At 64.6% G+C, this 56,779-nt stretch carries 53 protein-coding genes (2 of these 53 cut by a window edge); 18 read left to right on the plus strand and 35 right to left on the minus strand.

Features of this window, described 5'->3' with window-relative positions; all coding sequences use genetic code 11:
- Together PTE31013_RS08940 and PTE31013_RS08945 are read right to left on the minus strand one after the other, a co-directional pair.
- Window positions 1–109: the beginning of a c-type cytochrome gene (locus PTE31013_RS08940; protein WP_150612457.1), read on the minus strand. 305 nt of this gene lie to the left of the window's left edge; 109 of the gene's 414 nt are visible here — the first part of the coding sequence; it begins with the start codon at window positions 107–109; its stop codon lies beyond the left edge, outside the window.
- 25 nt (window positions 110–134) lie between these two features.
- Window positions 135–500, minus strand: coding sequence for a c-type cytochrome (locus PTE31013_RS08945; RefSeq protein ID WP_150612458.1), 366 nt, complete (start codon window positions 498–500; stop codon window positions 135–137).
- Window positions 501–781: 281 nt separating this feature from the next.
- Between PTE31013_RS08945 and PTE31013_RS08950 the strand changes: the two genes are divergently transcribed.
- The 4 genes from PTE31013_RS08950 (at window position 782) to PTE31013_RS08965 (ending at window position 4,528) form a co-directional block, all read left to right on the plus strand.
- Window positions 782–1,624, plus strand: coding sequence for an AAA family ATPase (locus PTE31013_RS08950; protein ID WP_150612459.1), 843 nt, complete (start codon window positions 782–784; stop codon window positions 1,622–1,624).
- Window positions 1,625–1,637: 13 nt separating this feature from the next.
- The gene (locus tag PTE31013_RS08955) at window positions 1,638–2,813 is read left to right on the plus strand and encodes a vWA domain-containing protein (RefSeq protein ID WP_150612460.1); all 1,176 of its coding nucleotides are present in this window, start codon (window positions 1,638–1,640) and stop codon (window positions 2,811–2,813) included.
- An 85-nt stretch (window positions 2,814–2,898) separates the two neighbouring features.
- Window positions 2,899–4,095 (plus strand): benzoate/H(+) symporter BenE family transporter, encoded by a 1,197-nt coding sequence (locus PTE31013_RS08960; protein ID WP_150612461.1) that lies wholly within the window; start codon window positions 2,899–2,901, stop codon window positions 4,093–4,095.
- Between the two features lie 94 nt (window positions 4,096–4,189).
- A complete protein-coding gene (locus tag PTE31013_RS08965; protein ID WP_150612681.1) occupies window positions 4,190–4,528 on the plus strand; it encodes a DUF2322 family protein in 339 nt (112 codons plus the stop codon).
- Between the two features lie 103 nt (window positions 4,529–4,631).
- Here the strand turns inward: PTE31013_RS08965 and PTE31013_RS08970 are convergent, their stop codons facing one another.
- The gene (locus tag PTE31013_RS08970; protein ID WP_150612462.1) at window positions 4,632–5,474 is read right to left on the minus strand and encodes a spermine/spermidine synthase domain-containing protein; all 843 of its coding nucleotides are present in this window, start codon (window positions 5,472–5,474) and stop codon (window positions 4,632–4,634) included.
- A 410-nt stretch (window positions 5,475–5,884) separates the two neighbouring features.
- Here PTE31013_RS08970 and PTE31013_RS08975 point away from each other — a divergent pair, with 410 nt between their 5' ends.
- Window positions 5,885–6,565 carry a methyl-accepting chemotaxis protein gene (locus tag PTE31013_RS08975; protein ID WP_150612463.1) on the plus strand — a complete coding sequence of 227 codons (681 nt, stop codon included), beginning with the start codon at window positions 5,885–5,887 and terminating at the stop codon, window positions 6,563–6,565.
- Window positions 6,566–6,607: 42 nt separating this feature from the next.
- Here PTE31013_RS08975 and PTE31013_RS08980 read toward each other — a convergent pair whose 3' ends face one another.
- The 4 genes from PTE31013_RS08980 to PTE31013_RS08995 all read right to left on the minus strand — a co-directional run bounded on the left by PTE31013_RS08980 (window position 6,608) and on the right by PTE31013_RS08995 (window position 11,421).
- Window positions 6,608–7,168 (minus strand): DNA-deoxyinosine glycosylase, encoded by a 561-nt coding sequence (locus tag PTE31013_RS08980; protein WP_150612464.1) that lies wholly within the window; start codon window positions 7,166–7,168, stop codon window positions 6,608–6,610.
- Window positions 7,168–7,764, minus strand: coding sequence for a chorismate--pyruvate lyase family protein (locus PTE31013_RS08985; protein ID WP_150612465.1), 597 nt, complete (start codon window positions 7,762–7,764; stop codon window positions 7,168–7,170). The genes PTE31013_RS08980 and PTE31013_RS08985 overlap by 1 nt, the downstream gene beginning before the upstream one ends.
- A 69-nt stretch (window positions 7,765–7,833) precedes the next feature.
- Window positions 7,834–9,720, minus strand: coding sequence for a molecular chaperone HtpG (gene htpG, locus PTE31013_RS08990; protein WP_150612466.1), 1,887 nt, complete (start codon window positions 9,718–9,720; stop codon window positions 7,834–7,836).
- A gap of 255 nt (window positions 9,721–9,975) precedes the next feature.
- Entirely contained in the window at window positions 9,976–11,421 is a 1,446-nt protein-coding gene (locus PTE31013_RS08995; RefSeq protein ID WP_150612467.1) for an aminotransferase-like domain-containing protein, read from the minus strand.
- Between the two features lie 221 nt (window positions 11,422–11,642).
- Between PTE31013_RS08995 and PTE31013_RS09000 the strand changes: the two genes are divergently transcribed.
- From PTE31013_RS09000 to PTE31013_RS09020, 5 genes are all read left to right on the plus strand, one after another.
- Window positions 11,643–11,996, plus strand: coding sequence for a DUF2917 domain-containing protein (locus PTE31013_RS09000; RefSeq protein ID WP_150612468.1), 354 nt, complete (start codon window positions 11,643–11,645; stop codon window positions 11,994–11,996).
- A 54-nt stretch (window positions 11,997–12,050) separates the two neighbouring features.
- Window positions 12,051–12,737 (plus strand): VOC family protein, encoded by a 687-nt coding sequence (locus tag PTE31013_RS09005; protein ID WP_150612469.1) that lies wholly within the window; start codon window positions 12,051–12,053, stop codon window positions 12,735–12,737.
- A gap of 72 nt (window positions 12,738–12,809) precedes the next feature.
- On the plus strand, window positions 12,810–13,706 hold the full coding sequence (locus PTE31013_RS09010) for a DMT family transporter (protein WP_150612470.1): 897 nt from the start codon (window positions 12,810–12,812) through the stop codon (window positions 13,704–13,706).
- Window positions 13,707–13,848: 142 nt separating this feature from the next.
- Window positions 13,849–15,081 (plus strand): aminotransferase-like domain-containing protein, encoded by a 1,233-nt coding sequence (locus tag PTE31013_RS09015; RefSeq protein ID WP_150612471.1) that lies wholly within the window; start codon window positions 13,849–13,851, stop codon window positions 15,079–15,081.
- Window positions 15,060–15,515, plus strand: a complete 456-nt coding sequence (locus PTE31013_RS09020; RefSeq protein ID WP_150612472.1) for a RidA family protein — start codon at window positions 15,060–15,062, stop codon at window positions 15,513–15,515. Before PTE31013_RS09015 ends, PTE31013_RS09020 begins: the two co-directional genes overlap by 22 nt.
- Before the next feature lie 180 nt (window positions 15,516–15,695).
- Here the strand turns inward: PTE31013_RS09020 and PTE31013_RS09025 are convergent, their stop codons facing one another.
- The gene (locus PTE31013_RS09025; RefSeq protein ID WP_150612473.1) at window positions 15,696–16,964 is read right to left on the minus strand and encodes an MFS transporter; all 1,269 of its coding nucleotides are present in this window, start codon (window positions 16,962–16,964) and stop codon (window positions 15,696–15,698) included.
- Between the two features lie 133 nt (window positions 16,965–17,097).
- Between PTE31013_RS09025 and PTE31013_RS09030 the strand changes: the two genes are divergently transcribed.
- Window positions 17,098–18,021: a LysR substrate-binding domain-containing protein gene (locus PTE31013_RS09030; protein ID WP_150612474.1), complete on the plus strand. Its 924-nt coding sequence runs from the start codon at window positions 17,098–17,100 to the stop codon at window positions 18,019–18,021.
- A 20-nt stretch (window positions 18,022–18,041) separates the two neighbouring features.
- Here the strand turns inward: PTE31013_RS09030 and PTE31013_RS09035 are convergent, their stop codons facing one another.
- From PTE31013_RS09035 to PTE31013_RS09075, 9 genes are all read right to left on the minus strand, one after another.
- Window positions 18,042–18,494: a CopD family protein gene (locus PTE31013_RS09035; RefSeq protein WP_150612475.1), complete on the minus strand. Its 453-nt coding sequence runs from the start codon at window positions 18,492–18,494 to the stop codon at window positions 18,042–18,044.
- A 12-nt stretch (window positions 18,495–18,506) separates the two neighbouring features.
- Entirely contained in the window at window positions 18,507–20,843 is a 2,337-nt protein-coding gene (gene parC / locus PTE31013_RS09040; protein ID WP_150612476.1) for a DNA topoisomerase IV subunit A, read from the minus strand.
- A 259-nt stretch (window positions 20,844–21,102) separates the two neighbouring features.
- Complete coding sequence (locus tag PTE31013_RS09045) at window positions 21,103–22,065, minus strand: lytic transglycosylase domain-containing protein (RefSeq protein ID WP_150612477.1); 963 nt, start codon at window positions 22,063–22,065, stop codon at window positions 21,103–21,105.
- Window positions 22,049–22,465, minus strand: a complete 417-nt coding sequence (locus PTE31013_RS09050) for a DUF4399 domain-containing protein (RefSeq protein WP_174978495.1) — start codon at window positions 22,463–22,465, stop codon at window positions 22,049–22,051. The genes PTE31013_RS09045 and PTE31013_RS09050 overlap by 17 nt, the downstream gene beginning before the upstream one ends.
- 109 nt (window positions 22,466–22,574) lie before the next feature.
- Window positions 22,575–24,554: a DNA topoisomerase IV subunit B gene (locus PTE31013_RS09055; protein WP_150612478.1), complete on the minus strand. Its 1,980-nt coding sequence runs from the start codon at window positions 24,552–24,554 to the stop codon at window positions 22,575–22,577.
- A 305-nt stretch (window positions 24,555–24,859) separates the two neighbouring features.
- A complete protein-coding gene (locus tag PTE31013_RS09060; protein WP_150612479.1) occupies window positions 24,860–26,791 on the minus strand; it encodes an ATP-binding cassette domain-containing protein in 1,932 nt (643 codons plus the stop codon).
- A 97-nt stretch (window positions 26,792–26,888) separates the two neighbouring features.
- The gene (locus tag PTE31013_RS09065) at window positions 26,889–27,356 is read right to left on the minus strand and encodes a GNAT family N-acetyltransferase (protein ID WP_150612480.1); all 468 of its coding nucleotides are present in this window, start codon (window positions 27,354–27,356) and stop codon (window positions 26,889–26,891) included.
- A 102-nt stretch (window positions 27,357–27,458) separates the two neighbouring features.
- Complete coding sequence (locus tag PTE31013_RS09070; protein ID WP_150612481.1) at window positions 27,459–27,692, minus strand: hypothetical protein; 234 nt, start codon at window positions 27,690–27,692, stop codon at window positions 27,459–27,461.
- Between the two features lie 553 nt (window positions 27,693–28,245).
- Window positions 28,246–28,761, minus strand: a complete 516-nt coding sequence (locus PTE31013_RS09075) for a hypothetical protein (protein WP_150612482.1) — start codon at window positions 28,759–28,761, stop codon at window positions 28,246–28,248.
- Window positions 28,762–28,909: 148 nt separating this feature from the next.
- On the opposite strand from PTE31013_RS09075, the gene PTE31013_RS09080 reads away from it, so the two are divergent.
- The 3 genes from PTE31013_RS09080 (at window position 28,910) to PTE31013_RS09090 (ending at window position 32,139) form a co-directional block, all read left to right on the plus strand.
- The gene (locus PTE31013_RS09080) at window positions 28,910–29,107 is read left to right on the plus strand and encodes a hypothetical protein (protein ID WP_150612483.1); all 198 of its coding nucleotides are present in this window, start codon (window positions 28,910–28,912) and stop codon (window positions 29,105–29,107) included.
- Window positions 29,108–29,223: 116 nt separating this feature from the next.
- Window positions 29,224–30,942 carry a glutamine--tRNA ligase/YqeY domain fusion protein gene (locus PTE31013_RS09085; RefSeq protein WP_150612484.1) on the plus strand — a complete coding sequence of 573 codons (1,719 nt, stop codon included), beginning with the start codon at window positions 29,224–29,226 and terminating at the stop codon, window positions 30,940–30,942.
- Window positions 30,943–31,194: 252 nt separating this feature from the next.
- Window positions 31,195–32,139, plus strand: a complete 945-nt coding sequence (locus tag PTE31013_RS09090) for an urea transporter (RefSeq protein WP_150612485.1) — start codon at window positions 31,195–31,197, stop codon at window positions 32,137–32,139.
- A 302-nt stretch (window positions 32,140–32,441) separates the two neighbouring features.
- Here PTE31013_RS09090 and PTE31013_RS09095 read toward each other — a convergent pair whose 3' ends face one another.
- Window positions 32,442–33,911 carry a cryptochrome/photolyase family protein gene (locus PTE31013_RS09095; protein ID WP_343039549.1) on the minus strand — a complete coding sequence of 490 codons (1,470 nt, stop codon included), beginning with the start codon at window positions 33,909–33,911 and terminating at the stop codon, window positions 32,442–32,444.
- Between the two features lie 127 nt (window positions 33,912–34,038).
- Between PTE31013_RS09095 and PTE31013_RS09100 the strand changes: the two genes are divergently transcribed.
- A complete protein-coding gene (locus PTE31013_RS09100) occupies window positions 34,039–34,494 on the plus strand; it encodes a hypothetical protein (RefSeq protein ID WP_150612487.1) in 456 nt (151 codons plus the stop codon).
- A gap of 281 nt (window positions 34,495–34,775) precedes the next feature.
- Here PTE31013_RS09100 and dinB read toward each other — a convergent pair whose 3' ends face one another.
- The 10 genes from dinB to PTE31013_RS09140 all read right to left on the minus strand — a co-directional run bounded on the left by dinB (window position 34,776) and on the right by PTE31013_RS09140 (window position 45,895).
- Window positions 34,776–35,906 (minus strand): DNA polymerase IV, encoded by a 1,131-nt coding sequence (dinB, locus tag PTE31013_RS09105; protein WP_150612488.1) that lies wholly within the window; start codon window positions 35,904–35,906, stop codon window positions 34,776–34,778.
- 71 nt (window positions 35,907–35,977) lie between these two features.
- A complete protein-coding gene (locus PTE31013_RS09110; RefSeq protein WP_425495549.1) occupies window positions 35,978–36,772 on the minus strand; it encodes a hypothetical protein in 795 nt (264 codons plus the stop codon).
- A gap of 115 nt (window positions 36,773–36,887) precedes the next feature.
- Window positions 36,888–37,970, minus strand: coding sequence for a CaiB/BaiF CoA transferase family protein (locus PTE31013_RS09115; RefSeq protein WP_150612489.1), 1,083 nt, complete (start codon window positions 37,968–37,970; stop codon window positions 36,888–36,890).
- Window positions 37,971–38,072: 102 nt separating this feature from the next.
- Entirely contained in the window at window positions 38,073–39,356 is a 1,284-nt protein-coding gene (locus tag PTE31013_RS09120; RefSeq protein ID WP_150612490.1) for a CaiB/BaiF CoA transferase family protein, read from the minus strand.
- Window positions 39,357–39,359: 3 nt separating this feature from the next.
- Window positions 39,360–41,387, minus strand: a complete 2,028-nt coding sequence (locus tag PTE31013_RS09125) for an aconitase family protein (protein WP_150612491.1) — start codon at window positions 41,385–41,387, stop codon at window positions 39,360–39,362.
- Window positions 41,388–41,516: 129 nt separating this feature from the next.
- Entirely contained in the window at window positions 41,517–42,593 is a 1,077-nt protein-coding gene (locus tag PTE31013_RS09130; RefSeq protein ID WP_150612492.1) for an ABC transporter substrate-binding protein, read from the minus strand.
- Window positions 42,590–42,712, minus strand: coding sequence for a hypothetical protein (locus PTE31013_RS25240; RefSeq protein WP_281351800.1), 123 nt, complete (start codon window positions 42,710–42,712; stop codon window positions 42,590–42,592). Before PTE31013_RS25240 ends, PTE31013_RS09130 begins: the two co-directional genes overlap by 4 nt.
- A gap of 68 nt (window positions 42,713–42,780) precedes the next feature.
- On the minus strand, window positions 42,781–43,692 hold the full coding sequence (locus PTE31013_RS09135) for a LysR family transcriptional regulator (RefSeq protein WP_150612493.1): 912 nt from the start codon (window positions 43,690–43,692) through the stop codon (window positions 42,781–42,783).
- A 300-nt stretch (window positions 43,693–43,992) separates the two neighbouring features.
- Window positions 43,993–44,121 (minus strand): hypothetical protein, encoded by a 129-nt coding sequence (locus PTE31013_RS25245; RefSeq protein ID WP_281349082.1) that lies wholly within the window; start codon window positions 44,119–44,121, stop codon window positions 43,993–43,995.
- Window positions 44,122–44,278: 157 nt separating this feature from the next.
- Window positions 44,279–45,895: an ABC transporter permease gene (locus tag PTE31013_RS09140; protein WP_343039550.1), complete on the minus strand. Its 1,617-nt coding sequence runs from the start codon at window positions 45,893–45,895 to the stop codon at window positions 44,279–44,281.
- 375 nt (window positions 45,896–46,270) lie between these two features.
- On the opposite strand from PTE31013_RS09140, the gene PTE31013_RS09145 reads away from it, so the two are divergent.
- The 3 genes from PTE31013_RS09145 to PTE31013_RS09155 are packed head-to-tail and all read left to right on the plus strand — an operon-like array spanning window position 46,271 to window position 48,719.
- Window positions 46,271–47,380: an ABC transporter ATP-binding protein gene (locus PTE31013_RS09145; RefSeq protein ID WP_150612495.1), complete on the plus strand. Its 1,110-nt coding sequence runs from the start codon at window positions 46,271–46,273 to the stop codon at window positions 47,378–47,380.
- Between the two features lie 59 nt (window positions 47,381–47,439).
- Complete coding sequence (locus PTE31013_RS09150; protein ID WP_150612496.1) at window positions 47,440–48,234, plus strand: thymidylate synthase; 795 nt, start codon at window positions 47,440–47,442, stop codon at window positions 48,232–48,234.
- The gene (locus PTE31013_RS09155) at window positions 48,231–48,719 is read left to right on the plus strand and encodes a dihydrofolate reductase (RefSeq protein WP_150612497.1); all 489 of its coding nucleotides are present in this window, start codon (window positions 48,231–48,233) and stop codon (window positions 48,717–48,719) included. Before PTE31013_RS09150 ends, PTE31013_RS09155 begins: the two co-directional genes overlap by 4 nt.
- A 265-nt stretch (window positions 48,720–48,984) precedes the next feature.
- Here PTE31013_RS09155 and PTE31013_RS09160 read toward each other — a convergent pair whose 3' ends face one another.
- From PTE31013_RS09160 to pmbA, 7 genes are all read right to left on the minus strand, one after another.
- Window positions 48,985–50,424 carry a sensor domain-containing diguanylate cyclase gene (locus PTE31013_RS09160; RefSeq protein ID WP_150612498.1) on the minus strand — a complete coding sequence of 480 codons (1,440 nt, stop codon included), beginning with the start codon at window positions 50,422–50,424 and terminating at the stop codon, window positions 48,985–48,987.
- Window positions 50,425–50,742: 318 nt separating this feature from the next.
- Window positions 50,743–51,456, minus strand: a complete 714-nt coding sequence (locus PTE31013_RS09165; protein WP_150612499.1) for an ABC transporter ATP-binding protein — start codon at window positions 51,454–51,456, stop codon at window positions 50,743–50,745.
- A complete protein-coding gene (locus PTE31013_RS09170; protein ID WP_150612500.1) occupies window positions 51,453–52,256 on the minus strand; it encodes an ABC transporter ATP-binding protein in 804 nt (267 codons plus the stop codon). The genes PTE31013_RS09165 and PTE31013_RS09170 overlap by 4 nt, the downstream gene beginning before the upstream one ends.
- 18 nt (window positions 52,257–52,274) lie before the next feature.
- On the minus strand, window positions 52,275–53,150 hold the full coding sequence (locus PTE31013_RS09175) for a branched-chain amino acid ABC transporter permease (protein WP_150612501.1): 876 nt from the start codon (window positions 53,148–53,150) through the stop codon (window positions 52,275–52,277).
- A gap of 13 nt (window positions 53,151–53,163) precedes the next feature.
- Window positions 53,164–54,045, minus strand: coding sequence for a branched-chain amino acid ABC transporter permease (locus PTE31013_RS09180; RefSeq protein WP_150612502.1), 882 nt, complete (start codon window positions 54,043–54,045; stop codon window positions 53,164–53,166).
- Window positions 54,046–54,175: 130 nt separating this feature from the next.
- A complete protein-coding gene (locus tag PTE31013_RS09185) occupies window positions 54,176–55,327 on the minus strand; it encodes an ABC transporter substrate-binding protein (protein WP_150612503.1) in 1,152 nt (383 codons plus the stop codon).
- A gap of 219 nt (window positions 55,328–55,546) precedes the next feature.
- Window positions 55,547–56,779 carry the 3' portion of a metalloprotease PmbA gene (gene pmbA / locus PTE31013_RS09190; protein WP_150612504.1) on the minus strand. It continues 126 nt past the right edge of the window, so only the last 1,233 of its 1,359 coding nucleotides appear in the window; its start codon lies beyond the right edge, outside the window; it ends in the stop codon at window positions 55,547–55,549.

The raw sequence follows: 56,779 nt of genomic DNA on the forward strand, positions 1-56,779 counted from the left end.
GTCCATTGGCGACGTTGCCGGCGGCGAATGCCGAGCCGGCGCCACCCGCGAGCATGACGCCGAGCGCCAGGGATACCGCCGCGGCGGCCTTTACCTTCGAATGCTTCATCGTGTTCTCCTCAGCCACGCACGTTTTACTTCTCGGGATTGACCGGCGTCGACGCCGTCTGCGCCGCGTAGTAAGCGGCAATGTCGACGATGTCCTGATCGGTCAACGTGGCTGCGATGCCATGCATCGTCTGGAACTTGCGGTCGCCCTTGGCGTACTCCTTCAGGGCGTTTTCAAGGTACTTCGCATTCTGCCCGCCGATCCGGGGCACGTGATACACCTCGGGAAACGCGGTGCGATAGTCGGGAATGCCGTGGCAGCCAATACACATGGCAACCTTGTCCTTTGCCGCGTCGAGATTGGGCTTGAGATCGGCCGCATGCGCCGCGCCGAGCGACATGAACGACGTGCTGCCGAGCGCCAGCGCCATCATCGTGAGGAACTTTTTCATGGTCTTCTTGGGAACGTTTTTGGTTGGAATACCGGCCCGCAACACGCAGGTCGGCGTCCCGACTCCAAGGCCGCCGTCCTGTGAAAAAAGCAATCGATTGTAACCCACACTTTTCGCATCGCAAACTCGGGGCTGACCCGCACAGTTCTCCGAAGTTTCCCCGCAAGCCTTTGATGTCACAGTCAATTTTCACTGTCCGAGCGGGCCGTATGCGCAATGTCTTATACTGAACTTTTTCCCTGCCCGGCCGGTTGGCCGGCTGTTTGCGGACGGCTCAGACAATGCGCTTCGAAGGCTCTTCCCAGTACGTCGCCACCGACGACCTCAAGCTCGCCGTCAATGCGGCGGCCACGCTGCAACGACCGCTGCTCATCAAGGGCGAACCCGGCACCGGCAAGACGATGCTCGCGGAGGAAGTCGCCGCCGCACTCGACATGCCGCTGCTGCAATGGCACGTGAAGTCCACCACCAAGGCCCAGCAAGGCCTTTACGAATACGACGCCGTCTCGCGCCTGCGCGATTCGCAACTGGGCGACGAGCGGGTGCGCGATATCGCCAACTACATCGTCAAGGGCGTGCTCTGGCAGGCCTTCGAGGCCGAGCGCCCTGTCGTGCTGCTCATCGACGAGATCGACAAGGCCGACATCGAATTCCCCAACGACCTGCTGCGCGAACTCGACCGCATGGAGTTCTATGTGTACGAGACGCGCCAACTCGTGAAGGCGCGCCACCGTCCGCTGGTCATCATCACGTCGAACAACGAAAAGGAGTTGCCCGACGCTTTCCTGCGCCGCTGCTTCTTCCACTACATCAAGTTTCCCGAACCGTCGACGATGCAGTCGATCATCGACGTGCATTTCCCGAACATTCGCCGCGAGTTGGTGAACGCCGCGATGGCGACCTTCTTCGAAGTGCGCGAAATCCCCGGACTCAAGAAGAAACCGTCGACCTCGGAGCTGATCGACTGGCTCAAGCTGCTGATGGCCGAAGAAATCGGCCCGCAAGCGCTGCGCAGCGCCGACAACAAGCTCGCGATCCCACCGCTGGCCGGTGCGCTGCTCAAGAACGAACAGGACATGCACCTGTTCGAGCGCCTCGTCTTCATGAATCGCGCCAACCGATAAGCGCAACGCCGTCATGCTGATCGACTTCTTCTATACCTTGCGCGCGGCGAAACTGCCGGTCTCGGTCAAGGAATACCTGACGCTGCTCGAAGCGCTGCAGCGTCAGGTCATCGCGCCCTCGCTCGACGAGTTCTACTACCTGGCGCGTCTCTCGCTGATCAAGGACGAGAAGCACTACGACAAGTTCGATCAGGCTTTCGGCGCGTATTTCAAAGGCGTGCAGCAGATCGTCGACGCCTCGGGCGAGGTGCCGCTCGATTGGCTCAAGAAGCGCATGCAGCGTGAATTATCGCCCGAAGACAAGGCGCGCATTCAGGCGTTGGGGGGGCTCGACAAGCTCATGGAGCGCCTGAAGCAACTGTTCGACGAGCAGAAAGGCCGTCACGAAGGCGGCAACAAATGGATTGGCACCGGCGGCACCTCGCCGTTCGGCAATGGCGGCTTCAATCCCGAAGGCATCCGCATCGGCGGCGAGAGCAACGGCAATCGCACCGCAGTGAAGGTGTGGGACCAGCGCACCTATCGCGACTACGACGACACCGTGGAACTCGGCACGCGCAACGTCAAGGTGGCATTGCGACGCCTGCGCAAGTTCGCGCGCGAGGGCGCCGCCGAGGAGCTGGATCTCGACGACACCATTCGCGCGACGGCAGCCAATGCCGGGTGGCTCGACCTGAAGCTCGTGCCGGAGCGTCACAACAACGTGAAGGTGTTGATGCTGCTCGACGTGGGCGGCTCGATGGACGACCATGTCGCGCGCACCGAAGCGCTGTTCTCCGCGGCAAAGTCCGAATTCAAGCATCTCGAGTTCTACTACTTCCACAACTGCGTCTACGACTATCTGTGGCGGCAGAACCGGCGCCGCCACAACGAACGCTTCGAGACGTGGGACGTGCTGCGCAAATACCCGCCCGATTACAAGCTGATCTTCGTGGGCGACGCCACGATGAGTCCGTACGAGGTACTGCAACCGGGCGGCTCGGTCGAATACAACAACCAGGAAGCCGGCGCGGTATGGCTGCGCCGCTTCATCGAACGCTACCCGCATCACGCCTGGCTCAATCCGGAACCCGAGGCGATATGGCAATATCGCCAGTCGATCTCGGTCATTCGCCAGCTATTCGCGGGCCGCATGTATCCGATCACGCTCGCCGGGCTGGAGTCCGCCATGCGCGTGCTGAGCAAATAGGGCTCGCCGCGCGGCATCGCCCAACGCGGCAAGACAACGCAGCAACAACTACAACGTAACAAGAATCAAGAGACCGCTTCCGATCATGACGTCCAGCACGACTCCCCTGCCCCCCCTTCGGCCGTTGGCGGACACGTCGCCGTCGGCCATCGTCGCCGGCTTCGTGGCCATGATGACGGGGTACACCAGTTCGCTCATCCTGATGTTCCAGGCCGGACAGGCCGCCCATCTCACGCCGGCGCAGATTTCGTCCTGGATCTGGGCGCTCTCCATCGGCATGGGCGTGACGACCATCGGACTATCGCTGCGCTATCGCACGCCGGTGGTGGTGGCCTGGTCGACACCGGGCGCCGCGCTGCTGATTACGTCGCTGCCGGGCGTGCCCTATGGCGAGGCCATCGGCGCGTTCATCGTCTGCAATGCCCTGATCGCCCTGTGCGGTCTGACGGGGGGCTTCGAGACGATCATGCGCCGGGTGCCGCCTGCCCTGGCGTCGGCGCTGCTCGCGGGGATTCTGTTTCGCATCGGGCTGGAGATCTTCGTCGCGGCGCAGCACCAGACGGCGCTCGTGCTCGCGATGTTCTTCACGTATCTCGTCGTCAAGCGCTTCGCATCGCGCTACGCGATTCTGCTGGCATTGATCGTTGGCACCGCCGTGGCAGGGGGGATCGGCCTGCTCGATTTCAGTCACTTCGAGGTCTCGCTCGCGAAACCCGTGTGGACCACGCCGTCGTTCTCGCTGTCGGCGACGATCAGCATCGCGATCCCGTTGTTCGTGGTGGCGATGGCGTCGCAAAACGTGCCCGGGCTCGCCGTGTTGCGCGCCGACGGCTACAAGGTGCCGGCATCACCGCTGATTTCGACGACGGGCATCGCCTCGGTGCTGCTCGCGCCGTTCGGCTCGCATGGCATTCACCTGGCGGCCATCACGGCGGCCATCTGCACCGGACGCGAAGCCCACGAGGACCCGGCCAAGCGCTACACGGCGGCCGTATGGTCGGGGGTGTTCTATCTGATCGCGGGCACGTTCGGGGCGACCATCGCGGCCTTGTTCGCTGCATTTCCGAAGGCCCTCGTGGTCTCGATTGCCGCCCTCGCGCTATTCGGCTCGATCATGAACGGCCTGGCCAACGCCATGCACGACACGCGCCAGCGCGAAGCAGCACTCATCACCTTCATGGTGACGGCCTCGGGCCTGACGCTGCTGTCCATCGGCTCGGCGTTCTGGGGCCTGATCGCTGGCGTGCTGACGCTGACGATCCTGCAATGGCGCCGCGCGTGAGCGTCGCGTGAAGCCCCGCGGGCCGAGGTGATACCATTCGGCCCGCCACATTTTTCGAACGCAACGTAACCGCAGGAGCCGCACCACCATGGCATTGATCGAACCGACCCCGGTCTTCAAGGACAACCTTGCACGGATGGCCGACATCGGCAGCATCGAGGGCATCGCGCGCATTGCGCTGCGCGACGGCACGGGCGCGGTCGTGGCGACCATCGAGAACGCACCGGGCAAGCAAGGCTCGCTCGCCGTGTACCATTACCTCAAGCAGGCCTTCGGCACACTCGACGCCAAGGCCGCCGAGCACGGCCTGGCGGTCTTCGGCGAGCACACGGCCGATGCGCGCAACCGTCCGGGGGCCCATCCGAACGTCGACCGCCTGCTGGCGATCGTGGCCGGGGGTGAGGCACTGAGTCTCGAGGAAGTCGCGGCCTAAGGCGGCCACGTCCGCCGCGCCCAATGAAAAGCCAGCCTCGCGGCTGGCTTTTTTCACATCAACGACACTGGTCACCGCGCCGGGACGCGCCGGCAGGATGGCTTCAGATCGTCAGCACCGGTCCGCCGTCGCCGTTGGCCGAACGCAGTTGCTTGACCCAACGCTTGGCCGGCAGGCCCGTGGCGGCTTCCACCACCTTGGCGCGGGCTTCCACATCCTTCCACTCGACCGACAGCAGCGGGCCGTTGAACGCCAGCGCGATGACGTTGCCGTCGTGCACTTCCGGGAACTCGATCACGCGATTGTCAAAGGCCTGACGCAGACGGCGGATGTTCTTCGGATAGCTGTCGTGATCACCGAACAGGTTCGTCGTCAGCACACCCGGCTCGCGCAACGTGGCGCGGCACGCCTTGTAGAACGCGGGCGTGTCGTGCACAGGGCCACGCGCGGTTGCATCGTAGAGATCGACTTGCAGCACATCGACCATACCGTGATTCGCGGTGTCGGTGACAAAATCCCAGGCATCCGCTTCCAGCACCTTCAATCGACGCGAGTCGTCCGGCAGGCTGAACATCGTGCGCGCGGCCACGACCACCGCCGGGTTCAGCTCTACGGCCGTGACCTGTGTGCGCGAGAAGTGGCGATGCGAGAACTTGGTAAGCGACCCCGTGCCGAGGCCCAGTTGCACCACATGCTTGGGCGCGCGCATGAACAACAGCCACGCCATCATCTGCTGCGCGTACTCCAGCTCGATCCGGTCCGGCTTGGACAGACGCATCGCCCCTTGCACCCACGGCGTGCCGAAATGCAGGTAACGCACGCCGCCCATTTCGGAGAACGTCACTGGCGCGAAGCGCGGCTTGTAGGTGGGACGGGAGGAACGGGCGGTGCGCTCGTCGCTGACGAACGCTTCGGCTTCGATGGATTTGCGTTTGATGAGGGTCATGTGTCCTTCAATGAAACTCGGGAGATTCCGATGGGATCGCATTGTACCGGGTTCGCTTCCCGCGCCCGTCGAGATGCCCCCGACGCACGCGTCGTGATGACGCATCCGGCACAAGATCGGTGCCCGGGCCGATCCCACCGCACCATTTCGCTGCGCCGCGCGGCCCGAGGCAACCGCCATGCGCGATGGCATGGATATTGCAGAAGAAACGCACAGGCCAACGGCGGCCTGAGAGCTAACTGGCAAGTCGCGATGACACGCTCCGAATTGGAGCCTCCCGGGCAATGGCGCCCCGAAGCGAGATGATTCAGCACCGGGCAACCGGTTCGCAGGCATCTCGCTTCGGGGCGCTTTTTCGTTGCGGGTCAGCGCGGTGCGCATCCGCGTCGACACTCCCTGTAAGGCATGGCATGAACGCTTTCTCTACCCAGTCAACCGAGGCCGAAGTGTCCGCCGAAACCATCGGCACCTTGATCAACCTGTCCGGACGACAGCGCATGCTGTCGCAACGGATCATCCTCCAGTTGCTACTCGCCTCGCGCGGGGACACGGCCGCGCGCGATATCGCACGCCAATGCCTGTCGATGTTCGAATCGGCGCATTCGGATCTCGCGACGGGCAATGAGCGTTTCCCCGGCGCATTCTCCAGCGCCTTGCAGCAACTCTACTTTGGGAGTGCGCGCGCGGACGCACGTATCCGTGATTTCATCGCCCAGGTCAGACTGGCCATAGACGCCCCCCTGCCGGACACCGGTTTGCAGGCGTCATCCCTCGACGGGCTGGTTGCGCAGGCCACGCCAATACTTGACCTGTTGCAGACCGTCACGCAGGCCTACCAGGAGGAAATGCACCGCTGCGAAGTCGCGGTGCGCAAACGCCATGCCAATCTCGTTGAGCGCCTGAGCGGAATTTCGATGCAGGCCAACATCGTCGCCATCAATGCGCGCATCTCGGCGGCTCGCGCGGGAGAACATGGCAGGGAGTTCTCGGTGATCACGCAGGTGCTGGCGGACATCATCAAGGAGATGGATCAGTTGATCCGCAATGTCGTCGGCTCGACCGATGCGTCCAAAGGCGCAACCCGAGCCTGATGCGTGCCCGCCCTTGGAACGTGAACGCCGTTGCGTGCGCCGTCACGTAGCGGCATGACCGGGCGGTGCCGCACGCGACTCGGCAGGCAGCCACGTTTGCAATGTCTGCCACATGCGCAGCTTTTCCGCGTACGCCAGTGTGTACGCCGGGCTGCTGGAGGGAAGCATCACGATCCGGTACCGATCCGCATGGCGTGCAAGCGCTTTCATACCTAACCGGGCCGCCGTGCCACCGTTGAACGCAATCACCTCGAGACCGGGCAGCGTCTCGATGAGACCGACCAGATCGTTGCCCGTATGGTCGCGGATATTGCTGTCGAGGCTGCCCTTGCGCCGTGCCTCGGCCACCACGTCCCACACCCCGATGCGATGCGCGAGCAGCGCCTGCAGCTTCGCTTCATAGTCGAGCGACGGCAACGCCACGCTGATCGTCTCGCCGACCAGATGCCAGAAGCGATTCTGCGGATGCGCGTAATACTGCTGATGCTTCAGCGACACATCGCCGGGCAGGCTGCCGAGAATCAGGACGCGCGTTTGCGCATCGACCACCGGGGGAAAGTTGCGTTTGCGTTCCGGGACGCAGGCCGTCGTCATGGCGCACATCAGTCGTGAGCCCGCGCACCCTGCGCCACTTGCAGATGCCGCCAGAAACGCGGCAGGAAGGCTTCGGTGACAAGCAACGGCGCACCGCGGCGCACGAAGACCGAGCGACGCGCCCACAGCCGTGCGCGCGGATTGGCACCGACCAACGGGTCGCGGGCATCGTGACGCGCACGGCCGTGCAACAGATGGCACGGCCCAAGCGGGCACGACACCAGCTCGGAGCGCGTTACGGTGGGATCGTGATAAAGCAGATCGGCCAGCGGTCGCGTGCGCAAACGACGCATGGCCTGCCATATCGAGCGGCTATAGGCGAGCGGTGTCACGCTGTGCGCCACGACCACCGGCTCGCCATCGACCAGTAGCACGACGTCGCGCGCCCATAGCGGCGTGCGCAATGGCACACCGAGGGCATGGCATTGATCCGCGTCGGCGGGCATCACCCGCTCGGCCACGACACGCACGCTCACGCGGCCAAGGGTCGACAGATGACGCGTGAGCGCGCCGCCCCGGGTGAGCCAGTCTTTATGACGACGCGAGAGCGCCGGCGCCGGGACAGCCTGCCAGCGCCGCCCGCCTACATCGAATCGGAAAGTCATGGCTCGGCATTATAAAGGCGCCATGCGGCCGCGCGGCTCCGGCGCCGCGCGGTCTCTGCCCTACCGCCCTCAATGCGCCGCAAGCAGCAATGCGTTGGTACGCTTCACATACGCGGCCGGGTCTTCCAGGCTGCCGCCTTCGGCCAGCAGCGCCTGGTCGAACAGCAGTTGCGCCCAGTCCGCCAGATCGGCGCGCTCAGCCGTCAGACGCTGGATCAACGCATGCTCCGGGTTGATTTCGAGAATCGGACGGAACTCCGGCATCTTCTGCCCCGCCGCCTTCATCAATCGCTGGAGCGTGCCGCTCATGTCGTTCTCATCCGACACCAGGCACGACGGCGAATCGGTCAGACGGAACGTCACGCGCACGTCCTTGGCCTTGTCGCCGAGCACTTCCTTCATCTTCTCGATGAGCGGCTTGAGGTCGTCGCTGGTCTTCTCCTGGGCGGCCTTCTCGCCGGCATCTTCCAACGCGCCCAGATCCAGGTCGCCACGCGCAACGCTCACGAGCGCCTTGCCGTCGAAGTCGTGCACGTACGAGAGCATCCACTCGTCGACGCGATCAGTCAGCAGCAACACTTCCACGCCCTTCTTGCGGAAGACTTCCAGATGCGGGCTGTGGTTTGCCGCCACCCAGCTCTCGGCCGTGACGTAGTAGATCTTGTCCTGTCCTTCCTTCATGCGGCTGACGTAGTCGGCCAGCGACACGTTCTGCTCGGCCGAGTCGTTGTGCGTGCTCGCGAAGCGCAGCAGCTTGGCAATGCGCTCGCGGTTCGCCTGGTCCTCGCCCGTGCCTTCCTTGAGCACCTGCCCGAACGCGCCCCAGAACTGCGTGTACTTGTCCTTCTGGTTCTCGGCCAGATCCTCGAGCAGACCGAGGACGCGCTTCGCACAGCCTTCGCGGATCGCCTTCACATCGCGACTTTCCTGCAGAATCTCGCGCGACACATTGAGCGGCAGATCGGCGGAGTCGACCACCCCGCGCACGAAGCGCAGGTAGTTCGGCAACAGTTGTTCGGCGTCGTCCATGATGAACACGCGCTTGACGTACAACTTCAGGCCGCCCTGCGAGTTGCGGTCCCAGAGATCGTATGGCGCATGGCCCGGGACATACAACAGTTGCGTGTATTCGCTGCGCCCTTCGACGCGATTGTGCGTCCAGGCCAGCGGCGCCTGCATATCGTGCGCGATATGCTGATAGAACTGCGTGTACTGCTCGTCGGTGATCTCGCTCTTGCTGCGGGTCCACAGCGCGCTCGCCTGGTTGACGGTCTCGTCCGTCTCGGCGGGCACCATCGCCTTCTTCTCTTCATCCCACGTCTCGCCGCGCATGAAGATCGGCAGCGAAATGTGATCCGAATACTTGCGGATGATCGACTGGAGTTGCCAGGACGAGAGCAACGCGTCTTCGCCATCGCGCAGATGCAGCGTGATGGCGGTGCCGCGCGGCGCGCGTTCGATGGTCTCGACCGTGAAGTCGCCCTCGCCCGCCGACGACCAGCGCACGCCTTCGGAGGCCGGCAGCCCGGCGCGGCGCGATTCGACCGTCATGCGATCGGCGACGATGAAGCCCGAGTAAAACCCTACGCCGAACTGGCCGATGAGGGCGGCGTCCTTCTGCTGATCGCCCGACAGGCGCGAGAAGAACTCCTTGGTACCGGACTTGGCGATCGTGCCGAGATGCGCAATGGCTTCCTCGCGGCTCATGCCGATGCCGTTGTCCTCGATGGTGACGGTGCGGGCGTCCTTGTCGAACGACACGCGAATCTTGAGTTCCGGATCCTGCTCGTACAGCGCGGCGTTGTTGATCGCCTCGAAGCGCAGCTTGTCGGCGGCATCCGAAGCGTTGGAGATCAGTTCGCGCAGGAAGATTTCCTTGTTGCTGTACAGCGAATGAATCATCAGTTGCAGAAGCTGTTTGACTTCCGCCTGAAAGCTCATGGTGTCTTGCGCCATGGTCGGGAATCCTCGTGAATCGGTGAGATGGATGGAATATCGACGCTGACCGCCGGCCGACGCACTTGCGCGCGCGCTGCCGCGCCGACGGTACTCGATGGAAATAGGGACGGCGGGACGGCATTTCAAGGCCGCCGGTAGGGCTATTTTCGCGCTCGCTTGCCCGACGATGCGGACGATGGCGCCAAAACCTGGCGAAACGCCCTGCCGGCAGGGCGGCCGACCGACCCAACCGCGGGCGCTCGGCGGCCCCGTTCAGGCGGCCAGTTCGAGTTGCCGCGACAGGAATGTCAGCATGGCCGGATCGCTGGAGCAGGCGATATTCATGCGCATCCACGTACTCGGGGCCTGGCGCGGCGAGAACAACGCCCCCGGTGCGAACAGGAAACCCGCTTCGTGCCCTGCGGCCGCAACCGCGCTGGTATCGACGCCGGTGTCGACCCAGAAGAACATGCCCGACGTCGGTTCGCCGAACATGCGCAGTCCGATGCGCTCCAGCGCCCGGCGCGTGCCGTCGCGCACCTCGTCGAGACGCGTGCGCAAACGCTCCACGTGACGCCGATAATGCCCCTCGGTCAGCGCCTTGTAGACGATCCGCTCGTTGATCTCCGGCGTCGTCGCCCCCGATAGCATCTTGTGGTCGACGAAGGTCTTCGCCAGCGCCGGCGAACACGCCACGAACGCCACCCGCAGGTTCGCGGCGAGCGTCTTCGAAAAGCTGCCCATGTAGATCACGCGCTTGAGCTGATCGAGACTTGCCAGGCGCGCGACCGGCTGGTGCTGCGGACACAGGTCGCAGTAGATGTCGTCTTCGAGCACCATGAAGTCGTACTGCTCGGCCAGACGCAGGATCTGGAAAGCGCGCGCCGGCGTCAGCGACGTTCCGGTCGGATTCTGCAGGATCGAATTGAGGATCAGCAACTTGGGCCGATGCTGCTGCACCAGGCGCTCCAGCGCCGGCATGTCGAGGCCGTCGGGGGTATACGGCACGCCGACGGTGTGCGCGCCTTGCGACGCGATCCGCCCGAACGTGACAAACCACGCCGGGTCCCCCATCAGCACCGTATCGCCCGCGCGCACGTACAGACGCAGCAGGAAGTCCACCGCCTGCGTAATGCCCGACGTCAGCACGATCTGCTCGGGCCGCGCACCGATTTCGAGTTCCGCGAGCTGCGTCTGGAGTTGCACACGCAGCGGCAGGAAGCCGTGCGGGTTGCCGCTTTGGAGCAGATGCCCGCTCGACTGACGGCTCATGGAGCGCATGGCCGAGGTCATCATGTCGGCATCGAGCCAGCTCGGCGGCAGATAGCCCATGCCCGGACCGCGCTCCGGCGAGACCGAGTGAAGCATGCTGCGCACGAGCCAGGCCACGTCGATGGGCCCCTGCGCCACCATCGGCGCCGCCGCGTTCTGCGGCGGCATCACGGGCCGCTCGCGCACGTAAAAGCCAGAGCCGCGCCGCGCCTCAAGATAGCCCTGCGCGACCAGTCGCTCGTAGGCCTCGACGACAGAGAAGCGCGACACACGTTTGTCCTCGGCCAGCGAACGGATCGACGGCATGCGCATGCCTGGCAGGAAGACGCGCTCCTCGATGCGCAGGCTCGCCCAATGCACGAGCTGATCGACGAGCGTCATGCGCGACGTGTCGAGCGCGGCGTTATCCGCCAGCACCAGCGGAGAAATGGGGGTCGTTGTCGTCATCGTCTATCCACCTGGGCAAAGGTGACTGGCGCCTCTCGGCAAAAGTGTCTGCAGCGCGTCGGCGCGATATTGCCGATATTGGCGGGTACGGCCTATCGGTCGCCACTCTACGCCAGCCAGATTCCCTGTCAATCCTGAACTGTACCGAAGATTACTTTGTCATCTGTACCGGTACTGTACCGGGAATAACCGATAAAGTGTCTTCTCAACTGGAGACCGCCATGCGTGAAATCCGACTCTTCGAACTGGACCAGGGACAGACCGTTTTCTGGCAGGCCTCGGCTGCCGAGCTACCGAAATCGCTTCAGGTGCTGCAAGGCGTCCTGTGGCTGACCGTGGAAGGCGAGCCCGCCGACCACTGGCTGCGCGCCGGCGAGAGCTTCGAGATGCGGGCCGGTCAGCGCGTGTGGCTGGGCACATGGCAGGACGGTGCACGTCTGCGCGTGAGCCAGCCGGCGACGACGCGCCCGGTGTTCGCAGGAAAGCCCGCCACACGCGCCGGCTGGCGACTGGCGTGGCGCGATGTCGCCGTGCGACTGGCCAATCGGACGATGACGCGACTCTCGCGTGGATGACCCGAGGAAGGTGCGCGGCAGGGTAAGCTATCGATTTTGCCGCCTGAACCCGCCATGACCGTACCCCAAGCCATGAAACTGGATCATCTCGTCGTTGCCGCGCAGACGCTGGAGGCGGGCGAAGCCCACGTCATCGAGCAGCTCGGCCTCACCGAGGTCGTGCCGCAGCGCGGCGGCAAGCACGCGCGCATGGGCACGCACAACAGTTTGCTGGGGCTGTGGGGAGGCGCCTATCTCGAGATCATCGCCATCGATCCGGAGGCGCCGCCGCCGGACCGCCCGCGCTGGTTCGGGCTCGACGACCAAGCCGTGCAGGCACGCCTCGCCCGTGGACCGTACCTCGCGCACTGGGTAGCGCGCGTGGATCGTCCGTGTTCGCTGCCGCGCTGGCAGGCCCAGTATCCGCAGCGGCTGGCCCCGGTCATGGCGATGCAGCGCGGGGCACTGTCGTGGCAGATTGGCGTGCCGGACGACGGCAGCCTGCCCGCATGGCAGGGCGCCGGACAAGGTCTGCTGCCGACGTTGATTCAATGGGATTCGGCGCAGCATCCGAGCGACGCACTACCGAGCGCCGATTGTGCCGTGACCGCATTGCGCGGCTTCCACCCGCAAGCGGCGGCGATCCAGGCGCAATTGCAATGGCTCGGCGCCGACGCGCTCCTCAACGTCGAAGCGACGCTGGTCGAGCCGTCGCTCGCCGCGGAAATCGAAACCCCTGACGGTCCGCGCACGCTGCGCTAGGTCCGCCGTACCGAACGCCCGGCACACCGCATGGCGGGCGGATGACCAGAACGAGACACACGAGGCGACACCATGAATTCGCGCGAATCCCGGGGCATGCTGATCGGATTGATCGGCGTGCTGATCTTCAGCCTGACGTTACCGATGACACGCATCGTCGTCGCGGAAGTCAACCCGCTGCTCAACGGACTCGGCCGCGCGCTGGTCGCTTCCTTGTTCGCGGGCGCCCTGCTCTGGTGGCGTCGTGAGGCGTGGCCCACGCGTCGCCAGGTCAAGAGTCTTGCGATCACATCGCTCGGCGTGATCATCGCGTTTCCGGTGTTCTCGGCATGGGCGATGAAGACGATTCCGGCGTCGCACGGTGCAGTTGTCAACGGCTTGCAACCGTTCTGTGTCGCGATCTATGCCTATTGGCTCGGCGGTGAACGTCCGTCGCGCGGGTTCTGGGGCTGCGCCCTGGTCGGCAGCGTCCTGGTGATCGCCTTCGCGCTGCGGGCTGGGGGCGGCAGCCTGCACGCCGCCGACGGGCTGATGCTGCTCGCAGTGGTCATCGGCGCGCTCGGCTATGCCGAGGGCGGCAAGCTCGCGCGCGAGATGGGCGGCTGGCAGGTGATCTGCTGGGCGCTCGTGGTGTCGGCGCCGGTGCTAGTGCTGCCGGTGGGCTGGCTTGCGTGGCATCAGCCGTGGCCGGTCAGCGGCAAGGCATGGGGCGCATTCGCGTACGTCACCCTGTTCTCGCAGTTCATCGGATTTTTCGCGTGGTATGCCGGTCTCGCCATGGGCGGCATCGCGCGCGTGGGCCAGGTTCAATTGCTTCAGATTTTCTTCACGATTGCGCTGTCCGCCCTCTTTTTTGGCGAACACGTCGACACGGCGACGTGGCTCTTCGCCGCGGGCGTTGTCCTGACCATCGCACTCGGCAAACACATGAAGATCGGCGCCTCGCGACTCACGGGCAAACCGGTCTGAAGGCACGTCACGGCGCACGCGATCCCTGCGCCGCGACGCGTCTGCCCCCCGGGCGTTTGTGCCTGCCCCCACGCGCTCGGCACGCACAACGCCCGATACTCGCGGCCGCTCGATCCGGCCGCCTTCTCATAGCGAGACTCTCATGCATGATTGGCAATATTCCGAACGTGCCCGCCATTTGACCAGCTCGGCGATTCGCGAAATCCTCAAAGTCACGGAGCGCCCGGACGTCATCTCGTTCGCCGGCGGCCTGCCGTCGCCCGCGACCTTCCCCGTCGAGCGCATGCGCGCCGCCGCCGAACGCGTACTGACCGAATCGCCGCAGGCTGCATTGCAATACAGCGCCACCGAAGGCTTCGCCCCGCTGCGCGAATGGATTGCGAAACGCTATTCGCGCGACGGCCTGACGCTCGCGCCCGAGAATGTCCTCGTTACCACGGGATCGCAACAGGGCCTCGATCTGATCGGCAAGATCTTCATCGACGAAGGCAGCCGCGTGCTTGTCGAAGCGCCGAGCTACCTGGGCGCGCTGCAATCGTTCTCGTTGTTTGCCCCGACGTATGTGCCGGTGCCGACCGACGAGCACGGCCTGCTGCCCGAGGCGCTCACCCCCGAGCAGACGGCGGGGGCGCGCTTCCTGTACGCCATGCCGAACTTCCAGAACCCGACCGGGCGCCGTCTGCCGATGGCGCGCCGCGAAGCGCTGGCCGCCGTTGCCAGGCGCGACGGCCTGGCGATCATCGAAGACGATCCGTACGGCGAACTCGACTACGAAGGCCAGCGCCTGCCGAGCCTCATGTCGCTCGCACCGGAGCACGTGCTTTACATGGGGTCGTTCTCGAAGGTGCTCGCGCCGGGGCTGCGCCTCGGCTTCATCATCGGCCCGCAGGCGGTGATCGCCAAGCTGGTGCAGGCCAAACAGGCCGCCGATCTGCACACGCCGAGTCTCACGCAGCGCATCGCCTACGAGGTCGTGAAGGATGGCTTCCTCGACACGCACATTCCGTCGATCCGCACGCTCTATGCCGCGCAGGCCAATGCGATGCTCGCCTCGCTGGCGAAGCACATGCCGGCAGGCACCACCTGGACGCCGCCTGCCGGCGGCATGTTCATCTGGTTGACATTACCGCCCGGCATCGACACCATGCAGTTGCTGGAAAAAGCGATTGCGCAGAATGTGGCGTTCGTGCCCGGCGCGCCGTTCTATGTCGGCACGCCGCCTGCGAATACGCTGCGACTGTCGTTCGTCACCGTGCCGCCCGAGAAGATCGAGGTGGGCGTTGCGCGCCTCGGCGCCCTCGTGGCCGACGCACTCGCTCGGTCCGATTCAACACATCTGCAAGGAAGCTGTAAATGTCCGTCTACGACAAACTGAAGCAACTGGGTATCGAACTGCCGACCGCTGGCGCGCCGGCTGCCGCCTACGTGATGAGCGCGCAGACCGGCAACACCGTATTCCTCTCGGGTCACCTCCCCAAGAAGGACGGCAAGATCTGGACCGGCAAGCTCGGCCACGACGTGAGTGTCGACGAAGGCAAGGCTGCGGCACGTGCCGTGGCCATCGAACTGATCGCCACGCTGCACGCGCACACGGGCGACCTGAACAAGGTCAAGCGCGTCGTGAAGCTGATGAGCCTGGTCAACTCGACGCAGGAGTTCACCGACCAGCATCTGGTCACGAACGGTGCATCGGAACTGATCGCGGAAGTCTTCGGCGAGGCCGGCAAGCACGCGCGCTCGGCGTTCGGTGTCGCGCAGATCCCGTTGGGCGCGTGCGTTGAGATTGAACTGATCGCCGAACTGGCCTGATGCGCGCCCGATGACCGCCTGACGGCATCGTGGCGTGTGGCGTGCCCCGCCGGCCGTCTGCACCCCAGGACCACAGCCACCCGCCTGAAATGCCCCCAAAGATTGGATGACATCCAACTTTCAGGGTGTGCTCCAGCGGGTGGCTGTTGTCGTTTGGCGAGCGCGCGTTGCCAGCGACAATCAGCGCGGCATGCCGCTGGCGTAGGCGCGGCGCATGGCAATGGCGATGGCAAGCGACAGCACGACCGCCACGGCCAGCAGGGCAATCACGCCATGCCAGCCGTGCGACTTGAGCATGACGCCCGAGTAGCTGCCGAGCAGACTGGAGCCCACGTAGTAGAAAAACAAGTACAGGGCCGAGGCAATCGCACGCCCTTCGGTCGCGCGGCGTCCAACCCAGCTGCTCGCGACGGTGTGCGCGCCAAAGAAGCCGAATGTCAGGATCGCCAGACCGATCACCACACCCAGCACCTGCGACGCCAGCAGGCTCACTAGCCCCACCAGTGCCAACGCCACCAGCACCCAGAGCAACCGGGGACGTCCCACGCGGTCCGACAGCGGTCCCGCGATGAACGAGCCGACCACGCCGATCAGGTACATCGCAAAGATCGCCCCGATGGCGGCGTGCGGCAGATGAAACGGCGGCGCCGACAGGTGGAAGCCCAGGTAGTTGTAGACGCTCACGAAGCTGCCCATCATCAGGCCGGCGAACAGGTAAAGGCCGAGCAGCGCTGGATCGCCCAGATGGCGTCGCGCGTGGCCGATCGCTTCGCGTACCGTCATGTCGCGCGGCGAAAAACGGCGCGAATGCGGCAGGCTGCGGGCAAACTCCAGCCCCATCGCCAGGCAGACCAGTCCGATCACCGCCACCGAGACGCGCCACGAGAACATGTCGGCGATGAACGCGGACAGCACGCGTCCGGCCATGCCTCCGAGAATGTTTCCGCCAATGTAGAGCCCCATCGACATACCGAGCGAGCGCTGATCGATCTCTTCGCTCAGGTACGCCATCGCGATGGCCGGCAGCCCGGAGAGCGCCAAGCCCTTGAGCGCGCCAAGAATCACGATCGTCTCGAAGTTGGTGGAGAAGGCGCTCGCGAGAGTCAGCACCGAGGAACTGAGCAACGCAATCGTCATCATTCGCTTGCGGCTCACACGATCGGCCGCAACACAGGTCACGAGCAGACCGAGCGCCATCATCATCGTGGCGCCCGAGACCGACCAACTCGCCTGCGCCGGCGTGATGCCGAAGGTGGTGGTCAGCAGCGGCAACAGCGACTGCATGCAATACAACTGCGCAAACGTGGAAAAACCACCGAAAAAGAGCGCCCGGCTAATGACGGCATACTCGCGCGTACCGCGCGCAACGCCCGGCGGAAGTTTGGATGCAGATGCGCTACTACCTGCGGCGACACCGTTGGGAAGAGGAAGAGAATTCGTTGATGCCATGAACGCTGGATCGCCTCACGCGAGCCCGGAGGGAAAATGTATACAACGAATCATAGGTTTGCCGTTACCCCATGTCCAATATATATTTAAGCGATATTTCCATATAAAAAACAGATCAATCGAGGACTGACCGATGGAACTGCGCCATCTCCGCTACTTTGTTGCCGTCGCCGAGACGTTGCATTTCAGCCGCGCAGCGCAAAAGCTCAATATCGGGCAGCCGCCGCTGTCCATGCAGATCCGCGCGCTGGAGGACGAGTTGGGGGTTCCGCTCTTCGAGCGCTCGCACCGACGCGTTTTCCTGACCAGCGCTGGACGGGCGTTTCTCGTGCGGGCACGTCAGATCCTCGCCGACGCCGAAGCCGCCCGCCAGGAAGTGCAACAAATTGCCGGACTCGATGCCGGGGAGTTGCGCATCGCCTTCACGACATCGGCACCGATGACGAACCTGATGAAACGGGTTCTCACCGGCTACCGCCAGCGATATCCGCGCGTGACACTGACGTTGAGCGAATCGCCGTCGGAGCGGCAGCGCGACGCGCTCACCGAGCGCACGCTGGACATCGGCCTGGTGCGCCAGGCGGAAGATGCGCCGCCAATCGCCGGCTTGAGTTTCGAGACGTTGATCGACGAAGCCCTGGTGGTGGTACTGCACCAGGGTCATGCGCTGTCGCGGCGCACAAGCGTGTCCATGGCCGACCTGGCCCATGAAGCGTTCATCATGCATCCGCACGATGTCGGCACAGCCATCGACGGGACAATACGGCGGATGTGCGAGCGCGCAGGATTTACGCCGCGCGTCGTACAGGAAGCGCGCGAGTCAACGACGATCGTCGCGCTCGCAGCGAGCGGGCTGGGCGTGGCGATACTTCCGGCTGCCGTGCGATGCATTCAGATCGAAGGCGCATGTTTCATGGACCTCAGCGAGCCTGACGCCCACACGCCGCTGCTGCTGGCCAAGCGCCGCGACGACACGAGCCCGTTAGTGCAGGCGTTCGTCACGATCTGCCGCGAAGTGGCCGGCCGTCTTCATGAGACGCCCCCACCAGCGGCGTGACGCCGCGCGACGCCCTGCCGTCAGCCGCGCAATGACGACGCGAGACCGATGACGACGACGCCCAGCGCGAGATTCAGGATCACGAGCCGCCGGATCCCATTGACGGCAGCAGCGCCATCCGGCCACGATTGCGCCTGCACCGCGCGTTGCAGGCGCGGAAACAGCGCAAAGCGAATGTGACCGAAGACGAGCATCATCACCACGCCGATGCCAGCCATCGCATGCACTGGCCAACGGGCGTGCAGACCGCCCATCGCGAGCATCATGTGTCCGCCCGACAGCAGGATCATGACGATGGCCACGCCGACCCAGGTGAAAAAGCGCGAGAGCGCCGCTTCCCATAGCGGCAGCCGTTGCTGCGGCGAGAGTTCGGAGGACGCCGGGCGCAGGCAGGCCAGCGCGAAGAACATCCCGCCGATCCAGACAGCCACGCTCACCAGATGCAGGAACAAGCTCAAGGCATAAACGTTCATGCGTGACTCCCGTCAGGATGCCGAAGGTGCGGCCGGCAGCACCGGCTCGAGGGAACGCGGCTTGAACGTCGCGAACTTGACGGCCGGCGCACGTCCCTTGCGCGCACGCTTGCCGATGTTCGGGGCCAGCGATGCACCCGAGAGCGTCTCGGCCTGAAGCTTGCCGCCACGCACTTCGCCAAACACGGTCACGCCCGCCTCACCGATGGGCACGACCGACACGAGCGTCTGCTTGTCGTCGAGTCCGATCAGCGTGACACCGCGCCCGCCGCCCGTGAGCGACTTCATCTCGTCCATGCCGAACACAAGCAGACGACCGTCGCTCGACAGGCACGCCACCGCGCTGGCACCCCGCCAGATCGGCGTGGGCGCCAGCGGCGCCGCGCCCTCGTCGACGGTCATGAACGACTTGCCGGCCTTCACACGGCTGACCATATCGCCCAGCTTCGTCATGAAACCGAAGCCCGTCGACGTCGCCAGCAATAGCGGCTGATCGCCCGACGCCGCGTAGTAATGCAGCAGCCGCGAGCCCGACTCCAGTTCGATCAATGACGTGAGCGGCACGCCGTCACCCCGCCCGCCCGGCAGGAGCGCCACTGCCACAGAGTAGACGCGGCCGTTGCTGCCCCACGCAATCAGCGGATCGACAGTGCGGCATTCGAACGCGCCATACAGCGCGTCGCCCTGCTTGAACGAGAAGCCTTGCGCGTCCAGACCGTGACCCTTGAGCGCGCGCACCCACCCCTTGTCGGACACCACGACCGTCACCGGTTCGTCGACCACGCGCGCTTCGGCCACCGCGCGCTTCTCTTCCTGGATCAGCGTGCGGCGATCGTCACCGAATTGCTTCGCGTCCGCTTCGATTTCCTTGATGATCAAACGCTTCATCGCGCTGTCGTTGGCGAGCAGCTCTTCGAGCTTCGCCTTTTCGTCGCGCAACGACGCCAGCTCCTGCTCGATCTTGATCGCTTCCAGACGCGCCAACTGACGCAGCCGGATTTCCAGAATGTCTTCCGCCTGTCGCTCGCTCAACCCGAACGCACTCATCAGCGCGGCCTTCGGCTCATCAGACTCGCGAATGATGCGAATGACTTCATCGATATTCAGGAAGACGATCATCCGGCCTTCGAGAATATGAATCCGGTCGTCGACCTTGCCCAGACGGTGGCGCGAGCGGCGCGTGACTGTCGCAAAGCGGAATCCGATCCACTCGGTGACGATGTCGCGCAGCGACTTCTGCGTCGGTCGGCCGTCGGCGCCCACCATCACGAGATTGACCGACGCGCTCGACTCCAGGCTCGTGTGCGCGAGCAACATCGTGATGAATTCCTGCTGGTCGATGCGGCTCGACTTCGGCTCGAACACCAGACGCACTGGGGCGTCCTTGCCCGATTCGTCGCGAACCGTGTCGAGCATGCCGAGCATCGACTGCTTGAGGGTCTGCTGCTCGGGAGTCAGCGTCTTCTTGCCTAGCTTGACCTTCGGATTGGTGATTTCCTCGATTTCCTCGAGCACCTTCTGGCCCGACGTGCTCGGCGGCAGCTCATACACCACGGCCTGCCACTGGCCGCGCGCCATCTCTTCGATCTTCCAGCGCGCGCGCACCTTGAGACTGCCACGGCCGCTTTCGTATGCCGCACGAATTTCCGCCGCACTCGAAATCAACTGGCCGCCGCCCGGGAAGTCCGGGCCCTGCACATGCGTCAGCAATTCAGCGTCGTCGAGCTTCGGGTTGCGAATGAGGGCAACCGCGGCCGATGCGACTTCGCGCAGATTGTGCGACGGAATTTCCGTCGCAAGACCCACGGCGATCCCCGACGCGCCGTTGAGCAGCACGAACGGCAGACGCGCCGGCAACAACCGCGGCTCCTGCGTCGAGCCGTCGTAGTTCGGCACGAAGTCCACGGTGCCCGCATCGATCTCGTCGAGCAACAACCTGGCGATCGGCGTCAGGCGTGCTTCGGTGTAACGCATGGCCGCCGCGCCGTCGCCGTCGCGCGAGCCAAAATTGCCCTGACCGTCGATGAGCGGATAGCGCATCGAGAAGTCCTGCGCGAGACGCACCAGCGCGTCATAGGCGGACTGGTCGCCGTGCGGGTGAAACTTGCCGAGCACATCGCCGACCACACGCGCCGACTTCACCGGCTTGGCGTCGGCCGCGAGGCCCATTTCGTTCATCGCAAACAGAATCCGGCGCTGCACCGGCTTCTGGCCGTCGCACACATCCGGCAGTGCACGGCCTTTGACCACACTGATCGCGTAGTCCAGATAAGCGCGCTCGGCATACGCGCCGAGCGTCAGCGTGTCGTCATCCGACGGTTGTGTAAAGAGATCTTCTACTTGTTCCATAAAACCTGTGGGTTTGCTGCGAACGTTTGACGGGAGTTCGGGGTGACATTGACCGCGAGATCATACCAAGCTCGTCAGCACATTTCGGCAAAAACACGCCCGATTGGCAAAGCGGGACGTGTTTTCGGATCGGCGGAGAGCGGAATCGGCACGATTGTGCTCGCATTTCGGAGAATTCCGAGCCTAGAACCGTGGGAATCGACATGCGACCGCGTCGCCAGCGCCTTCTCAAGGTCCTCGGCAACGCTGCCGGGGCGCCTCAATCAATCGTTGGCGAGGAAGACAGTGCCCCTTGCGCCGATTCACGGACCGACGCGTTCGGCAACGTAGCAGGCACCACGGGCAAGCCGGTCGGCGCGCCCAGAATGACGTGGATACGACCATCGCGCGAGCCGCTCACGCGGGCGCTGCCGGCGCGCCCCACGTGGGCACCCTGCCGGCTCGCCCCACCCACGCGAATCGCCCCACCGCCCTGCAAGAGGGCTGGCGCGTCGGGATCGAAGCGTCGATAGAGTTCCAGCACGGTGGCCACATAATCACGCGTCTCGGCATATGGCGGAATCTGGTCGGCGTGACGCGCCACGGCCCCCTCGCCCGCGTTGTACGACGCGAGCACCAGTTCGAGACGATCGGGATATCGCGCTTGCAGATCGCGCAGATAGCGGGCTCCGGTCAACACGTTGGTCCGCGGATCGGCGAGCTTGTCGGCCACCGTGCGTCGCGCGTCTGCCCGCACGCCGTAGCGCTCACCGGTCGCCGGGAGGACCTGCATCAAGCCGACCGCGCCCTTGGGTGACACTGCCGCGCTATCGAATCCCGACTCTGCGGCAATGACCGCTTTGAGCAACGCCACATCGACGTGATAGCGCTGCGCAGCCTGTGCGATCACGGGGGCCAGCTTGCTCAAATTGGGATGACGCGCGAGGGCATCGTATAGACGCGAGCGATCCGTACCACTGACCGTATCGCCCTGCGGTGCGCGCAGATCAATGTTGCCGCCCGCCCCGCCAACCTGACGATAACGCGCGTCGAGCTTGCGTGCCGCAAGGTGTGCGACGCCGTTTTCATCGACGTAGCCATAAAGCTTGGCGTGCACCAATGGCGCCGCAGCAAGGAGCGCAACGGCCAGCGCGGCCCTGGCGAATCGCCGCGGAGCGTGCTGACGGTAGAAGGCCCGAATGCGGCCTACCGCGAGAACGTTAGGATTACCGACCTTTGACATGCACCTTGATGGTCTGGCTCATGGCCGGACCGTACGATTGGTGAGCACCGTTGGCGAACTGCAACGTCAACGTGTGATCGCCGGGCGTCAGATTGACGCGCGTCTCGGTCTGACCCTTGCCAAAATGCAGGTGTGTCTCGTCCGTGGGCACGACCTGACCTGCGGGAACAGGATCGCCGTCGATGATGAGGTGGTGATGACCGGTGTTGGACGTCATGTCGCCCGCCGGCTTGATCGCCATGCCGTCGACGCCGAACTTGACCACGACCGGGTTCGACACCGTTGCGCCATCTGCAGGCCCAACAAAGTAGACGCGCGCTTGAGGCGCCTGCGCCAACGCGGCCACGCTGGCGCCCGCAAGCAGCAACGGCACGAAAATGTAACGCACAGAACGCAACATAACGCGACTCCCGGTACGATGAAGGCTGGATTATCCCACGATGTGAGCGCTCACGCTGGGGTCCCCGCAAAAGAGACGTGCGCCACGGCACCGACGCCTGGCAATCCGCTCAGATGTCGGCTTCCACTTCGTTGCCCTTGGCTTCGAGCCAGTTGCGACGCTGCGCCGCTTCGCCCTTGCCCATGAGCATGTTCATGCGCGCCACCGTCGCATCGAAATCGAGTCCGCCGAGCGCCACGGGACTCAACCGGCGGGTGTCGGGATTCATCGTGGTTTCCCACAACTGCGTGGCACTCATTTCCCCCAGCCCCTTGAAGCGACTGATCGACCATGCGGTCTCGCGCACGCCGTCCTTGCGCAGCTTGTCGAGGATCGCTTCGAGTTCCCCTTCGTCCAGCGCGTACAGCTTTTGCGCGGGCTTCTTGCCACGGGCCGGTGCGTCCACGCGATACAGCGGCGGCCGGGCCACATACACGTGCCCCGTCGCGATCAACTGCGGGAAATGGCGGAAGAAGAGCGTGAGCAGCAGCACCTGGATATGCGAGCCATCGACATCGGCATCCGAGAGGATGCAGATCTTGCCGTAGCGCAGGTTCGACAGGTCGGGCGTGTCGTTCGCGCCATGCGGATCGACGCCGATGGCCACGGCGATGTCGTGCACTTCGTTGTTTGCGAAGAGTCGGTCGCGCTCGGTCTCCCAGGTGTTCAGCACCTTGCCGCGCAGCGGCAGAATTGCCTGAAACTCCTTGTCGCGCCCCATCTTCGCCGAGCCGCCCGCCGAGTCGCCCTCGACCAGGAACAGTTCGTTGCGCGTGATGTCTTCGGTCTCGCAGTCCGTCAGCTTGCCGGGCAGCACCGCCACACCGGAACTTTTCTTCTTCTCGATCTTCTGGCCCGCGCGCGTACGCGCCTGCGCCTGACGAATCACCAGTTCGGCCAGCTTCTTGCCATGCTCGACATGGTGGTTGAGCCACAGCTCGAGCGCCGGACGCGTGAACGAAGACACCAGACGCACCGCATCGCGGCTGTTCAGGCGCTCCTTGATCTGACCCTGGAACTGCGGATCGAGCACCTTGGCGGACAGCACGAACGACACGCGCGAGAAGACGTCTTCGGGCAGCAGCTTCACACCCTTGGGCTGCAGATTGTGCAGTTCGATGAAGCCACGCACGGCCTGGAACAGGCCTTCGCGCAACCCCGATTCGTGGGTGCCGCCCGCCGGCGTCGGGATCAGGTTGACATACGACTCACGTACCGGCGCGCCGTCTTCGGTCCATGCCACGACCCATGCCGCGCCCTCGCCTTCGGCGAAGCTGTCCTCGCTGCCATCGGCAAAGCGCTCGTCTTCGAACAGTGGGATCAGGGGCTCGGCGCCGCCCAGCGATTCGACGAGATAGCCGCGTAAGCCGTGCTCATAGCGCCACGTCTGCTCGTCGCCGCTTTTCTCCTGACGAAGCGTGACGCGCACGCCCGGCAGCAACACGGCCTTGGAGCGCAGCAAGCGTTGCAACTCGCCCAGCGGCAGCGCGGGACTGTCGAAATACTTCAGGTCCGGCCAGACGGTGACGCGCGTGCCGCTCTTTTTTTCGCCACGTTGTGCTGCGCGCGAGTGCAAGGCCACGTCGACGTTGCCGCCATCGGCGAATTCCAGCTCGGAGACCTGGCCGTCGCGCCAGACCGTGACGGCCAGCCGCGTTGCGAGGGCGTTCGTCACCGACACGCCAACCCCGTGCAAGCCTCCCGAAAAGGTGTAGGCACCACCGGCAGCCTTGTCGAACTTGCCCCCCGCGTGCAAGCGAGTGAAGACGATCTCGACGACCGGCACGCCCTCTTCCGGGTGAATGCCCACGGGAATGCCCCGACCGTCGTCCTCGACGCTCACCGAACCATCCTTGTTCAGCGTGACGAGGATCTGCTTGCCGTAGCCGCCAAGCGCTTCGTCCGAAGCGTTGTCGATGACTTCCTGAATGATGTGCAGCGGATTTTCGGTGCGGGTGTACATGCCCGGGCGCTGCTTGACCGGCTCAAGGCCCTTCAGGACCTTGATGGACGCTTCGCTGTACTGGGCAGGCGTATTTTTTTTCGACATAGCGTGACTGAATTGGGGTACGACGTCCGGCGATTATCCACAGTTTCTGTGGACAACCACGGGGAAAACCCTTGGACACATGACAAAAGTAACGCTCGATCAACGACTTGAGTTGCGGCGCTCACATAATGGGCACGCTCAGCGCCCCGGCACAGGCCGTCCAGAGGCGAGCCGCGCCCGGGGCATCGCGGCCTATTGTACTGTCACTCGCGATGCGATCGAGTGACAACGCCTGTGGGCCAATGCCGCGCGGCCGGATACCCGTGCGATCGACGCTCGCGCACCGAATGCCCACGCACCAACGCTTATGTGCCCTCGCCGCGCTGCTTGGCTTCGAGCACTTCCCAGCGTTCGAGCGCTTCGAGCAACGCCAGTTCAATGGCGTCGAAACGTTCGGACAATGCCGCACCGGCCGCCGGATCTTTCGCAAAGATCGAACCCTCTTCGAGCTTGGCACCGGCGTCCTTTTGCTCGGTTTCCAACGCGGCGATGTGCGCCGGCAGGCCATCCAGTTCGCGCTGCTCCTTGTAGCTCAGCTTGACGGTGCGATTCGCGCCGCGCTTTGGCGCGCTCGCGGCGTCCTTCACGGCGGCCTCGACGGGCACGCGTTGCGCGGCCAGCGCGGCAGACCGATCGCTCTGTACCTGCCAATCGGTAAACCCGCCGACATACTCGCGCCAGTTGCCGTCGCCTTCGGCCGCGATGACCGACGTCACGACGTTATCGAGGAACGTGCGATCGTGGCTCACGAGGAACACCGTGCCGCTGTAATCCTCGAGCAGTTCTTCGAGCAGTTCGAGGGTCGGGATGTCCAGATCGTTGGTCGGCTCGTCGAGCACCAGCACGTTGGCCGGACGCGCGAACAAGCGCGCGAGCAAGAGACGATTCCGCTCGCCGCCCGAGAGCGACTTCACTGGCGAGCGTGCACGCTCCGGCGAAAACAGGAAGTCGCCGAGATAGCTCATGACATGCTTGCGCGCGCCATTGATTTCGATCCAGTCGCTGCCCGGGCTGATCGTATCGAGCAGACTCCGCTCGGGATCGAGTTGCGTGCGCATCTGGTCGAAGTACGCCACCTGAAGATTGGTGCCGACGCGAATCTGTCCGCTGTCCGGCGCGATCTCGCCGAGGATGAGCTTGAGCATGGTCGTCTTGCCCACGCCGTTCGGGCCCACCAGACCGACCTTGTCGCCGCGCATGAGCGTCGCCGTGAAGTCGCGCACGATGACACGCTCGCCGTACGCCTTCGTGACGTGAGTCAGTTCCGCCACGATCTTGCCGGACTTCTCGGTCTGCGCCACGTCCATGCGCACGTTGCCCTGGATCTCACGACGTTCGGCCCGCGCGTTACGCATCGCCTTCAGACGTTCGATCCGCGACACGCTGCGCGTGCGGCGCGCTTCGACGCCCTTGCGAATCCACACTTCTTCCTGTGCGAGCAGCTTGTCGAACTTATCGTTCTCGACGCGCTCGACCTCGAGCTGCTCGGCCTTGCGTTCCTGATACCGCGTGAAGTTGCCCGGATACGAGAGCAGACGTCCGCGGTCCAGTTCAACGATGCGCGTGGCCACGCGATCCAGGAAGCTACGGTCGTGGGTGATGAACAGCAGCGCGCCGCGATAGCCGATGAGCAAGTCCTCCAGCCAGCGAATCGCTTCGAAATCGAGGTGATTGGTCGGCTCGTCGAGCAGCAGTACGTCGGGCTTGGCCACCCATGCCTGCCCGAGCGAGACGCGCTTTTGCATCCCCCCGGAGAGCGCCCCGACGCGAGCGTTCCCATCGAGGCCGAGCTGGGCGATGGTCGTCTCCACGCGTGTCTTGACTTGCCACGCATCGGCGGCGTCGAGCGACGACTGCAATGTGTTCAGACGCGCGAGCAGTGCATCGTGCTCGGCGCCGTCGGGCGCGTCGGCGAGGGACTGCGCCGTGCGATCGTAGTCGGAGAGCAGCACATGCAACTCGCCCAGGCCGAGGGCGATCGCGTCGAACACCGTCTGATCGGGGTCGAACTCGGGCTCTTGCGGCACGTAGACCGTATTGAGTCCGGCTTGCCGGGCCACGAGACCGTCGTCGGGGGTGGTCAGCCCCGCCACGATCTTGAGCAGCGACGACTTGCCGGCGCCGTTGCGGCCGATTAGCCCAACGCGCTCACCGGCTTCGAGCGAAAAATCGGCATTGTCGAGCAATGCCACGTGACCGAACGCCAATTGGGCGCCCGAAATGGAATACAAGGCCATGTGTCGGGGAAACGCGAGAACTGCGATGGAGGATATTGTAGTGCCGGGCGCGAACGCCCGGCCGATATTGCACGGCGATGACTTGTCGATGGCTCGGTTACTGCGCTGCCGGCGGGCGCAGCATTTCGATATGCATGATGCCGTCTTCGTCATACGGCTCACTCGCCTTGACGAACCCGCACGCACCATAAAACGCTTCAAGATGGGCTTGTGCACCAATGCGCAGCGAAGACGACGGCCACCTCTCGTCGGCAATCGCAATGGCCCGCGCCAGCAATTCGCGCCCGAGCCCGGTGCCGCGATGCGACGCCGCCGTGATCACGCGCCCGATCGATGCTTCGTCGTAGGCAAGGCCCGGCGGCAAGAGGCGCAAATACGCGGCGATCTGCGGCGGCTCCGACGCTTCGCGCACTTGCGCGACGAGATGCAGGCTGAGGGGATCGCGTCCGTCGATGTCCTGATACGGGCACTGCTGCTCGACCACGAACACGGCATTTCGCGCCGCCAGAATACGGTAAAGCAACGCGCTGCCCAGCGCATCGAACGACTGGCACATCCATTCCATTACCGACTCTCCCGCCTTGCGATGCGAAAGGCGGGACTATAGCACCGTCGCAACATAACGATGCCGGCGTCGCGCACGGGCTGCCAATGGGGAGAAACCGACTTACTGAAAATAGACGATGCCCTGTTCGATGTCGGCACGGGCATTGCGCTCGGCGTCGTCGAGGGCGTTGCCTTGCGTCGCAAAGCCGTAGGCGGTCTGAACCTGGTACGCCCCGACCTTTTCCAACCCTTGGCGGGTCGGGCGATGAATCTCGTAGAACGCATCCCAACGGGCGTTGTCACGCTCGACGGCGTGCACGCTGTACTGAAATTCCTGAAATTGTGTTGTTTTCATTTTCTATCCTTCTTACTGCAAAAAATATGACTAATAACTATTCCTCTCGAATCGGCTTACGGTGATGAGAGTGCAAATCTGCACAAATGTTTCCGTGAAGTGCACGCAGCCTATCCGCCCAATGTGACAAACACACGACAGTCGCGTGACTGACATACGGCAGACGGTGCGGGCGAACGCGTCACATGGCGCAAGGCCATGTGCGCACCGGCATTGCGCAATATCAGGCGCAATGCGGGCGTTCTGTACGACTTCCAGTTCGGGGAACGATGCGCTGCCGCCCTGTCGAGGGCGACGGCAAGAACGTCGGACGCGTGGATTCACGCCAAGCGTTCAGCGTGACATGCGGTAGCACGGTCGTGCGGCACATTTGTAGTGATAATCGTGCCACACGCCGGCCTTATCGGGACGGGCTTACCCCCTGCCCCGCCATTCATGCCACGCGTGACTGCCACCTATTCAGTTCGAAGTTGACGAAGAAAATGGTGCAGATCACGAATGATAACAGAAAATTGCCGCCCAGACACCAAAGCAACCCAAGGCGAAAGTCAAGTCAAGACGTGGCGGCACGGTCGTCAATTTGGGCAAGCACCCAATACATATAGCCCGCGAACGCGCCGAAGATCACGTGTCCCGCCACCATCGTCCCGCCGCGCGAGGCGACGAACCACGGGAACCACTGTGTCATCACGTAAAAGTTGACGGCATACACGGCCAAACCGAAGATCGCCCCCGTCACCGACACCGTCACCACGTCCGAGTCCAGCCGGAAGGGGGCGATGATCGCGCCGAGCACCACGCCCAGTACGACACCGATGACTGCGTGGACGACGAGCGCCATGACGACGATGGACAGGTCGAACGTCGCCGGCTGCGTCAGGATGCCCGGGCCCAGCGCGATGGCCGCAACCATGCGAGGCGGTACCCACGGGCTCTGGCCGGAGACCAGCAACACCATTAGCATTTCCACTGCCGAAAAGAAGGCGCAAGCGACAAAGCCGGCGACGGCTGCGGCCGGCCAGTCGGGCGAGCGGTGGGTGTAGCGATGCGAGTGGAGGTGCAGTTCCATGATGTCCTCCCTTGAGGGATACGCACAGAGCCGCCGGCGGGACCGGCAGTGCTTTCAGGATAGAACAATCCCGGTGCGGTGACGGTGGATCAGCGCTATATACTTGGCGGCACGCCCCGCCGCCGGCGGGACTATCGGGAGATATCGTATGTCCAGTCTCATCGGCTTGCTCGTCGCTATCGTGCTCGTTGGCGTTCCCGTCTGGCGCATTCTGACCCGGCTTGGCCTGTCACCCTGGTTCACGGTGCTGGCCTTCATCCCTGTCGTCAACATCATCGCCCTCTGGTTGTTGTCCTACGCCAATTGGCCAGGCCAGCGAGCGTCGACCCAAGTCTCCAACGGATAACCGGCAACGATTCAGCGGCGGGCTCACGCGCCTTCGCCGACGCGGCGCGTCGACGCCTGCCCGTGGTGCAGTGCGGTACGGTAGAATATTCGCCAAACCCCGAACACTGGACTGGCATGAGCACAGAGCTGAACGCGGCATCCAATTTCATCCGCAACATCATTGACGAAGACAATCGCTCGGGCAAATGGGGCCAGCGCGTGGAAACGCGCTTCCCGCCGGAGCCGAACGGTTATCTGCACATCGGGCACGCCAAGGCCATCTGCCTGAACTTCGGCGTGGCGCGCGACTACGATGGCGTGTGCCATCTGCGCTTTGACGACACCAACCCGGAGAAGGAAGAGACGGAATACGTCGACTCGATCATCGACATGGTCAAGTGGCTCGGCTTCAGCTACCAGACACCGCAAAAGGAACACCTCTATTTTGCGAGCGACTATTTCGAAACCCTGTATCAGGGCGCCGAGATCCTGATCCAGCGTGGCAAGGCGTACGTTGACAGCCAAAGCGCCGACGACATGCGCGCCAACCGCGGCACGCTCACCGAGCCGGGCAAGGATTCGGCGTTCCGCAACCGCTCGGTCGAGGAAAACCTCGATCTGTTCCGTCGCATGCGCGCGGGCGAGTTCGCCGACGGCACGCACGTGTTGCGCGCCAAGATCGACATGGCCTCGCCGAACATCAACCTGCGCGACCCGGCCATCTACCGGATCCGTCATGCGCATCATCACCGAACCGGCGACGCGTGGTGCCTCTACCCGATGTACACCTACGCGCACCCGCTGGAGGATGCCATCGAGAACATCACGCACAGCTTGTGCACGCTGGAGTTCGAAGACCAACGTCCGTTCTACGACTGGGTGCTCGGCGAGTTGGCCGACGCAGGCATGTTCAAGCGGCCGATGCCCCAGCAGATCGAGTTCGCACGTCTGCAACTAACGTACGCGATCACGAGCAAGCGCAAGCTGCGCCAACTGGTTGACGAAAAGCACGTCGACGGCTGGGACGACCCGCGCATGCCCACGCTCGTCGGCCTGCGCCGTCGCGGCTTCTCGCCGGAGAGCCTGCAGTTGTTCTGCGAACGCATCGGCGTCGCCAAGTCGGCATCGTGGATCGACATGAGCGTTCTCGAGCAGGCGCTGCGCGACGACCTCGACCCGAAGGCACCGCGTGCGACGGCGGTGCTCGATCCGCTCAAGCTAATCATCGACAACTATCCGGAAGGCAAGCAGGAAGACTGTCAGGCACCGGTGCATCCGCACGCGCCGGAGCGCGGCATGCGCACGTTCCCGATCTCGCGCGAGCTGTGGATCGAGCGCGAAGACTTCCAGGCCGAACCGGTCAAGGGTTTCTTCCGTCTGTTCCCGGGCAACAAGGTGCGACTGCGTTACGGTTACGTGGTGGAATGCACGGGCTTCGATACCGATGCCGATGGCAACGTCACTGCCGTGCATTGCCAGTATTTCGAAGACAGCCGATCCGGCACGCCGGGTGCGGACAATTACAAGGTCAAGGGCAACATCCACTGGGTGAGCGCGCCGCATGCGCTCGCCGCCGAGGTGCGCATTTACGACCGCCTGTTCGTCGATCCGAATCCGGACGCCGGCGAGAAGAACTTCCTCGACGCGATCAATCCGAACGCCAAGCGCGTCACGCAGGCGTATATCGAACCGGGCCTGATGAGCGCGGCGCCGGAAGATCGCGTGCAGTTCGAGCGCCATGGCTACTTTGTGGCCGACCGCCAGGACTCGGCACCGGGCAGACCCGTGTTCAACCGCATTGTCTCGCTCAAGGACAGTTGGGCGGTCAAGCCAGCCAAGGGCGGCGGCAAGTAAGCGCGCCGCGGCAGCCCCACGCCCGACACAGAACCCGCGCCCTCGTGCGCGGGTTTTGCGTTTGCGCCCGACGGGCGGACACCGGGTCAGGCGCCACATTGACGCCAAACCGACGCTATACCGGCTATAAGGCGTAGACGCGCCCGGCAACGCCGGTTCGGCGTAAGCTCGCGCCCATCGCTCGCCCGCCGCGCAATCGCTGCGCGTCGGAAGCCGCGGGCTCCTGATTCGCCCGAGCCGCTTCAACCCGCCATGCCAACCCCTCATCCCTCACCTACGCCCGCACCGCCGGCAACGCTGGCCTCACCGCGCACAGCGGCCAAGGGCGACTGGCTGATCGACGCACTCCCCGGCGTAGCATCCAACTTTGCACAGATTTACTTCGTCCCGTCGGCGAGTGCCGGATTGCTGCTGTTCGCCGTGCTCGCCCTCGCCGACTTACCGGCCGCGATCACCGGACTAGCGGCGAGCATCGCCGCGTCATGTCTCGCCGTTGCGCTGCGACTGCCGCACGCACTGCGTCGCAACGGGCTATTGGGATACAACGCGACCCTCACCGGCATCGCATTCGGCACGCTGTGGCAGCCTGGCGCCACCTATGTCGCTTGGCTGGCGGTGTGTATCTACCTGACCGTGATCGCGACGGCTGCCCTCGCGCGGCGCTCACTTCCGGCGCTCACCGGCCCGTTCGTCGGCGCAATGGCGCTCACTTGGGCGATGCAGCCATGGCTGCATTGGTTACCACGCGCCAGGGCGCTCGCCTGCGACTTGGGCACGCCGGGGTTCGTTTTCTGCTCGGTGGGGCAGGTGGTCTTCGTCGCCCCACTGGCGCTGGGCCTGCTGACGTGGTACGTGCTGGCCCTCTGGAGCCCGCGCGCTACGCTGTGGGCGCTGGCGGCGGGCGTCACCGTCTGGTCCGGGCTCGCGGCATCCACGGCGCTATGGCCGACGGCAGCCGAGCAGGCAAGTGGCGTGGGCATCAATGCGTTTCTTGCCGCCCTCGGTCTGGGGATGTTCGGACGCCGCCCCGCCGTGCGCTTCGCGGGTGCCCTCGTGGCCGGCGGCATCTGCGTCGCCCTCGGCGCCGCGCTCGGGCCACTCGGCTGGCCCTACTTTACGTTGCCGTTTAATCTGGCGGTCTGGATCCTGCTGAGTACGGCGCCCCAACCGCAGCGCGAGCAATCGATTTCCGCATAAAAAGATGCCCAGAACGCTTCCGTTCCGGGCACTCGCTCATTGCTAAACCCCGTATTGCGGACCTGCCGTCTGCGCGGCAAATAATGCTCCCGCTTTCTCGCATGGTTTTGGCTTACCCTGGCTCGTTCCCGAGCCATACCGCCGTTGTGGTATGGCGCCCCTTGACGCTCGCAAACGTCCGCAAACACCGCCGAACGCTGCGATCCGTCAGCGAAGCCCGGCCCTCTCGTGTGCCTTACTCCTATCAACGGTCAGCCTCGCAATAAAGTTGACGGGGGTATACGCCGATCGTTGCCGATTGTTCATCCATCGGCATTCACGTCTTCGTCTCGCATGTTGGAGGCGGCCGGTGACTTCACGACTGCATATCTCGCAAGCGTCTCCTTGCGCGCGACGTCGTGCGCAACGCGCGGCGCCGGATAGTCGCGTCCCAGTTCCACTTGGGCGTCGAGCCGTGTCTGCGGGTCGGCTCGCCAAGGCGCGTGCAGCGCCTTGTCGGGCAACTTCGCCAGCTCCGGTACGTACTTTCGAATGAAACGCCCTTGCGGATCGAACTTCTCGGACTGCGTCACCGGATTGAAGATGCGGAAATAGGGTTGTGCGTCGCATCCGGTGGATGCTGCCCACTGCCAGCCGCCATTGTTCGCCGCGAGGTCGAAGTCGTTGAGCGCACGCGCAAAGTAGGCTTCCCCGCGCCGCCAATCGATGCCGAGGTCCTTGACCAGGAAGCTTGCCGTCACCATGCGCAAGCGGTTGTGCATATAGCCGGTCTGGTTGATCTGGCGCATGGCCGCGTCGACGAGCGGATACCCCGTGCGCCCCTCGCACCACGCCTGGAAATCCGCGTCGGCCGCCTTGCCGGAGGCCCATTCGATGGCGTCGTAGGCGGGTTTGAAAGCCCTGGCGACGACGCCCGGATGATGATGCAGGATCATGAAATAGAACTCGCGCCAGATAAGCTCGCTCAGCCACGTTTGCGCGCCGCTTCCAGCCTCACCGCCTCGCAACATCGCCGCGTGAGCCTCGCGCGCGAGCGTACGTACCGAGATCGTGCCGAAACGCAGATGCACCGACAGGTAGCTCGGCCCGCGCACGGCGGGATAGTCGCGCCGCTCATGGTAATGCGCCATGCGCGGCAGAAAATCGTCCAGCAATTGGCGGGCGCCGGACTCTCCCGCGGGCAGGGTCATCCGGCGCGCGTCGGATATCTCGAAACCCATCGATGCCAGTGACGGGAACCGCTCCTTGCCGCCCGGTGGCACCGCCAGATGCCGCCGATCGGCCTGGCGCCCATGGGGTGCCAGGTCCACTGGCCGCACCTGCTTCAGCCACGCGCGCTGATAAGGCGTAAACACGCTATAAGGTTCGCCCTGCGCCGTGAGAATCTCGCTGGCCTCGAAGATCACCTGATCCTTGACGACTTCGAAGGCGATGCCGAGATCCTCGAGCGCGCGCGCCACCGAGCGATCACGCGTCACGGCGGCGGGTTCGTAGTCGCGCCCGGCAAAGACGGCCTGAACGTCCAGCGACTTCGCCAGCGAAGGAATCTCAGCGGCCGGATCCCCGTGGCGCACGAGCAGCGCACCCCCGGCCTCGTCCAGGGTAGTGGCCAGTTCGCCCACGCTGTCGTGGATGAACGCGACACGACGATCGTCACGCGGCAGGGCATCGAGAATCGTCGTGTCGAAGACAAACGCGACATACACCGCGTCGCACGTGGCGAGTGCCTGCGCTAACGTTGCGTTGTCCGTGCAGCGCAGGTCGCGCCGCATCCAAACCAATCCTTTCCGGAAGTCGCTCATGTCAGATTGGCGCCACACGTGCGCGCCATTGTGGGTTCCGCTCAATCCCGTACCATAGCGATATCGCGGACTTTATGCCATCGGCCTCGATTACCTCATGATTCGGAAGCTTCCGATTTTGGCCCGCACGCGCATCGTGGTGCCGACCCTGTTCTGCGTCGCAGCCGCCGTGCTCGCAACCGGCTGTGCCACCTCGTCAGCCCCACATGGAGCATTGATGTCGGCGCGCTCCGGCGCGCCCAATGCCGCCACGTTGCGCGAGCATCACCTGGCAGCCGCCGACGCCGCAGCCGACCAGTACCGCACGTGCCTTTATGGTCACGTCGCCCGTTACGTCGATCTCGTGCCGGACCCTGTCCGGCTGGCGGACGAAGCGGCCACCGAATGCGCCCCGATCACCGGGCGCTTCAAGCGTGAGCGGCAGGCCGCCATCGTGACGTACACCTCAGCAACCGACGCCTCGCAACAAGCCGATGCCGCCACGCTCGCGCTTCAAGCCGACGGCATGCGGGTGGCACGCGCACGCGCCACGGAGTTGCGGGCGCTACGGTAAGCGCCTCGCCGACCGTCGTCGAACTGGCGGGGTCTTCCGGGCGTGATTTCCCTAATCGGGCAAGCCCCGATTGGCGAACGACCGGCCGGTGACGAAAATGCATTCGCCCTCTTACGTCCTTTTGGGGGTACTGCGACAACGTCATTTGCCCGCCTCGGCGGGCATTTTCTTTGGTATGCGCAGGATGTTCAGGCAACGTCCACCAAGTTGCGAGTTCGATGTGCCACCTCGCTCGATCCGCTCGGTTCACGCGTCTCGCTCGCCTAGCTCGTCCAAGCGATCTATGTCTGTGGACCTGCAATGTCACTCGTCCCGGGCGGGGTGAGTCGGGCCGCATCGTCCGCGTCGTCGAACAACCGCAACTGGCGCGCCGCCTGGGCTTCGAGCAGGCGCACGCCCACGCCCATCAGACGCACCGGCCGGCGTTTCCGGCCGACGGCCTCGGCCAGCAATTCACGGCATTGCGCGGGATCGACACTCAGTGCGCCAGCTTCTGCCGTGGTCCTGGAAAAGTCGGCGAAGCGGACTTTGACGAACAGCTTGGCGATCGCCAGCGGTTCGCTGCGACGCGCCCGGTCGATCCGCTCGGATAACTGACGAAGCAGCGGCTCGAGCGCTGCCTCGCATTCGGCCAGCGTGCGCAGGTCGCGCGTGTAAGTGGTCTCGACGCTGATCGACTTGCGCTCTCGATCCGGGCTGACGTCGCGTGTGTCAATGCCGCGACACCGCTCGTACAGGCGCTGACCGAACACCCCGAAACGCTCGGCAAGATCGGCCATCGAGTGGCTGCGCAAATCGGCACAGGACTGCACCCCCAGCGCCCTGAGCTTGTCCGCCGTGACCTTCCCCACGCCGAACAGGCGCTCGACAGGGAGCGCAGCAACGAAGGCATCGACTTCGGACGGTCTCACGACGAACATGCCGTCGGGCTTGCGCCAGTCGCTGGCGATCTTGGCGATGAACTTGTTGGAGGCCACCCCGGCCGAGACGGTCAGCCCGACTTCCCCGGCAACCCGTGCGCGAATCTCGCGGGCGATCAACGTTGCCGAACCACCGCAACGCTCACTGTGCGTGACATCGAGATACGCCTCGTCGAGCGAAAGCGGTTCGACGAGATCCGTGTAATCGCGATAGATGGCCATGATGCGCTGCGACGCCTCCTGGTATCGGCGCATCGTTGGCGCGATGATGCGCAACTCGGGACAGAGCTTGAGCGCCTGTGCCGACGGCATGGCCGAGCGCACGCCAAAGGCACGTGCCTCGTAATTGCACGTTGCGACCACGCCTCGCTGATCGGGCTGGCCGCCGACGGCCAGCGGAATTCCCCGCAACGACGGGTCATCGCGCATCTCGACAGAGGCGTAGAAGCAGTCGGCGTCGCAGTGAATGATCTTGCGCGTAGAGGAGGACATGGCAGGCGGCGGAAACACTGTGCAAATATACAGCATTCGCACCACACTTGCGCCCCCCCCCTAGCATCGCGTCAGCGCACGGGCAGGAACTGGAGAAACTGCGCCCCGAGCAAATTCTGGACGTACCCGATGCCGGCGCGCCGGTATTTCTCGTCAAGCATCTCGGCAAGCAGATCGAGCCGGCCAATGATCTTGCCGAACTCCCGCTCGAAGCTCACGTTGCGCACGTCGGCAAGTGCGTTCGCCAACAGTAGCGGCTTGCCCGTGATGTCGTGACGGCTCGACAACAGCCAGGCCGCGATCTCGACGTTGCGCGCCGCATTGTAGATTCGCTGTGCGTCAAGGCCGTCGCTCAGGTAGAACACCGTCGTCCCGCCATGCGCCGCGACGATCGTATCCGACAGACTGAAAACGAACGCGGCTACCCGATCGCCGCTGAACGACGGATCGAGCGACAGGGACAACGCCTTCACATCGCGCAGGTCTTTCAAGTCGGGCAGGCGGCGGCGCCCTTCGATGGCGGCGCGCAATTGCACCATCGCCTGCGCCTGCGTCGCAGCCCCGCCCTTGCGCCATTCGCGCGGATTGCGCTTGTAGAGCTTGTCGGCGAGACGGTACAAGCTCTCGAGATTGGCCCGCATGCCCAGTGTCGCCATGCGATTGATGTCCGTCTGCGCGAGATCGGCGGTCGTCATTGCGGTTGAGCGCACCTTGCCGTGCGCCGTGGGCGCGTCCTGATAGGACACGCATCCGGTGCACATCGCCGCCCCCGTCAACGCCACCATGATGGCTGCCGCCGTCAATCGCGCTCGCGCGGCATGGGCTAAGCCGTTTCGTTCTCGGCGCAAGGCGAGCCGTCGGGTCATGGCGGTATCGGGGTCGGTGAACGGTGAACGGTGACTCTACGCGATCAAAGCCCTCACGTCGTGTCGATTCCTCCTGAAAATTTGTGACATTCGGTAACGCACGCCGCTCCCGCCGTCAGGGCTGCAGCGCCTCGCGTGCCCGCGCGAACAGCGCGTGCGTCATGGCCTCCTCCAGCCGCAGTACCGGTGTGACGCAACAGTCGGCATCGGCAAAGCGCGACGTCCATTCGGCCTGCGAAGCACTCGCAAACACCGCCGCCAGTTCAGCCTGAAGCGCACGCGCGTCGTCGCCGCCAACCGCCTGTCCGAGCGACCAGTGCCGCGCCCTCCACTCGCTGCGCCCGAGCACGTCACACAGCGTTTGCCAGAACTTGAGTTCGAGCGCGCCCACGGCCATGTATCGTCCATCCTGTGTGCGATAGACCTGATAGCAAGGCACGCCCCCGTTGAGCAAATCCTTACCCGCCCGCGACACATGCCCTTGCCGATGCAAGGCAACGGCCGGAACGAGGTTCGAGCGGAACACCTCGTGGGTCATTGAGATATCCAGCCACCGGCCGCGGCCGGTGCGTTGTGCCGCGACCAGGGCCGCCAGCACCGCCTGTACCGCCGCCTGCCCGCCGCCGTACAGGTCGCCAATCTGGAAATTCGGCACGATCGGCGCGTCGCCCGCATCGCCCAGTTGATCGAGCACGCCCGCGTAGCCGATGTAATTGATGTCGTGCCCGGCGGCCTGCGCCATTGGCCCGTGCTGTCCGTAACCGGTAATCGAGGCCATCACCAACGAGGGCCTGAGGCGCGCCAGCGTTTCGTAATCGAAGCCGAGCCGCGCCATCACCCCCGGGCGAAACCCCTCGAGCAACACGTCGGCGCGAGCGACCCGGTCGAGAAACGCCGCGCGGTCGCGATCGCGTTTGAGATCGAGCCGCTCAACCGATTTGCCGCGATTGAGCAACCGCCAGAACGCGCTCGGTGGCGGCTCGCCATCGTTGAGCATCATCTCGCGGGCATAGTCACCCGCGCCCGTGTCCTCGATCTTGATCACGTGCGCCCCCAACTCCGCGAGGCGCAGCCCGGCGAGCGGACCGGGCAGCAGACGCGTGAGATCCAGCACGGTGACGCCGGCCAGCGGCGCTTCGGCAGACGCGTACGATTCAGGTGCTTCGGGGTCTTTGGGGAAGTCAGGCAATTCGGTCATGGCAAGCGTGAAAGGGATGACGGTGGATGTCCACACCGTACCGCGCCGTGCCGCCCGTGCGCAAGCGGACGTCGCACCTTCGTCCCTCGGACATCTCCGAATTCAGCCCTGATGGGTGCCGTCTTCCCACAAAACGGGACCCGAAGCATCGCCTGTCCCCAGGGCCTCGCCCGGGGAGACTTCGTGCATCGGCGCCGCGACCACGCCCTCCGTCAGCAATCGCGAGATCTGGCTGTCGAGATACCCCAGATCCCGCAGGATTTCATACGTATGCTCGCCCGCCGCGGGCAAGGGCCGGCGCGCGGGCAAGCGCTGTCCTGCCATCGCGATCGGCAGCAACGGCACCCGTGTGTGCTCGCCTTGCTCCGTCACCAGATCGCCCAAGCCGCCACTCGCGCGCAGATGCGGGTCGTCGAACAGCGCCTGTGGCGTGACGATCGGTGCGAACGGCAGACCGTGCCGCTCGAACGCGGCCGCCAGATAGCTCGCGTCGAACCCGAGCATCATCTCGCGCAGCAAAGGGAGCAGCCAATCTCGCGCGAGCACCCGGTCGTTGTTCGTCGCGAGCCGCGCGTCGTCGGCCAGATCCTGACGGCCGAACACGTCGCAGAAGATCCGCCACTGGGTGTCGCTCACCACTGCGAGGAAAATCTGCACGCCGTCGCGCGCCGTGAACACGTCGTAGATTCCCCAGGCCGAGAGGCGAGCAGGCATGGGGTCGGGTGCCAGCCCCGTCACCGCGAACTGCTGCATGTGTTGCGCCGCGAGCAGCACACAGTTCTCGAACAGCGCGCCCTGCACTTCCTGCCCGCGGCCGGTGCTCTTGCGCTCGTAAAGCGCCGCCAGCGCCGCGAGCGCGCCAAACACGCCGCCCATGATGTCGTTGACCGAAGTCCCCGCGCGCAGCGGCTGCCCGCGTGGCCCCGTCATGTAGGCGAGCCCGGCCATCATCTGTACGACTTCGTCGAGTGCGGTGCGCGTGGCGTACGGTCCCGGCAGGAACCCTTTGAGCGAGACGTAGACGAGCGCGGGATTCAACCGAGACAAGGTCGCGTAATCCAGCCCGAACTGGCGCATGCGTCCCGGCTTGAAGTTCTCGGTCACCACGTCTGCCTTGCTCACCAGCCGCAGGATCAGCTCATGCCCCTCGGCCCGCGTGACATCCACGGCAAGACTGCGCTTGTTGCGATTGAACGTGCGGAAAAAGCCCGCGCCAGTGCCCAGCAGGCGCCGTGTGGGGTCGCCGCCGACCGGCTCCACCTTGATGACGTCGGCACCGAGATCGCCGAGCACCATGCCGCAGGTGGGGCCCATCACCATATGAGAAAACTCCACAACGCGAATGTCTTTCAACGGCATTGGCGTTGCCGGGGACACGTCCTGCATCGCTTATCCTCCCCGCCCTGCCCGCGAGACTTCGCCACACCGCCGATCCGGCAGGCTCTCGGCATGGGCAGCGAAGCCGTCGCGTCGCAGTTGATCGAAACCGACGATATATCCCGCCAAGGCGCTCGCGGCCACGGTGGCCGGACTGCCCAGCCACATCTGTCCCGGCCCCGAACGGCCGGGGAAATTGCGGTTCTGCGCGCTGATGACCACTTCGCCGGGCGAGCGCGACACGCCGGGCCCTGCGTTCACGCACGCGCCACACCCGGGCGAGAGCATCGTGACGCCCGCCGCCGCGAAGACATCCGCGTAGCCCTGTGCCTCGCACCACGCGCGAACGTCTTCGCTGCCGTATTGCAGATAGAAGCGCACGCCATCGGCCACTTTGTGCCCTTGCGACAGGCCCCACGCGAGCACGTCGTGGCACGCGCGCAGGTCCTCGCGCTTGCTGCCCGTGCACGATCCCCCGTAGGCGATGTCGATCGGCACCTCCGCCGGCAACTGGCTGAGCGCCATGCCGTTGCCCGGATCGCCGGGACTCGCCACCATCGCCCCGAGTCGCGCACAATCGATTTCGATGACGTGGGCGTACGATGCCTGCGCGTCGCTCGTCATCCACGGTGCCAACGCGACGTCGATGCCGCGCCGTTCGCGCAGGTATCTCACGGTCTCGGCATCGGGTACGATCAGCCCCGTCAGCCCACCGATCTCGGCGACCATGTTGGTCAGCGTCGCCCGCTCGTCGGTCGACAGGTGCTTCACCGCCTCGCCGGAGAATTCGATGATCTGACCGATGGCACGGCCGTCGCGGACATACGGCAGATGCAGCAGGTGCAGCGCGAGATCCTTCGCCCCCACGCCCGCCGGCAAGCGCGAGCGCAGATGCACGAGACAGGTGCCCGGCACCGCCAGTCGCGCGTCGCCCGTCAGCCAGGCGCTCGCCATTTCCGTCGCCCCCACGCCAAACGCAAACGCCCCCACCGCCCCGCAATGCGGTGTATGCGAATCCGTGCCGACGATGACCTGTCCCGGCAGCGCGTAGCGCTCAAGCATCAAGGCATGGCAGATGCCTTCCGAGCCGCCGCCTGTGGCGCGGCCATGCAGACGCAGATCGTGCTGCGCGCAGAACGCGTGCTGGGCAGCGCCCAGACGCCGCGCCGCATCCACCAGCGGCGGTAGCCCACCGCCCTCGGCAGACATCGTATCGAAGTGGGTGAGGTGATCCTCAAAGCACAGCATCGACGCCGGATCGTGCAGCTCGGGTACGGTGTCGCCGAAGGCGTGTCGCAGGACGCTCACGGCCATCGGCGTGACATATTCGTGGGAGAAGCGCCAGTCGGCGGGGACGAACACGGCATCGCCCGCGCGCACGCGAGGCACGCCGAGCGCCATGGCAATGATCTTTTCGCCGTAGGTCATCGCCCCCGGCGCGTGCGCCGGCCGCGGCGCCACCACGTCCCCAGCCAGGCGGCGACGCGTATAGCCGAACAGCCCCCCGCTGCGCACGATGTCCACGCCCAACGGATCACAGTCTTCGAGAAAGGCCTCGATGGGGACCGCCTCCCCCGCCTGCAGCCGCTCCGCGAGCGCCAGATCGGTCGACATCAGCAACCCAAGGTTCTGGCAGTTCTGTGCATAAATGCGCTCGAAACTCTCGGCGATCACGATCCGGATGCCCGCGCACCATTCCGCGAACGGGCTCGCCTCGCGCGACGACCCCTTGCCGCGGCGCAACCCGCTGACCGACAACGCGAAACCTCCTTCGCGCACGGCCTTCGACCTGACAGGAAAGACGCCGGCCGGATCCGCAGTGTCAGCACCGCATCGCAATCCGATATAGACGGCGTCGCCAAGTGTCTCGTCGAACGCCAGACACGCCCAGGCGGGCGTCATCTCGTCGGTGGAGATCTGGTCGCGCAACGGACCCGCTTCGGCGCGCGTCAGCGATTCGCCGGCCAGTTGCCGGGTCACGGCCTCGGCTCGGTCGCTCAACCAAAGCACCCGTCCGTGGAGTTGCACAGTGGCTTGCATCAGATCGCTCCTCGAATGCGCCCCCATGGCGTCCACCCGTGTCGCCCGCAAATGACGCGCCAAACCCGTGTGCGGCAGCAAGGCGCAGGTGAGACCATGACATCCCGACGTGCGTCCGTCAGGAAACCTTCAGGGATACTGCCGATTTGCACGTGTGGCGAACGCGTTGGTCCAAGTCTCATCGAGCCGGATCTGCGACGGCTTGACCTCCGGCGTGAACGACGCGAGCGCCTTGAGCGCCGTGGCCGGGCCGCCCGCGGGCATCATGCCGTCTGGCGAGAACGCCTCGCGACAGTTGGCAAATGCTTGCAGGTATAGCGCCTTGTTGCCCAGCAAATAGGACTCCGGCACGGTCTTGATCAGATCGGCAGCGGTGGCGCGCTGGAGCCATTTGTCCGCACGCACAATGGCGTTGGCCACTGCCTGCACCGTGCGAGGATTCCGCTCGATGAAACTCTGCGGCGCATACATCACGGCCGCAGGCATCGGCCCGCCGAACATCGCGCGGGTGCCCGCCTGCGTACGCGTATCGACAAGCACCTTGATGTCACCCGACTCCTGCAGCAGCGTCATCATGGGGTCGACGTTGGACACGGCATCGACCTGTCCGCCGCGCGCGGCGGCAACGACCGTCGCGTTGCTGCCGACGCCCACGATGGACACATCGCTCGGTTTGAGCCCGGCTTTCGTGAGCGCCACGTTCACCAGCATATGCGTGCTCGACCCCGGCGCGCTCACCCCGATGCGCATACCCTTCAGATCCTTGACCGATTTCACCTCGGCGGCCTTGGCCTTGACCACGCCAAGCACCAATTGCGGCGCGGCGCCAAGCACCACGAACGCTTGATAGGTCAACCCCTTGGACTGCATGAGCAACGTGTGCTCGAAGGCCCCGGCCCCCATGTCGGCGCTACCACCGACGACGGCTTGCAAGGCTTTGGAGCCTCCCGCAAAGTCGTCGATGGTGACGTCGAGCCCCTCGTCCTTGAAGTAACCGAGTTGTTCGGCGATGGTCAACGGGAGATAGTAGAGGCCGGGCTTGCCGCCCACGGCAATGGTGATCTTCGGTTTCTCGAGCGCCTGTGCGGGTGCGGCATACGCCCCTGCGCTCATGCCCAGTGCTGCGAGGCCTGACGCCACCAGCGAGAAGACGAGAGCCCAACGTCCTACGGCAACGCGCACGCGGCGCGCTTCGGTATGTGTCATCGCGTGTCTCCTCCCGCCCGATGCGGGAAATCGGCGCGCTCCGGCTCGTCGGCCGGAATCGCTATCGGCCCCCAGAGCATCCGCTGCCCCGCAAAGGTCGACAAGTTGTGTTTCGGCATGCCAGACATCGCCGTTCACGACGCTTGGCCGCGCACCGAACCTCCGGCGTTCATTCGCCATGCGAACATTACGTAACGCTATGGGAACACAGATGATCGACGAGCATGCGCGAGGCGACGGGCAACGCGTCGTAACGCCGCACGCACACGATCAGCCGGCGCTGTGCCCACGGATCGGTCAGCGGCACGATGCGTAGCGCCACGCCGTCTGTCGCTTGCGAATAGGTGCCGACGGCCTCGCGCGGCACGACGGCCAGCCCGAGGTTGGCCCGCACCATGCGGCACACGCCTTCGAAGGTCGAGACATGGATGCGGAACTTGACTGTCTTGCCCTGCTCGGCCGCCACGCGCCGCAGCACTGTGTACATGGCGCTGTCCGGATGCACGCCGATGTGATCGAAGTCGAGCGTATCGACGAACGCGAGCTGTTCCCGGCTGGCCAGCGGGTGTTCGCTGTGCAGCACGGTCACGACCTGGTCATTGCGATAGGGGAAGACTTCGACGTCGCGGGTATCGACAGCGTCCCAGCAGATGCCGATGTCGGTGGCGCCATCCGCCACACCACGCACGACCTGCGCGCTCGTGTGGTCTTCCAGGTCGACCTTCACGCCGTCGTGGCGACGCAGGAACGCGCCGAGTTCATCGGGCAAGGTCTCGACGATCGAGGAAACGTTGGCGAAGATGCGGATATGGCCGCGCACGCCGCTGGTGTACTCGGACAAATCGCCCTGCATCTTCTCGAGACTGCGCAGCACATTGCGTGCGTGATGCAGCAGCGCCTCGCCAGCCGGGGTCGGCCGCACGCCCCACTTATGGCGCTGGAGAAGCGCCGAACCGATCAGGGACTCGAGGTCGTTGATGCGTTTGCTGACAGCGGAGGGCGCAATGAATTCGCGCTCGGCGGCCCGCGCAATGCTGCTTTCTTCGCAAACGGCGACGAACAGTCGCAACGAGACCAGATCGATCCGCCATAGCGCCATGCTCGTCTCCCAAAGGCGATGCATTGACAGCGATGTTGCGGCGCGCGTGGTAAAAACACAACGATCCACCGCCCCTGACGATTCAGGAAAGCACCATCAAAACGCCAACGAACGGCCTCCCCCCAGGAACGACGGCAAACGACCACGACATCCGGGGGAAACGGAAAATCGGCGGCTCGGGGGAAGAAACACGTCAATCGCCCAAGGCGACACCCCCGTCAGGTCCGCGGGTTACACGACCCCATCGGATGTCGCGCATCCGTCTCGAAGTGCTGGTCCCCGTCTCGCGCAGGTCACCTGCTAGCGCATCGCTCCCGCGAGCAGCACGGCGCTCCAGCCGCCGTCTGCCGTGTTCAGCGGTGCCTCAGGCGGCGGTGCCGACGCCAAGGCCATGAACAGCCAACATTTGCAAATGACGATTGCAATCATTTTGTTGACGCTCGATCATCCCGGCTTCGTTGCCGGGCCTGCTTTGACTATAGTCCGGCACTATCGGAGCGGCAACCCGGAAACATACCAAACGGGTTCGCGATCGGCGTTCCCGCAACAGCCCGCGCAGGAACGCGATGTCAAATCCCCCCTGCCTTTAGCCGCGTTTCGCAATGGCGCGCGCCAACAGCAGCACCGGCAGCAGGCCCACGAGCACGAGCGTCAACGCGGGCACGGCCGCCTCGGCGAGCCGTTCATCGGCGGCCAGATGACTGGTGACGACCGCCAGCGTATCCATGTTGAACGGTCGCAGCGCGAGCGTCGCGGGGAGCTCCTTCATCACGTCGACGAATACCAGCAGCGCGGCGGTCAATACGCTACCGCGCAGCAGCGGCAGATGCACCCGGCGCAACATCGCCCAACCGCTCACGCCGAGGCTGCGGGCGCTGGCGTCGAGATTGGGCGCGATGCGGGCAAAGCCGGCTTCCACGCTTTGCAGCGCCGCCGGCAGGAATCGCACGAGATAGGCATAGATCAGCACACCGCTAGTGCCGGCGAGCACCAGGGCGTCGGTCCCGAACACACGGCCAAGCCACGTGTCCAGATGCAGCACCGGCGTGAGAATGCCCAGGGCGATGACCGCGCCCGGGATCGCATAGCCGACGCCCACGAGACGAATGGCGATGCGCGTGACACGCCCCGGGGCCAGTCGCTGGGCGTACCCGAGCACGACGGCAACGACGCTGGCGACGAGGGCCGCCACCACCGCAAGGCGCACGGTGTTGAAGACCCACTCGCCGTAGCGATGCCAAGGCACCTGATCCAGTTCGGCAACGGCCAGGCGCAGCATGATGAGCACCGGCAGCACGAAGCCGATGATGAGCGGCAGCGCGCATACGAACGTCGCCAGGGCGGCACGCCCCGCTGACAGCCGCGAACGTCGCGACGTCGACGGCGCCCGCCCCGGCGCCCCGTAGTACCGAAGTCGCGCCCGGCTACGCGCTTCCGCTATCAGCAGCACGAGTACGGCCAACAGCAGGCAGGCCGAGAGTTGGGCGGCCGCCACCCGATCGCCCATCGACAGCCAGGCGCGGTAGATGCCAGTCGTGAGCGTTGGCACCCCGAAGTACGCCACGGCGCCGTAGTCCGCGAGCGTCTCCATGAGCACCAGCGCCAGGCCCGCGATCAGGGCCGGTCGCGCGAGCGGCAACGCCACGCGCAGGAACCCCTGCACGGGGGTACACCCCAGCGTGCGGGCGGCTTCGAAATACCGTTGGCTGTGTTCCAGAAAGGCGGTGCGCGCCAGCAGGTAGACGTACGGATAGAACGCCCCGGCGAAGACCCACGCGGCGCCGTACCACGAGCGAATCTCCGGGAACGCTGCGAGCCGCTCCACCGAGAGTAGCGAGCGCAGCGCGCTCTGCACCGGGCCGGCGAACTGCAGGAAGTCGGTGTAGGCGTAAGCGGTGACATAGGCGGGCATTGCCAGCGGAAGAATCAGCGCCCATTCCAGCACGCGGCGGCCGGGAAACGTGTAGTGGACGACCAGCCACGCGCTGGCGACGCCCATCACCAGCACGCCCGCGCTCACGGCCACGGAGATGCGCAGCGAGTTGAGCAGGTACTCGGGCAGCACCGTGTCGAGCATATGTGACAGGACCGCATGGGTTTGTGCATCTCCCGTACCGAGCGCCGCCACGATGCCGAACATCGGCACGAGCACGACCAGCGCGGGCACCCACGCCAGCCACCGCCAAGCCCAGGCGACAGACAAGCGTGTGGCGCGTCGTGCGACAAGAGGCGAACGATCGGTCAGGACGGGATCGACGGAGGCAGAATCGGCGGGGGCGCGTGACGGGGGCGTCGATGACATCGGCAAATCGTGACGGGTAGCGGGCATTGGGCGGACGAGCGAACGGGCGACGGCCCACTGCCGTTGCCCCGTCGCGTCGCTTCGGGGAACCGGCAGAGACTCGCCGGTCTAAAACGTTGTAAATTATACGCATTCGCGATTGCGACTCTGACGCAGGCAGCCGCGGAAAGTGCCCCGCCTCCAGCGAAAATGCCGCCTCGCGCCCGTCCGTGTTCGATTGTGTCCATTGATCCGCTTCGTCGACGTGCTTTCGTCGACTCACGCCACCCTACGCCAATGCCCCTGCCCTACCTGCTGCTTGACCATCTCCGCGTGAACTACCAAGCTGCCGGCCACGTCCACACGGCGGTACGCGACGTGTCGCTGTCGCTGGCCCGCGGCGAAATCGGCTGTCTGCTCGGCCCGTCCGGCTGCGGCAAGACGACGGTCCTGCGCGCCGTATGCGGCTTCGAGCCGTTGGCAGGGGGGCGCATCGTGCTCGATGGTCACGAAGTCGCGAACGCGCAGTCGAGCGAACCGCCGGAGCGTCGCCAGGTTGGCGTTGTGTTCCAGGATTACGCGTTGTTCCCGCATCTGGACGTTGCCCGGAATATTGGCTTCGGCCTCGGGCGCATGGCGCGCGGCGAACGTCAGGCGCGGGTGGAGAGGCTCGCGGAGCGCGTCGGCCTGGCGGGGGCGCTGAAGCAGTATCCCCATGAACTCTCCGGTGGTCAGCAACAACGCGTGGCACTTGCGCGAGCCCTGGCCCCCGCCCCCGCGCTGCTGTTGCTCGACGAACCGTTCTCGAACCTTGATCTGGATCTGCGCGAGCGTCTGGCGGTTGATGTGCGCGAGATCATCCGGGAGAGCGGTGCGACGGCGATCCTGGTGACCCACGACCAGCATGAAGCGTTCGCGATGGCCGATCGCATCGGCGTCATGCATGCGGGGGCGATCGCCCAGTGGTCGCCCGCGCGCGAGCTGTGGCGCATGCCCGCCAATCGTGCGGTGGCAGAGTTCATCGGACGCGGCGCATTGATTCCCGGTACCTTCCGGGGCAGTGTCGACGGCGGCGGCATTTCGGTCGAACTCGGGGAACTGGCGGTCTCGCCGATGCTGGCGGACAAGCTGCTGCGCAACGCCGCCAAAGACACGTATCCCGTCAACGTCGACGTTCTGCTTCGCGCGGACGATATTGCACACGACCCGGCGAGCCCGTTCGAAGGCACGCTGGTGCGGCGCGCGTTCCGCGGCGCTGACCAGCTTTATACGTTGCGCCTGGCGTCGGGACGCGAGGTGATCGCCCGCGTCGACAGCGAATTGACCCACGCCGCGGGCGAGCGCGTGGGTCTGCGCTTGACGGTCGAGCATCCGGTGGCTTTCGCCGCGCGTGTCGCTGGCGTCTGACCCTTGCGCAGCACGGCGTCGCCCGGAGACTGGTAAAATCCGGCAAAACGGATGGGCCTATGAAACAGTACCTCGACTTCATGCGCCATGTACTCGAACATGGCACCGACAAGACTGACCGCACCGGCACGGGCACCCGCTCGGTGTTCGGTTACCAGATGCGCTTCGACCTGCAGGAAGGATTTCCGCTCGTTACCACCAAGAAGGTGCACATCAAGTCCATCGTGCACGAACTGCTATGGTTCCTGCAGGGCAGCACGAACGTGCGCTATCTGCAGGAAAACGGTGTCTCCATCTGGAACGAATGGGCCGATGCCGACGGTGAACTCGGCCCGGTGTATGGCGCGCAGTGGCGCTCGTGGCCAACGCCCGACGGCGGTCATATCGACCAGATCACGCAGCTCGTCGAGCAGATCCGCACGACGCCCGACTCGCGCCGCCTGATCGTATCCGCCTGGAACGTCGGCGAGATTCCCCGCATGGCGCTGCCGCCGTGTCACGCGTTCTTCCAGTTCTATGTGGCCGACGGCAAGCTGTCGTGCCAGCTCTATCAGCGCAGCGCCGATATTTTCCTTGGCGTGCCGTTCAACATCGCGAGCTACGCGATGCTCACGCACATGATGGCGCAGCAGACGGGGCTCGATGTGGGCGACTTCGTCTGGACTGGGGGCGACTGCCATCTGTACAACAATCATCTCGAACAGGTTCGCACGCAGCTCGCGCGCGAGCCGTTTGCCCTGCCAACGCTCGAGATCTCGCGCAAGCCCGATTCAATCTTCGATTATCGTTTCGACGACTTCCATATCGTCGGATACGAAGCGCATCCGCATATCAAGGCTCCGGTGGCCGTATGACGATACTGACGCTGGTGGTCGCCCGCGCCGAGAACGGCGTGATCGGGCGCGACAATCAATTGCCGTGGCGTTTGCCGGAAGACCTGGCGCACTTCAAGCGCACGACGCTCGGCAAGCCGATCGTGATGGGGCGCAAGACGTTCGATTCGATCGGTCGTCCGCTGCCGGGCCGCCGCAATATCGTGGTATCTCGCAATCCGGACCTGAAGATCGACGGCTGCGACGTGGCGGGTTCGCTTATCGATGCGATGCGGCTGTGCGTGGGGGTCGAGGAAATCTGCCTGATCGGCGGTGCGCAGTTGTACGCCGAAGCGCTGGCAAGCGCGGACAAGGTGATCGTCACGGAGATCGCCAAGGCGTTCGAAGGCGACGCGCATTTCCCGGCGCTTCCGGCCGCGCAATGGCGGGAAACCGCCCGCGAGTCCCATCACTCGCCGGCGCCGAACGATTTCGACTACGCGTTCGTGACTTACGAACGGATGTGAAGCGACGGGGCGCCGCCGCGTCACAAGCCGTGGAACGCTCGCCTGGTGACATCTACGTGATCAGGCGGCTGCGCGAACGCCATTCGTTTCGCCAGTGTTCCCAATAAACAAGCTCAGGATCCCGTGCGTGACACTACGTCGCAAAACCCGGATTCAGGAGAGGCGGATCGGCATCGCCGAGGACCGATCGCAGTTCCGCGATGTCGATCCGCTGGAAACACGAACATCACGCTTGCATCAGGAAGGAAATCAAAGCGCCGCCGACTCACGCGCTCAGGTTTTCGCGCGGCGCCTGGGCGAGCGCGCCGGGTTGCTCGCCGCCACTGATCGGCATGCCCTCCGAGACATGCACGCGGTCACGGCCAAGGCGCTTGGCGGTGTACAAGGCGTCATCCGCCAAGGCGATCAGACGCTGCGGCGTATCGCCTGCGGCCCCCTGCTGCGGCACATGCGTTGCGCAGCCGACGCTGACCGTCACGTAACCCTGCTGCACTGGACCCGGTTTCGCCAGCGCCCGAACACTTTCCGTCACGCGCGTTGCGACGAACATGGCGCCGTTTGCGTCGGTCTCCGGCAGGACGACCACGAACTCCTCGCCGCCATATCGCGCCACGAGATCCGTCGGTCGATGCGTCGCCCGCATGATGGCGAGTGCAACATGCGCAAGACACTCGTCGCCAAGCGGATGTCCATAGGCGTCGTTGTAGCGCTTGAAGTGATCGACGTCGACCATCAACAGCGATAATGGGTGCCCCGAGCGACGGGCCTGATCGAAATCGCGCGGGAACCGCTCGCTGAAGTAGCGGCGATTGAAGATACCGGTGAGCGCGTCGCGGTTGCTGTATTCGATCAGACGCAGGTGCGCGCGCGCCAGTTCGCGGTAAAGCCGCGTGACTTCCCACACCAGCACGCAGACAAGCAACCCCGGGGCCGACATGCTGAATAGCCGCGCCAGGTACCACCCCAGCGAGAATCGCACCGTACTCATCAGGCTGAGCACGGTATCCGTCACACAAGCAAGCACGGCGAGCGCCACCCACACGTCGAGCACCGCGCGCAAGCGACCGATCGCCAGCACGGCGCCCAGCGCGACGAGGTTCAAGACAAGCAGCACGATGCCAGCACCGCTGGCGGAGAAATCGCCCGGCGCGCTCGCCGGTGCCAACGCGGGCGGCAGCGGCACGGCCAACGCCGTCAGGCATAGCAACCCGCCCACAACAAGCGGCAGGCCGACGAAGAGCCACATCGCACGACCGGACGGCGGCAACTGCGTCACGGACTGCGGGGTGAAGCGGCGTCGCACCAGCATGGCGATAAGCACGAGAGTGGGGAACCCCGCATGCCAGAAGACCCAGATCCAGGCGGATGTCGTCGGAAGCGCCCCGAACAGCCCCTGCGGCGCGAAAAGGCCGGGGAACGTCAGCAGTTGCATCGCGACGGTCAATGCCGTAAAGGCATAAGCACCGGCGAGCAGCCCGAACACCGGCAGCCGGCTCACCGTAAACTGTACCGCCAACAAGAACGAGGCGATCGTCGCCGTCGAGAACACCGTTAGCCCACACATGGGCAGGAACGCGGCAACCGCCGGGAGTGCCGTGGTCGCGTGTGGCGCCGTCAATACCAGGGCAGCGAGGATGACCATCGCCAGACAACCCGCGAAAGCCCTCTGACCAGGCGTTGCACGCTCCATCAGAAAGGTGTCCATGACATCCCCTTTGATTCTCGATGTCCGATGCAGAGCCAACAACAGGCGGCGTTTGACACACCTCCCCCACCGATTACCGGTTAGTCGCAGCATGCGCTAATTCCGCTCGGCTGCCAACGTGTGCCTGGCCGCCCTGCCGGCCCACCCTTTTGACACCGCCCTCCAGCCGTCGCATCCGCGGCCTCGCATAGAAAAAGCGGCGTCGACACGCTATCGTCAGATAACGCGTCGACGCCGCCTGATCGACGTCGTCCTTCGTCCTTGCCGCTCGGTGAAGCGCGGGGCCGCGTGCACGCCTCCCCGCGCCCCCGACAGACCTCAACCGCCCAGATATGCCTCGAGCACGCGAGGATTTCCCAGCAAATTGCGCCCCGTGTCTTCGAGCACCACCTTGCCGGTTTCGAGCACGTAGCCATGTTGCGCAATCTTCAGCGCTTGACGCACGTTCTGCTCCACCAGGAAGATGGTCAGGCCTTCGGCGTTGATTTCCTTGAGCGTGCTGAAGATGCCCTGCACGATGATCGGCGCGAGCCCCATCGACGGCTCATCGAGCAGCAACAGCCGCGGCCGCGCCATCAACGCCCGGCCAATCGCCAACATCTGCTGTTCGCCGCCCGACAAATTTCCGGCCATCTGGTCCAGACGCTCGGCCAGCCGCGGGAATCGCGCCAGTACCTTGTCCAGATCCGGCTTCACGTTCTGCTTGTCGCGACGCGTGTAGGCGCCCAGCTCCAGGTTCTCGCGCACGGACATCGTCGTGAGCGTGGCGCGACCCTCGGCCACCTGCACCAGCCCGCGCTGCACGATCTTGTTCGGCGGCAGACCGCCGACCTCCTCCCCTTCGAAGCGGATCGTGCCCGCCTGCTTCTTGATAAGACCCGACAGGGCGAGCAGCGTCGTCGACTTGCCCGCACCATTGGCCCCCACGAGCGAGGTGATCTCGTGCTCGCGCAACGAGAAATCGACGCCCTTCACGGCTTCGATATGCCCATAGGCCACCCTCAGGCCCTTCACTTCGAGCAGCGCGCTCATGCCTTGTCCTCCGCGCCGGCCGCGAGTGCGGCCGCATCGTCGTCATCGTCATCGCGGCCGAGATAGGCTTCGATGACCTGCGGGTTATGCTTGATCTCGTCGGGACCGCCTTCGGCGATGATGCGCCCGAAGTTCAACACGGCGATGCGTTCGCACAATCCCATCACAAAGCGCATGTCGTGCTCGATCATGAAGATCGTGTAGCCGCGCGCCTTGATGTTCTCGATCTCGCCCATGAGATCGACCTTCTCGCCCGTGTTCATACCGGCCACGGGCTCGTCGAGCAGCAGCAGCTTGGGCTCGGTCGCCAGCGCACGGGCCAGTTCGAGCTTGCGCTGATCGCCGTACGAAAGGTTGTCGGCGATGTCGTGCGCCTTGTGATCGAGCTTCACCCACGAGAGCAGTTCGTGCGCACGTTCGCGCGAGCGCTTCTCCATCTCCCGATACCCCGGCAACGAAAGCAGCAGGCCAGCCGGGCCATACGAGAGATGCCGATGCATGCCGACCACCACGTTCTCGAGCAGCGTCATCTCCTTGAAGACGCGGATGTTCTGGAACGTGCGGGCAATGCCGCGCTGCGTAATCCGGTGCGGCTTCTGCCCCACGAGACTCTCGCCGTCGAACGTGATGCTGCCGCCCGTGGGCTGCAACAGCCCGGTGATCAGGTTGAAGACGGTCGTCTTACCCGCCCCGTTCGGGCCGATCAGCCCGAAGATCGTGCCTTGCGGCACCTCGATGTTCACGTCCTGGAGAACGTGCAGGCCACCGAATCGTTTGGAAATATTGGAAAGCTTGAGCATGTCGTATCCCTCGTCCGCTTATGTGGAAGAGGCCGAACGCGTCTTGCCGGCACGGAACCAGCGGCGAAAACGCATCGGGTCCCAAATGCCCTTGGGCAGGAACAGCACGATCAGCACCAGGATCAGGCCGTTGACCACAAGACGGAAGGCGTCGAACGCGCGCAGCAACTCGGGCAGCAGCGTGAGAATCGTGCTGCCAAGCACCGGCCCCGCCAGCCCATTGATGCCGCCGAGAATCGCCATGGTGAGAATCTCGACGCCACGGTCGAAGCCGAATTCGTTCGGCCCGATGAAGAACGTCAGATGCGCATTGAGCGCCCCCGCCAACCCGGCAAGCACCGCCCCCAGCACGAACGCCAGCATCTTGTATCCCGTGACATTGATGCCCATGAGGCCCGCTGCCGTTTCGTCTTCCTTGATGGCTTCGAACGCACGACCCACTTTGGATCGGCGCAGGCGCCACAACACGGCGAGCGCAATCACCACGGCGCCCGCGACGTGCCACCACTGCGTCAACTGCGGAATGCCGTTCAGGCCCAGCGCGCCGCCAGTCAGGTCTTCCGTGTTGAGAATCAGCACGCGCACGACCTCACCAAAGCCCAGCGTTGCCATCGCCAGATACACGCCCGACAGACGCAGCGTCGGCTTGCCGATGATGAAGGCGATCAACGCCGGCGCCGCCATGCCGCCCGCCAGTGACACCGCAAACGGCGCGTCGTAGTTCATCGTGAGCAATGCCGCCGCGTACGCGCCGATGCCCATGAACGCGGCATTGGCCATGGCCAGCATGCCGCACGAGAGCGTGAGGTAAATCGACAGCGCCAGCAACGCGTTGGTGCCGAGTGTCAGCACCAGGTTGCTATAAACCGCCCAGAAATTGTTAAACCAGTCCATTGCGCCCCCGTGATTACGCTTTGCGTTCGAGCACTTTGCCGAACAACCCCTGCGGACGCACCAGCAGGATCAGGAACAGCAGGCCGAACGCCACCGCGTCGCGCATGTTCGAGCCGACGTACGCGACCGACAGCACTTCGGCGAAGCCGAGGAACAGGCCACCGATCATCGCGCCGCGAATGTCGCCCATACCGCCGAGAATGATGACCGCGATCCCCTTGTGCAGCATCGGCTGGCCCATCAGCGGAAACACCGCGTTGGAGTACAGCCCGATCAGCAGGCCCGCCATGCCGCCCAGACCGGCCGCGGCGAACGACGTTACCAGGAACAGACCCTCGACGTTGATGCCAAGCAGGTAGGCCGCCTTGGGCGACTCGGCGATGGCCCGCAGGGCGCGCCCGAGTTGCGTTCTCTTGATCGTGGCGATGAGCACGGCCATGAGGGCAAACGAAATGAAGATGATCGCGAGCTCGAGCACCGTCATGTGCACGCCGGCCACCGTGAGGGTGTCCTGCGGGATGAGGTCGTACGGGAAACGAAGGTTTTCCGCACCGAAGATGCCCTGCACACCGTTGTTGAGCAGAATGCCCACGCCAATGGTGGCGATCATCGGAATCAGGTGGGGTGCACCGCGCTTGCGCAGCGGTTTGAGCACCAGCACGTCGATGAGCAAGCCGAGCAGGCCGGCGACGACGACCGCCGTGACGATGGCCGCCCACAGCGGCAGGTGAAGGCGCACGACGGCTTGCAGCGCCGCGTAGGCACCGACCATGAAGACCGCGCCGTGCGAGAGATTGATAACGCCGAGGATGCCGAACACGAGGGTGAACCCGAGCGCGAACAAGGCGTACACGCACCCGAGGGAGAGCGCGTTGACGAGTTGCTGTTCCAGCATGGTGTGTATTCCAGCCTGAGGGACGGAGGCACGCGCCGCACGGGGGTACGGCGAGCGCCAGAAACGCCGATGGGCGTAGCGCCTTTCGGCCCTACGCCCATGCGGACTTCTTCAAGTGCTGCCGGGCTGCTTACTTCTCGATGACGTACTTGTTGCCCTTCGTCACGCTGACGATCGGCGACTGTTGTGCATCGTAGCCGGCCGGCTTGCCGTTCTTGCCCATGGCCTGACGGAACGCGAACTTGCCCGTGGCGCCGTCGTGCGTGGCCTTCGGCAGCGCGTCGCGCAGGGCCTTGCGGTCGGCGACCAGGTTGCCCGAGAGCTTCACGCCCTTGATCGCGCCTGCCGCGATGTACATCGCGTCATACGCTTGCGCTGCGAACTGGTCCGGCGCCACGTTGTACTTCGCCTTGTACGCGGCGATGAACTTCGTGTTGGCCGGCGTGCTGTTCTCGATCGACCACGGGCTACCCACCCACAGGCCATCCGAGCTGCCCTTGGCCAGATCGAACACCTTGACCGAATTCATGCCGTTGCCGCCGATGAACGGCACGTTGATACCCAACTGACGCGCCTGCACCATGATCGGCGCACCTTCGGCGATCAGGGCCGACAGCACGATGGCGTCCGGGTTGCTCGCCTTGATCTTCGTGAGCTGCGCCTTGAAGTCCACGTCGCCCTTGGCGAACGTCTCGGTCGTCGTGACCGGGATCTTCAGATCGGCAAGGGCCTTCTTGAAGTTGTCGTAGCCGCTCTTGGTGAACACGTCGTCGTTGCCGTACAGCACCGCGACCTTCTTGATACCCGTGTGCTTGGTCGCGACCTTGATGGTCTCGGGCAGCACGTCGGCCTCGGTCACCGAGTTGCGGAAGATGTAGTCGCCGATGGACGTAATGCCGTCAGCCGTATTCGACGTGCCGAACGCCACGGTCTTGCCGGCTTGCGCGATCGGGTCGGCAGCCTGGGCCGAGTTCGACAATGTCGGGCCGAAGACCATGAGCACCTTGTCCTGGAAGATCAGCTTCTTGAAAACGTTGATCGCCTCTTCCTTCTTGCCCTGCTCGTCTTCGACCTGCAGCACGAGCTTGTTGCCGTTGATGCCGCCGGCAGCGTTGATTTCATCAGCCGCGAGCTGGAAACCGTTCTTGATGGCGGCGCCATACTGCGCCGCACCGCCCGACAGTGCCTCGGCCACACCGATCTTCAGATCGGCTGCGTGGGCCGCAGCCACCATCCCCGTAGCGACAAGTGCGCACAGCAACTTGGTCATGGTGCTTTTCATGAGTCTTTTCCCTCCAATTCCTAGTCTCTAGTTATGAGAAGGCGCGCCTTGTGAGCGCGCCCATTACCCTAACTACCGCGTCAGTTCTTAAGCCACGGCTTAAGAAAACTCCCAAGCATAACGCAAACTGCCTGTACCGGACACGGCAAATGGGGGTTTTGCCCCGTTGCGGCGCAAAAATGCAACGCGTTTATGGCGTCGCGACGGCATTTTGCAGCATCAATGACCGGCGATGGTCATTTGTTCAATCAGGATTGACCCGACCTCCTTGGTGCCGCGCACGAGCGCATCGGCGCCAATGGCGACGATCTGCCGGAACATGTCGTTCAGGTTGCCCGCCAGCGTGATCTCCTCGACCGGGTACTGGATTTCACCGTTCTCCACCCAGAAGCCCGAGGCGCCGCGCGAATAATCGCCCGTCACATAGTTCACGCCCTGCCCCATCAGTTCGGTCACCAGCAGGCCGGTGCCGAGCTTGCGCAGCATCGCGCGGAAGTCGTCCGTCGGCGCGGTGAGCTTGCTGTACATGCGCAGGTTGTGCGAGCCGCCTGCGTTGCCGGTCGTTTGCATGCCGAGCTTGCGGGCCGAATAGGTCGACAGGAAGTAACCCTGGACAACGCCGTCGCTCACGACATCGCGGGCGCGCGTCCTCACGCCTTCCTCGTCGTACGGGGCGCTGCCCATGGCGCGCGGCACGTGCGGATCTTCGTGAATGCCGACATGGTCGGCAAACACCGGCTTGCCGAGGGTATCGACAAGGAACGTGGCCTTGCGATACAACGCGCCGCCGCTCACGCCCTGCACGAACGCCCCCAGCAAACCGGCGGCGAGCGGCGCCTCGAACAGCACCGCGCACTTGCGCGTGGACAACTTGCGCGCATGCAGGCGAGCCAGCGCGCGCTCGGCGGCGTAGTGGCCAACGGCTTCCGGCGAGGCCAGGTCCTCGGCGGCGCGCTTGGACGAATACCAGTCGTCGCGCTGCATATGGCTGCCCGAGCCGGCAATCGGAGAGACCGAGAGGTAATGACGCGAATACGGATATCCCGAGAGAAAGCCGCGGGTCGTCCCCAACATGAATTGCGAATGTTGGGCCGACACGCTGGCGCCTTCGGAATTCCGGATCAGCGGACTCACGTCGAGTGCCGCCTTCTCGGCGCGTCGCGCCAGTTCTACCGCAGCATCCGCGGTAATGTCCCACGGATGGAACAACGACAGGTCCTGCGGATGCATCTCCAGCAGTTCGGACTCGGCGAGTCCGGCGCAATCGTCTTCCGCCGTGAAGCGTGCAATGTTGTAGGCCGCGTCGACCGTGTCGTGCAGCGCCTTGCGCGAGAAGTCCGACGTGCTGGCGTTGCCGCGACGCTGGCCGATGAACACCGTCACGCCCACCAGCTTGTCGCGGTTGCGCTCGATGGTCTCGACCTTGCCGCGCCGCACCGAGACCGACAGGCC

Source organism: Pandoraea terrigena (assembly GCF_902459705.1).
GTDB lineage: Bacteria > Pseudomonadota > Gammaproteobacteria > Burkholderiales > Burkholderiaceae > Pandoraea > Pandoraea terrigena.

Coding starts and splice junctions, on each gene's coding strand:
- PTE31013_RS08945 (WP_150612458.1), bottom strand. CDS start 500: ATGAAAAAGTTCCTCACGATGATGGCGCTGGCGCTCGGCAGCACGTCG.
- PTE31013_RS08950 (WP_150612459.1), top strand. CDS start 782: ATGCGCTTCGAAGGCTCTTCCCAGTACGTCGCCACCGACGACCTCAAG.
- PTE31013_RS08955 (WP_150612460.1), top strand. CDS start 1,638: ATGCTGATCGACTTCTTCTATACCTTGCGCGCGGCGAAACTGCCGGTC.
- PTE31013_RS08960 (WP_150612461.1), top strand. CDS start 2,899: ATGACGTCCAGCACGACTCCCCTGCCCCCCCTTCGGCCGTTGGCGGAC.
- PTE31013_RS08970 (WP_150612462.1), bottom strand. CDS start 5,474: ATGACCCTCATCAAACGCAAATCCATCGAAGCCGAAGCGTTCGTCAGC.
- PTE31013_RS08975 (WP_150612463.1), top strand. CDS start 5,885: ATGAACGCTTTCTCTACCCAGTCAACCGAGGCCGAAGTGTCCGCCGAA.
- PTE31013_RS08980 (WP_150612464.1), bottom strand. CDS start 7,168: ATGTGCGCCATGACGACGGCCTGCGTCCCGGAACGCAAACGCAACTTT.
- PTE31013_RS08985 (WP_150612465.1), bottom strand. CDS start 7,764: ATGACTTTCCGATTCGATGTAGGCGGGCGGCGCTGGCAGGCTGTCCCG.
- htpG (WP_150612466.1), bottom strand. CDS start 9,720: ATGGCGCAAGACACCATGAGCTTTCAGGCGGAAGTCAAACAGCTTCTG.
- PTE31013_RS08995 (WP_150612467.1), bottom strand. CDS start 11,421: ATGACGACAACGACCCCCATTTCTCCGCTGGTGCTGGCGGATAACGCC.
- PTE31013_RS09000 (WP_150612468.1), top strand. CDS start 11,643: ATGCGTGAAATCCGACTCTTCGAACTGGACCAGGGACAGACCGTTTTC.
- PTE31013_RS09005 (WP_150612469.1), top strand. CDS start 12,051: ATGACCGTACCCCAAGCCATGAAACTGGATCATCTCGTCGTTGCCGCG.
- PTE31013_RS09010 (WP_150612470.1), top strand. CDS start 12,810: ATGAATTCGCGCGAATCCCGGGGCATGCTGATCGGATTGATCGGCGTG.
- PTE31013_RS09015 (WP_150612471.1), top strand. CDS start 13,849: ATGCATGATTGGCAATATTCCGAACGTGCCCGCCATTTGACCAGCTCG.
- PTE31013_RS09020 (WP_150612472.1), top strand. CDS start 15,060: ATGTCCGTCTACGACAAACTGAAGCAACTGGGTATCGAACTGCCGACC.
- PTE31013_RS09025 (WP_150612473.1), bottom strand. CDS start 16,964: ATGGCATCAACGAATTCTCTTCCTCTTCCCAACGGTGTCGCCGCAGGT.
- PTE31013_RS09030 (WP_150612474.1), top strand. CDS start 17,098: ATGGAACTGCGCCATCTCCGCTACTTTGTTGCCGTCGCCGAGACGTTG.
- PTE31013_RS09035 (WP_150612475.1), bottom strand. CDS start 18,494: ATGAACGTTTATGCCTTGAGCTTGTTCCTGCATCTGGTGAGCGTGGCT.
- parC (WP_150612476.1), bottom strand. CDS start 20,843: ATGGAACAAGTAGAAGATCTCTTTACACAACCGTCGGATGACGACACG.
- PTE31013_RS09045 (WP_150612477.1), bottom strand. CDS start 22,065: ATGTCAAAGGTCGGTAATCCTAACGTTCTCGCGGTAGGCCGCATTCGG.
- PTE31013_RS09050 (WP_174978495.1), bottom strand. CDS start 22,465: ATGTTGCGTTCTGTGCGTTACATTTTCGTGCCGTTGCTGCTTGCGGGC.
- PTE31013_RS09055 (WP_150612478.1), bottom strand. CDS start 24,554: ATGTCGAAAAAAAATACGCCTGCCCAGTACAGCGAAGCGTCCATCAAG.
- PTE31013_RS09060 (WP_150612479.1), bottom strand. CDS start 26,791: ATGGCCTTGTATTCCATTTCGGGCGCCCAATTGGCGTTCGGTCACGTG.
- PTE31013_RS09065 (WP_150612480.1), bottom strand. CDS start 27,356: ATGGAATGGATGTGCCAGTCGTTCGATGCGCTGGGCAGCGCGTTGCTT.
- PTE31013_RS09070 (WP_150612481.1), bottom strand. CDS start 27,692: ATGAAAACAACACAATTTCAGGAATTTCAGTACAGCGTGCACGCCGTC.
- PTE31013_RS09075 (WP_150612482.1), bottom strand. CDS start 28,761: ATGGAACTGCACCTCCACTCGCATCGCTACACCCACCGCTCGCCCGAC.
- PTE31013_RS09080 (WP_150612483.1), top strand. CDS start 28,910: ATGTCCAGTCTCATCGGCTTGCTCGTCGCTATCGTGCTCGTTGGCGTT.
- PTE31013_RS09085 (WP_150612484.1), top strand. CDS start 29,224: ATGAGCACAGAGCTGAACGCGGCATCCAATTTCATCCGCAACATCATT.
- PTE31013_RS09090 (WP_150612485.1), top strand. CDS start 31,195: ATGCCAACCCCTCATCCCTCACCTACGCCCGCACCGCCGGCAACGCTG.
- PTE31013_RS09095 (WP_343039549.1), bottom strand. CDS start 33,911: ATGCGGCGCGACCTGCGCTGCACGGACAACGCAACGTTAGCGCAGGCA.
- PTE31013_RS09100 (WP_150612487.1), top strand. CDS start 34,039: ATGATTCGGAAGCTTCCGATTTTGGCCCGCACGCGCATCGTGGTGCCG.
- dinB (WP_150612488.1), bottom strand. CDS start 35,906: ATGTCCTCCTCTACGCGCAAGATCATTCACTGCGACGCCGACTGCTTC.
- PTE31013_RS09110 (WP_425495549.1), bottom strand. CDS start 36,772: ATGACCCGACGGCTCGCCTTGCGCCGAGAACGAAACGGCTTAGCCCAT.
- PTE31013_RS09115 (WP_150612489.1), bottom strand. CDS start 37,970: ATGACCGAATTGCCTGACTTCCCCAAAGACCCCGAAGCACCTGAATCG.
- PTE31013_RS09120 (WP_150612490.1), bottom strand. CDS start 39,356: ATGCAGGACGTGTCCCCGGCAACGCCAATGCCGTTGAAAGACATTCGC.
- PTE31013_RS09125 (WP_150612491.1), bottom strand. CDS start 41,387: ATGCAAGCCACTGTGCAACTCCACGGACGGGTGCTTTGGTTGAGCGAC.
- PTE31013_RS09130 (WP_150612492.1), bottom strand. CDS start 42,593: ATGACACATACCGAAGCGCGCCGCGTGCGCGTTGCCGTAGGACGTTGG.
- PTE31013_RS25240 (WP_281351800.1), bottom strand. CDS start 42,712: ATGCCGAAACACAACTTGTCGACCTTTGCGGGGCAGCGGATGCTCTGG.
- PTE31013_RS09135 (WP_150612493.1), bottom strand. CDS start 43,692: ATGGCGCTATGGCGGATCGATCTGGTCTCGTTGCGACTGTTCGTCGCC.
- PTE31013_RS25245 (WP_281349082.1), bottom strand. CDS start 44,121: ATGATTGCAATCGTCATTTGCAAATGTTGGCTGTTCATGGCCTTGGCG.
- PTE31013_RS09145 (WP_150612495.1), top strand. CDS start 46,271: ATGCCCCTGCCCTACCTGCTGCTTGACCATCTCCGCGTGAACTACCAA.
- PTE31013_RS09150 (WP_150612496.1), top strand. CDS start 47,440: ATGAAACAGTACCTCGACTTCATGCGCCATGTACTCGAACATGGCACC.
- PTE31013_RS09155 (WP_150612497.1), top strand. CDS start 48,231: ATGACGATACTGACGCTGGTGGTCGCCCGCGCCGAGAACGGCGTGATC.
- PTE31013_RS09160 (WP_150612498.1), bottom strand. CDS start 50,424: ATGGACACCTTTCTGATGGAGCGTGCAACGCCTGGTCAGAGGGCTTTC.
- PTE31013_RS09165 (WP_150612499.1), bottom strand. CDS start 51,456: ATGAGCGCGCTGCTCGAAGTGAAGGGCCTGAGGGTGGCCTATGGGCAT.
- PTE31013_RS09170 (WP_150612500.1), bottom strand. CDS start 52,256: ATGCTCAAGCTTTCCAATATTTCCAAACGATTCGGTGGCCTGCACGTT.
- PTE31013_RS09175 (WP_150612501.1), bottom strand. CDS start 53,150: ATGGACTGGTTTAACAATTTCTGGGCGGTTTATAGCAACCTGGTGCTG.
- PTE31013_RS09180 (WP_150612502.1), bottom strand. CDS start 54,045: ATGCTGGAACAGCAACTCGTCAACGCGCTCTCCCTCGGGTGCGTGTAC.
- PTE31013_RS09185 (WP_150612503.1), bottom strand. CDS start 55,327: ATGAAAAGCACCATGACCAAGTTGCTGTGCGCACTTGTCGCTACGGGG.